The 57671-nt window shown below is 47.4% G+C and carries 46 protein-coding genes and 1 pseudogene (2 of these 47 cut by a window edge); 26 read left to right on the top strand and 21 right to left on the bottom strand.

Annotated features, from left to right (window positions below; all coding sequences use genetic code 11):
- A protein-coding gene (locus tag ACHFJ9_RS05540; RefSeq protein ID WP_395354140.1) for a CehA/McbA family metallohydrolase crosses the window boundary here: on the top strand, positions 1-1946 show its 3' portion. It extends 301 nt beyond the left edge of the window; the window shows 1946 of its 2247 coding nt (coding positions 302-2247); its start codon lies beyond the left edge, outside the window; its stop codon occupies positions 1944-1946.
- A gap of 90 nt (positions 1947-2036) precedes the next feature.
- On the opposite strand, the gene ACHFJ9_RS05535 is transcribed toward ACHFJ9_RS05540, so the two are convergent.
- Entirely contained in the window at positions 2037-3791 is a 1755-nt protein-coding gene (locus ACHFJ9_RS05535; protein WP_171058397.1) for a hypothetical protein, read from the bottom strand.
- A gap of 428 nt (positions 3792-4219) precedes the next feature.
- Here ACHFJ9_RS05535 and ACHFJ9_RS05530 point away from each other — a divergent pair, with 428 nt between their 5' ends.
- Together ACHFJ9_RS05530 and ACHFJ9_RS05525 are read left to right on the top strand one after the other, a co-directional pair.
- On the top strand, positions 4220-5173 hold the full coding sequence (locus tag ACHFJ9_RS05530) for a M23 family metallopeptidase (protein ID WP_005395595.1): 954 nt from the start codon (positions 4220-4222) through the stop codon (positions 5171-5173).
- Positions 5077-5529, top strand: a complete 453-nt coding sequence (locus ACHFJ9_RS05525; protein WP_080619267.1) for a polymer-forming cytoskeletal protein — start codon at positions 5077-5079, stop codon at positions 5527-5529. The genes ACHFJ9_RS05530 and ACHFJ9_RS05525 overlap by 97 nt, the downstream gene beginning before the upstream one ends.
- A gap of 87 nt (positions 5530-5616) precedes the next feature.
- Here the strand turns inward: ACHFJ9_RS05525 and ACHFJ9_RS05520 are convergent, their stop codons facing one another.
- Positions 5617-8367: a M16 family metallopeptidase gene (locus ACHFJ9_RS05520; RefSeq protein ID WP_395354137.1), complete on the bottom strand. Its 2751-nt coding sequence runs from the start codon at positions 8365-8367 to the stop codon at positions 5617-5619.
- A 364-nt stretch (positions 8368-8731) separates the two neighbouring features.
- On the opposite strand from ACHFJ9_RS05520, the gene ACHFJ9_RS05515 reads away from it, so the two are divergent.
- Positions 8732-10618: a methyl-accepting chemotaxis protein gene (locus ACHFJ9_RS05515; RefSeq protein WP_395354135.1), complete on the top strand. Its 1887-nt coding sequence runs from the start codon at positions 8732-8734 to the stop codon at positions 10616-10618.
- 118 nt (positions 10619-10736) lie between these two features.
- Here the strand turns inward: ACHFJ9_RS05515 and fecE are convergent, their stop codons facing one another.
- The 6 genes from fecE to ACHFJ9_RS05485 all read right to left on the bottom strand — a co-directional run bounded on the left by fecE (position 10737) and on the right by ACHFJ9_RS05485 (position 18826).
- Positions 10737-11501 carry a Fe(3+) dicitrate ABC transporter ATP-binding protein FecE gene (gene fecE / locus ACHFJ9_RS05510; protein ID WP_005477430.1) on the bottom strand — a complete coding sequence of 255 codons (765 nt, stop codon included), beginning with the start codon at positions 11499-11501 and terminating at the stop codon, positions 10737-10739.
- A 2-nt stretch (positions 11502-11503) separates the two neighbouring features.
- Entirely contained in the window at positions 11504-12475 is a 972-nt protein-coding gene (locus ACHFJ9_RS05505) for a FecCD family ABC transporter permease (RefSeq protein ID WP_258622338.1), read from the bottom strand.
- The gene (locus tag ACHFJ9_RS05500; RefSeq protein WP_373417389.1) at positions 12472-13431 is read right to left on the bottom strand and encodes a FecCD family ABC transporter permease; all 960 of its coding nucleotides are present in this window, start codon (positions 13429-13431) and stop codon (positions 12472-12474) included. The genes ACHFJ9_RS05505 and ACHFJ9_RS05500 overlap by 4 nt, the downstream gene beginning before the upstream one ends.
- A 74-nt stretch (positions 13432-13505) precedes the next feature.
- Entirely contained in the window at positions 13506-14429 is a 924-nt protein-coding gene (locus ACHFJ9_RS05495) for a Fe(3+) dicitrate ABC transporter substrate-binding protein FecB (RefSeq protein ID WP_258622334.1), read from the bottom strand.
- A gap of 100 nt (positions 14430-14529) precedes the next feature.
- Complete coding sequence (gene pvuA, locus ACHFJ9_RS05490) at positions 14530-16668, bottom strand: TonB-dependent siderophore vibrioferrin receptor PvuA (RefSeq protein WP_395354133.1); 2139 nt, start codon at positions 16666-16668, stop codon at positions 14530-14532.
- Positions 16669-16789: 121 nt separating this feature from the next.
- Complete coding sequence (locus ACHFJ9_RS05485) at positions 16790-18826, bottom strand: TonB-dependent receptor (protein WP_395354131.1); 2037 nt, start codon at positions 18824-18826, stop codon at positions 16790-16792.
- A gap of 250 nt (positions 18827-19076) precedes the next feature.
- Between ACHFJ9_RS05485 and ACHFJ9_RS05480 the strand changes: the two genes are divergently transcribed.
- From ACHFJ9_RS05480 to ACHFJ9_RS05460, 5 genes are read left to right on the top strand one after another with little or no spacing between them, the layout of a single operon-like run.
- Positions 19077-20288, top strand: coding sequence for an acetyl-CoA carboxylase biotin carboxylase subunit family protein (locus ACHFJ9_RS05480; RefSeq protein WP_253651933.1), 1212 nt, complete (start codon positions 19077-19079; stop codon positions 20286-20288).
- Positions 20285-22117, top strand: coding sequence for an IucA/IucC family protein (locus tag ACHFJ9_RS05475; RefSeq protein ID WP_395209234.1), 1833 nt, complete (start codon positions 20285-20287; stop codon positions 22115-22117). Before ACHFJ9_RS05480 ends, ACHFJ9_RS05475 begins: the two co-directional genes overlap by 4 nt.
- A 6-nt stretch (positions 22118-22123) precedes the next feature.
- Positions 22124-23329, top strand: coding sequence for an MFS transporter (locus ACHFJ9_RS05470; RefSeq protein WP_395354128.1), 1206 nt, complete (start codon positions 22124-22126; stop codon positions 23327-23329).
- Positions 23301-25130, top strand: a complete 1830-nt coding sequence (locus ACHFJ9_RS05465) for an IucA/IucC family siderophore biosynthesis protein (RefSeq protein ID WP_203347802.1) — start codon at positions 23301-23303, stop codon at positions 25128-25130. The genes ACHFJ9_RS05470 and ACHFJ9_RS05465 overlap by 29 nt, the downstream gene beginning before the upstream one ends.
- Complete coding sequence (locus tag ACHFJ9_RS05460; RefSeq protein ID WP_203347801.1) at positions 25123-26325, top strand: type III PLP-dependent enzyme; 1203 nt, start codon at positions 25123-25125, stop codon at positions 26323-26325. Before ACHFJ9_RS05465 ends, ACHFJ9_RS05460 begins: the two co-directional genes overlap by 8 nt.
- Positions 26326-26398: 73 nt before the next feature.
- Here ACHFJ9_RS05460 and ACHFJ9_RS05455 read toward each other — a convergent pair whose 3' ends face one another.
- Genes ACHFJ9_RS05455 through ACHFJ9_RS05445 form a run of 3 tightly spaced genes read right to left on the bottom strand, consistent with a single transcriptional unit; the run spans position 26399 to position 29773 of the window.
- A complete protein-coding gene (locus ACHFJ9_RS05455) occupies positions 26399-27643 on the bottom strand; it encodes an extracellular solute-binding protein (RefSeq protein ID WP_395354126.1) in 1245 nt (414 codons plus the stop codon).
- Between the two features lie 2 nt (positions 27644-27645).
- The gene (locus ACHFJ9_RS05450) at positions 27646-29076 is read right to left on the bottom strand and encodes an ATP-binding protein (RefSeq protein WP_395354124.1); all 1431 of its coding nucleotides are present in this window, start codon (positions 29074-29076) and stop codon (positions 27646-27648) included.
- Positions 29066-29773 (bottom strand): response regulator, encoded by a 708-nt coding sequence (locus ACHFJ9_RS05445; RefSeq protein WP_025524572.1) that lies wholly within the window; start codon positions 29771-29773, stop codon positions 29066-29068. Before ACHFJ9_RS05445 ends, ACHFJ9_RS05450 begins: the two co-directional genes overlap by 11 nt.
- A gap of 277 nt (positions 29774-30050) precedes the next feature.
- Between ACHFJ9_RS05445 and ptsG the strand changes: the two are divergent.
- Positions 30051-31492: pseudogene (gene ptsG, locus ACHFJ9_RS05440) on the top strand (glucose-specific PTS transporter subunit IIBC).
- A gap of 98 nt (positions 31493-31590) precedes the next feature.
- On the opposite strand, the gene ACHFJ9_RS05435 reads toward ptsG, so the two are convergent.
- Entirely contained in the window at positions 31591-32037 is a 447-nt protein-coding gene (locus tag ACHFJ9_RS05435) for a DUF302 domain-containing protein (RefSeq protein WP_395354121.1), read from the bottom strand.
- A gap of 227 nt (positions 32038-32264) precedes the next feature.
- On the opposite strand from ACHFJ9_RS05435, the gene ACHFJ9_RS05430 reads away from it, so the two are divergent.
- The 3 genes from ACHFJ9_RS05430 (at position 32265) to ACHFJ9_RS05420 (ending at position 35927) form a co-directional block, all read left to right on the top strand.
- Complete coding sequence (locus ACHFJ9_RS05430) at positions 32265-34256, top strand: U32 family peptidase (RefSeq protein WP_395354119.1); 1992 nt, start codon at positions 32265-32267, stop codon at positions 34254-34256.
- A 152-nt stretch (positions 34257-34408) separates the two neighbouring features.
- Positions 34409-35053 carry a bifunctional 2-polyprenyl-6-hydroxyphenol methylase/3-demethylubiquinol 3-O-methyltransferase UbiG gene (locus tag ACHFJ9_RS05425; protein WP_053808213.1) on the top strand — a complete coding sequence of 215 codons (645 nt, stop codon included), beginning with the start codon at positions 34409-34411 and terminating at the stop codon, positions 35051-35053.
- Positions 35043-35927 carry a hypothetical protein gene (locus ACHFJ9_RS05420; protein WP_395354117.1) on the top strand — a complete coding sequence of 295 codons (885 nt, stop codon included), beginning with the start codon at positions 35043-35045 and terminating at the stop codon, positions 35925-35927. The genes ACHFJ9_RS05425 and ACHFJ9_RS05420 overlap by 11 nt, the downstream gene beginning before the upstream one ends.
- 20 nt (positions 35928-35947) lie before the next feature.
- Here ACHFJ9_RS05420 and ACHFJ9_RS05415 read toward each other — a convergent pair whose 3' ends face one another.
- The gene (locus tag ACHFJ9_RS05415; RefSeq protein WP_005395558.1) at positions 35948-36949 is read right to left on the bottom strand and encodes a glycosyltransferase family 2 protein; all 1002 of its coding nucleotides are present in this window, start codon (positions 36947-36949) and stop codon (positions 35948-35950) included.
- 39 nt (positions 36950-36988) lie between these two features.
- Positions 36989-38710, bottom strand: a complete 1722-nt coding sequence (locus ACHFJ9_RS05410) for an ArnT family glycosyltransferase (protein ID WP_395354115.1) — start codon at positions 38708-38710, stop codon at positions 36989-36991.
- Positions 38711-39014: 304 nt separating this feature from the next.
- Here ACHFJ9_RS05410 and ACHFJ9_RS05405 point away from each other — a divergent pair, with 304 nt between their 5' ends.
- From ACHFJ9_RS05405 to ACHFJ9_RS05385, 5 genes are all read left to right on the top strand, one after another.
- On the top strand, positions 39015-39260 hold the full coding sequence (locus ACHFJ9_RS05405) for a DUF3297 family protein (protein ID WP_005383498.1): 246 nt from the start codon (positions 39015-39017) through the stop codon (positions 39258-39260).
- A gap of 226 nt (positions 39261-39486) precedes the next feature.
- Entirely contained in the window at positions 39487-40221 is a 735-nt protein-coding gene (locus tag ACHFJ9_RS05400) for an ABC transporter ATP-binding protein (protein ID WP_257888923.1), read from the top strand.
- Positions 40208-42718 carry an FtsX-like permease family protein gene (locus ACHFJ9_RS05395; RefSeq protein WP_395354112.1) on the top strand — a complete coding sequence of 837 codons (2511 nt, stop codon included), beginning with the start codon at positions 40208-40210 and terminating at the stop codon, positions 42716-42718. The genes ACHFJ9_RS05400 and ACHFJ9_RS05395 overlap by 14 nt, the downstream gene beginning before the upstream one ends.
- Positions 42718-43827, top strand: coding sequence for a lipocalin-like domain-containing protein (locus ACHFJ9_RS05390; RefSeq protein ID WP_395354110.1), 1110 nt, complete (start codon positions 42718-42720; stop codon positions 43825-43827). The genes ACHFJ9_RS05395 and ACHFJ9_RS05390 overlap by 1 nt, the downstream gene beginning before the upstream one ends.
- A gap of 178 nt (positions 43828-44005) precedes the next feature.
- The gene (locus ACHFJ9_RS05385; protein ID WP_145533977.1) at positions 44006-44905 is read left to right on the top strand and encodes a GyrI-like domain-containing protein; all 900 of its coding nucleotides are present in this window, start codon (positions 44006-44008) and stop codon (positions 44903-44905) included.
- A gap of 58 nt (positions 44906-44963) precedes the next feature.
- Here ACHFJ9_RS05385 and ACHFJ9_RS05380 read toward each other — a convergent pair whose 3' ends face one another.
- A complete protein-coding gene (locus ACHFJ9_RS05380) occupies positions 44964-45386 on the bottom strand; it encodes an organic hydroperoxide resistance protein (protein ID WP_256901200.1) in 423 nt (140 codons plus the stop codon).
- 137 nt (positions 45387-45523) lie between these two features.
- Here ACHFJ9_RS05380 and ACHFJ9_RS05375 point away from each other — a divergent pair, with 137 nt between their 5' ends.
- The 4 genes from ACHFJ9_RS05375 to ACHFJ9_RS05360 all read left to right on the top strand — a co-directional run bounded on the left by ACHFJ9_RS05375 (position 45524) and on the right by ACHFJ9_RS05360 (position 49907).
- A complete protein-coding gene (locus ACHFJ9_RS05375) occupies positions 45524-45982 on the top strand; it encodes a MarR family winged helix-turn-helix transcriptional regulator (protein WP_256936842.1) in 459 nt (152 codons plus the stop codon).
- 303 nt (positions 45983-46285) lie between these two features.
- Positions 46286-46843, top strand: coding sequence for an alkyl hydroperoxide reductase subunit C (gene ahpC, locus ACHFJ9_RS05370; RefSeq protein WP_005395542.1), 558 nt, complete (start codon positions 46286-46288; stop codon positions 46841-46843).
- A 157-nt stretch (positions 46844-47000) separates the two neighbouring features.
- On the top strand, positions 47001-48569 hold the full coding sequence (gene ahpF / locus ACHFJ9_RS05365; RefSeq protein WP_395354106.1) for an alkyl hydroperoxide reductase subunit F: 1569 nt from the start codon (positions 47001-47003) through the stop codon (positions 48567-48569).
- A gap of 918 nt (positions 48570-49487) precedes the next feature.
- Positions 49488-49907 (top strand): VOC family protein, encoded by a 420-nt coding sequence (locus ACHFJ9_RS05360; RefSeq protein ID WP_025793617.1) that lies wholly within the window; start codon positions 49488-49490, stop codon positions 49905-49907.
- Between the two features lie 77 nt (positions 49908-49984).
- On the opposite strand, the gene ACHFJ9_RS05355 is transcribed toward ACHFJ9_RS05360, so the two are convergent.
- Together ACHFJ9_RS05355 and ACHFJ9_RS05350 are read right to left on the bottom strand one after the other, a co-directional pair.
- Positions 49985-50524, bottom strand: coding sequence for a CAP domain-containing protein (locus tag ACHFJ9_RS05355; protein WP_395354103.1), 540 nt, complete (start codon positions 50522-50524; stop codon positions 49985-49987).
- Between the two features lie 127 nt (positions 50525-50651).
- The gene (locus tag ACHFJ9_RS05350; protein WP_395354101.1) at positions 50652-51608 is read right to left on the bottom strand and encodes a LysR family transcriptional regulator; all 957 of its coding nucleotides are present in this window, start codon (positions 51606-51608) and stop codon (positions 50652-50654) included.
- Positions 51609-51733: 125 nt separating this feature from the next.
- On the opposite strand from ACHFJ9_RS05350, the gene ACHFJ9_RS05345 reads away from it, so the two are divergent.
- The 3 genes from ACHFJ9_RS05345 to ACHFJ9_RS05335 all read left to right on the top strand — a co-directional run bounded on the left by ACHFJ9_RS05345 (position 51734) and on the right by ACHFJ9_RS05335 (position 53853).
- Positions 51734-52420: a DJ-1/PfpI family protein gene (locus ACHFJ9_RS05345; protein ID WP_114322697.1), complete on the top strand. Its 687-nt coding sequence runs from the start codon at positions 51734-51736 to the stop codon at positions 52418-52420.
- A gap of 83 nt (positions 52421-52503) precedes the next feature.
- On the top strand, positions 52504-52989 hold the full coding sequence (locus tag ACHFJ9_RS05340; protein WP_395354099.1) for a sigma-70 family RNA polymerase sigma factor: 486 nt from the start codon (positions 52504-52506) through the stop codon (positions 52987-52989).
- A 168-nt stretch (positions 52990-53157) separates the two neighbouring features.
- Positions 53158-53853: a VC0807 family protein gene (locus tag ACHFJ9_RS05335; protein WP_046875662.1), complete on the top strand. Its 696-nt coding sequence runs from the start codon at positions 53158-53160 to the stop codon at positions 53851-53853.
- A gap of 73 nt (positions 53854-53926) precedes the next feature.
- Here ACHFJ9_RS05335 and ACHFJ9_RS05330 read toward each other — a convergent pair whose 3' ends face one another.
- A complete protein-coding gene (locus ACHFJ9_RS05330; RefSeq protein WP_395354096.1) occupies positions 53927-54919 on the bottom strand; it encodes a zinc-dependent alcohol dehydrogenase family protein in 993 nt (330 codons plus the stop codon).
- An 88-nt stretch (positions 54920-55007) separates the two neighbouring features.
- A complete protein-coding gene (locus ACHFJ9_RS05325; protein WP_301640660.1) occupies positions 55008-55823 on the bottom strand; it encodes a helix-turn-helix transcriptional regulator in 816 nt (271 codons plus the stop codon).
- 111 nt (positions 55824-55934) lie between these two features.
- On the opposite strand from ACHFJ9_RS05325, the gene ACHFJ9_RS05320 reads away from it, so the two are divergent.
- The gene (locus ACHFJ9_RS05320) at positions 55935-56627 is read left to right on the top strand and encodes an MOSC domain-containing protein (RefSeq protein ID WP_074190294.1); all 693 of its coding nucleotides are present in this window, start codon (positions 55935-55937) and stop codon (positions 56625-56627) included.
- A 48-nt stretch (positions 56628-56675) separates the two neighbouring features.
- Here ACHFJ9_RS05320 and ACHFJ9_RS05315 read toward each other — a convergent pair whose 3' ends face one another.
- Both ACHFJ9_RS05315 and ACHFJ9_RS05310 read right to left on the bottom strand, forming a co-directional pair.
- On the bottom strand, positions 56676-57176 hold the full coding sequence (locus ACHFJ9_RS05315) for a cupin domain-containing protein (protein WP_167427836.1): 501 nt from the start codon (positions 57174-57176) through the stop codon (positions 56676-56678).
- Between the two features lie 42 nt (positions 57177-57218).
- Positions 57219-57671, bottom strand: partial view of a carboxymuconolactone decarboxylase family protein gene (locus tag ACHFJ9_RS05310; RefSeq protein WP_395354093.1) — the 3' portion only. 264 nt of this gene lie beyond the right edge of the window; the window shows 453 of its 717 coding nt (coding positions 265-717); its start codon lies off the right edge, out of view; it ends in the stop codon at positions 57219-57221.

Below are 57671 nucleotides of genomic sequence, written 5' to 3'. Positions count from 1 at the left end.
GGCCGAATGATCGCAAATCCATTGAAATTATCGAAGACAGCGACAATAAAGCGGTCATCAAAGTGAGCCGCAACTTCGATGACGTTGATATCACAACGTGGTATACGCTCGCTTCTGGATCTGACTCAATTGCGCTTAAAACGGTCATGACCAACCAAGGTAAAAAAGATCTTGCATTAGAATCAGGGCACACCATTTGGCCAGACACTGGCTACCAATTTGCCGTGCCCGGGCTGGAAGGGAAAGAAGAATCCATGGCCGACAATGCCCTCGCCGATCGCATGGTCGCTTATGATCGAGACTGGGCCTTTGCACTTCATGCTCCTTATTTTGATCGCGTCAAATACAATGGTCGTGACATGTACCTGGGGTATACCTTGAAAGCAGGTGAAAGCCGCACTTTCCAATCCCGACTACAAGTGGTTCCGAATGGAGACATGGCTCCCATTGTTAAGGCAGAAGCTGACCGACTAGGACAAGCGACAGGCACCATCAACGGCCAATTACGCGCGGATAATGGTCGTATTCCTGAAGATGCCATCGTGATGATCGAAAAAGAAGGACAACCCTATGCCTGGACATTGGCCAAAGATGGCCAGTACAGCATGGCGCTGCCTGAGGGTGAGTACCAAATCTACGGCACAGCGACTGGTCACGCAAACAGCAAGCTGCAATCGATTAAAGTGGCGAGAAATAGCGAGCAAACACTCGATTTTACGTCTCTAAAACGCCCAGCAACTCTCTCACTTCAAGTTGAAGAGGCAACATCAGGTCTGGCCAAAGATGCGAGAATCACCATTCTTGAAGGTCAAGCGCCACCGGTTGAATTTTTGGGTAAACGCACCTTCTTTACCGATCTGCTGCCTGCAGGTCATGCGGAGCTAAAACTGGCACCCGGTCAATACAAATTAGGTATCAACTCTGGTGGAGGCTTTACAGCTAAAACCCAAACATTAGACGTAACCCTAACATCCGGTAAAACGACGAAGCAACGAGTAGAAGTGCCTCAAGTGACGTTTCCTAACCGTCAGCATTGGTATGGCGCAGATTTACACCATCATGGCAACGTGTTGGAAGGCGTTACTCCGCCAGAAATTGTTGTGCGCGCTCAGTTGGCAACGGATCTTGACCTGACTTTCATTAGCGATCATGACTCAACCATTAACCACCAGAAGTTTGCAGAACTATCTGCGAAACGTGGCGTGCCTTTCATCCCGTCGATCGAAGTTTCGCCATCATGGGGACATATGAACCCATTTCCTATCGATAATGGCGCCGAGCTAAAGGTCGATCCTGGCACTGCTGACGTTCACACGTTACTCAACGCCGTACATGAGATGGGGGCTGAAGTCGTACCGATGAACCATCCATACAACGATTATGGCTACTTTACGAATATCGCTAAAAATGCAGTCCCTGGTGGTAAAACGGATCGCTTCGACCTTATGGAGCTTAATGCGCGCGTAGACAATGAACCAACGTTGAAGAAAGCGCATAAACTCTGGGACCTGGGTGAAGCAATGTACTTTACAGCGGGAACCGACACCCACGATGCGTGGAACCAACTCACGGGGCAGATTCGAATGATGGCAAGAGTCGATGGCGAGCTAACGCCGTCGAAGTTTGCGCAAGCACTTAAAGCCGGCCATGGCTACGCAACACAAGGCCCTATTCTTTATCCGCAAAACATTATGTTTGGTGAAACAGCAACAGCTGGCGATACGTGGGACATCCACGTCGTTGCAGCCGATGGTCTAAAAGAAATTCGATTGATCGGTAAAGGCGGCAACGTGCTGAATACCCTGACGATTAACCCGAAAGTTGATACTCAACGCATAGAGCTGTCGCTACCTATACCTAGCGACGCAGAGGGATGGATAAGTTTAGAAGTCGAAGATAAAGACGGCAGCACGGCCTGGAGTAACCCTGTTTGGTTGCAGTCATAGTCTTGATGAACGTCCGACTCGATGGTAAACAAACCTGAGTTCTACGATGAAATAAAGGCGGCACTGCGCCGCCTTTTTCTACTCGATGTTTTACTGCTGTGCAACCGTCACGGGTTTGGTCGCACCACGGTAATCAAACTCAAAACCAATACCTTGATCTGTTACATCCATCGTCATACCACCAACAAGCTCGCCTTGTAAGCTTTTCATAACATCATCAGGTAGCGGTTCACCAGTCACGGCTGACGCACTTTCCAACACTTCCAAAATGCGTTCTGAATCGAAGTCAAAACTGAACAAGCCATTTGGAGAAAGTGGTTGTGCCATCACTTCTTTGCTCGCGTCTTCGGCATTCTCACCACTGTAGAGCGTAAAATGGTTTTCGTTTAAGCGAGCAAACACATCCATCTTCAAGCCTGTGTGCATTTCGAGCAGGTCACTGACATTAACAGGCTGGTTATCCGGCTGAATTTGTAATTGAGCAAGCTCAGGGACAAACATTTGCGCGGTTTGAATCAGCATCATTGGATCATTGGCAGATAGAGACAACATACCATCTAGCTGGCTAAATACTTCACCGTGCTGAGCATTAGTGTCAACGTGGATATCAAACATTTGCAGGCTTAATCCTTTCAGGCCGTTAACCATGCCGGAGCCCATGCTCACAGCTGCGGCTGGGTTTTGGCCACCCATCTCTTGCTGCATTTGAGTCAATAAAGAACATTGGTACTGAGGCTGAGTCAAGTCGCTCCAAATCTGACCAATCGATGGCGCTAGCGTATTAATGTCTAAACCAAGCGCCATGCTAAAGAAGCTCTTATCATTGTTCGATTCTGCCAAAACGCCACGAATCGACTTAAGCGCATCTAGAATCACTTTATTTTTCGATTCAACAACAAAAGCACCTTTAATGAATGCCTGCTCGCCTTTCAGCTTGTATTCCGCAAATGCGACGGATTGAGGCCAGTTTTCTGCAACTTGAGTAAGTTCAGTATGACAAGCTGGTGAGCGCATCTCCTGAATAGTCGGCTCAGGATCAATGGCATCCAGCATGCTGACTTGACGCGCAAAGATATTGCCATCTTTCGTCGTCAAACCTTTAACCAATTCACGGTGATCAAAGTAACCGAAAGAGTTATTGTTTTCGCCGTATTTAGCCTGCAACGCCGCTAGGCGTCCACTCTCCGCAATGTTTTGACTTGGTGACTCAAGTCCCAATGCCATTTTAAGCGGGTTTTGAACACCCAGCTGCGGAATATCCACCGTTAACGTAAGTACGTTGTCAACCACGGCAACAACCAAGCCAATGCCATCTTGCGGGTCAACCGAATCTGTCATCTCGTAACGACGAAACTCCACTTCACCAAGTTTAACCAACTCGTGCTTAGCACCGCTCATCTGCTCTTCGTGATCCAATGTTTTCCATAACGCGGCAGGGTCTTCAATCTTCAATTTGTACACTGGTACCATACCGATTGTGTACAACACAGGATTAATGTTTTCTCCGGTACCTAAATAGGCTTTTAACGTTTCTGGCGATGCAGCGCTCTCCAGATATCCATCAAACAAGTTAACGGCAAACTGTTGCTGTGGAGAAAGTGATTCATCGGCAAAAAGTTCAGCAATCGAGCCTTGGTTAGCCGTGCCAAATGCATTCATGTATTTATAATGATTAAAAGGTTCCGTCTGATACGTCACCATGAGCGAATCCGCAGGAACTTGCGAAAGTAGTGATACTGAATCACTCGGGGTAGTATTGTTTTGGTACAGGTAGCCAGCGCCCCCTGCAGCTGCGACCACTGCTGTAGCCAATAGTAGTTTTTTCACGACCAACTCCGTTGTCATAGTTATGTGTTCCTAAGCGAAAGATCACGCTTAGGTTTAAAGCCTTTGAATAGCACTTTTATATCGACCGCTATCATAAACAAGTTATCAATATAATGAATGTCGGTTTGATAAATTATCCAACATTTATAAGGTAAACCGTGAAGTAAGTTGAATTGCGTGAGGATGCTATTGGCAATATTCACAATCTAATTTCTCGGATAACCACCTTATAAATCAAAATCTTCAGTTCAATAAAGCGATTTGGAGTAACTACGACCAAAAGCACTAGGATATTAAATCTTTATTGAGTCTTTTATCTAATATCTGAAAACGCCTCACGGCCTGACACTTCTTTCCAATTTGCCTCTAGCGGTCCCCGTTCGTTTTCCTTACATTCCCATTAACTCAGTGACGAGACGTATACCAGATACGAGCAGTAGAAGACGATGAAAGACCAGTTGACGATCTCTATATCAACCATCAATGGCTCCAGACATTGGTACTTCAGTAAAAGGATGCAACGCAATCTAAAAACGTTTTTATGCTTTTTTGTCATTGCTCTGGCCGCAACCGCGATCTTAATTCATCACTTGTACACTCGCGTCGATAATGCCGCGTTAAAACAAGCTGAATTGACAGAACATTCGCGCACTATGGGTGAAGAGCTCAGCACACTGAAAGCATTAAAATCCGAGCTGGAAAGTGATCTCTCAGAGCGAGAAGAGCGAGTACAACTTGTTTCGGAGCGTTTGGGAGAGTTAGAGAAAGTCCTTGGAGTTGGAGAACATACTACCACGGATAATTTGGATGCCCGACTTGATGCGGCGGCGATTACGTCGAACGTTCGCATGGTGTTGTTAAACCAAATACCAAGCGGGTCTCCGGTCGGTAAAGCGCGGCTCTCTTCTCGCTTCGGTAAGCGCATTCATCCGGTGACAAAAGTCGCTAAGATGCATCGCGGGCTCGATTTTGCCGTGAATACCGGTACTAAGGTTTATGCCCCAGCAGATGGGGTTGTGGAAGTCACCCGCCGCAGCAATAAAGGCTCTGGTAACTTCCTCAGGCTGCAACATTCTTTCGGTTTTTCGAGTTCTTATTCGCACTTGAAAAAGTTCAAAGTAAAAAGTGGTCAGTTCGTCAAAAAAGGGCAACTGATTGCAATTTCCGGCAACAGTGGGCTCTCTTCTGGCCCTCACCTTCACTACGAGGTGCGTTTTGTTGGGCGAGCACTGAATCCGAAGCCATTTGTCGATTGGAGCCTCAATGATTTCGAAGACATTTTTACTAAGGAGCGAAGAATACGATGGGAATCTTTAATCAAAACCGTGGAACAACGAGTAGCTCAGCAGCTTCAACTCTCATCGCCAAAGGCTGTGCTGTTAGCGGAGAACTCAAAGTAGAAAACGATGTCCAGATTGATGGCATCGTCGATGGTCAAATTAATGTAGAAGGCACTCTCGTCGTTGCAGAAAGCGGCCGAGTAAACGGTGAGATCTACGCTAAGCAACTGATCATCAATGGTATGATGGATGGTAACTGTCACGCAGAACACATTCAAGTACTTGCCAAGGGACGTGTAAGTGGGAGGATCTGGAGTAATAACCTCAGCATCGAACCGGGTGGTAAATTCTTTGGTGAGGCTGCCGAATTACCTGAAAAAGAAGTGGTGACACTGAAAGGAAAGGCTCAAGAAAACGCCAGCACGAAAGAAAACAATACCAACAATGAAAAGCGACCTGCGCGTAAATCAGCATAAACTCTTTGGTTAAAGTGCATAAAAAGACGGCTTTCACGCCGTCTTTTTTATTACTAGAGACACGAGCTTCGTCAGAAGCTACAGTGATTATTCGGCCGGATTTAAAATCATCACCGAGCGCTTTGCTTGTGGACCAAAAGCCGCTTTCGCATGCGCTTTCACTTCTTCTAATGTCACACTCTTAGCCGCTTTCTCAACGTCAAGTAACACATCGACGCCGTAATCATGCACCAAGTAGCGTGTATACGACCATGCGCGCTGAGCAGGGTTATCATCTAATCCTTGCATCGCTACCGCCAATTGCTTCGCTGCCGTATCCACTTCTTTTTGCGTGATGTTCGAAGCTAGGTCATCAAACATTTTGCCTAACTTGCTATCTAAAACTGCCACGTCTTCGGGCTCAACTTGAGATTCCAAGAGCCAATCAGAGATTGGTTCGCGATCTTGCGTCACGGTGTAAATATTTGGGCTGTAATCGAGACTAGACTCTTCTCGCACAATATCCAAGACACGCGCATTACTGATACGTTGCAAAATATCTTCGATAACCGTATCCCTTGCCGTACGTTGGTAATCGTTCGTGTTAGTCAAACGCATTACGTACAACGATGAAGGTTCATGACCATCCGCAACGACTGTTCGCGCCGGCACGTCGGTGTTGAACGCAACATGGTAATCAATCGAACGACTCGGTTGCATCTCGATGGAGGCCACATACTTACGCAAGAGTGGCGTAATTTCTTCCGGCTCGACATTTGCCACAATAACCATCTTAAAACCATCATTGGTTTTGAAAAGTTGCTCATGCACAGCCAATATTTGCTCGGAAGTCACTTGCTCTACATCGTCACTGGACACTATACGATGACGACTACCCGGCAAATAAGAATTACCGTTTGCTTTCTGAATCAGTTTTCCCATCGGCGATTCAAAAAAAGCGCCACTCTGCTGTTTAAACTCTTGCTTTGCTGCCGCCATCTGGCGCTCGTCAACTTTGATCTCCGTCGCTAGGTTGTACAACCCATTCAACGCGTAAGTTAAATGCGTTGTTGGCGCGGTAATTTGTGAACCGTGACTGGTCGCATCGAGAATCGCGCTAAGCGCAATGTTATTTTTGCGTAAGTAACTGTCTAACTCTGAACCAGAAAATGCCCCTAACCCACTGCGTATCGCCGTCGTTGCAGCGATTTCATACGCAGCATATAACGCTGGATCAACGGCGGCTTTACCGCCTTGGCTAGCATAGTAAATATAAGCTCGGCCACCCGCTTTGGCATCTTTTTGGAACCACACTTCGACACCGTTTGATAGCGTATAAACTTGAAAGCCTCCCGCTTCCTGACGCATGCTGGTGATGGTACCTTCTTGAGTAGGCTGTAAGAATCCATCCACTTTGTCATACATCTCTAACGGTTTTTCGCCAGTTTGGAGGTAGGCACTGTATAGTTCGGTAAATACATCATTGAACTGAGCTGACGTTTCACTTTTCCCCAACCCAACCACAAAGATTGGTTGCTCAGACAACAAGGCATTCAATTGCGTGTTAATGCTCTCTAGATTCTCGTTGTTGATGAATTCAGACAAACTCTGGGCGTAACTCTCTTTTGATTGACTCACACTGCCTTGGTCAATTTGGAAAACGCGCGCTTCTGCATAACTGTTTGGCTTACGCTGGTCCCAGTCTGAATCAATATTTGCGAGCTCACCTTGCCAATTTGACATGATGCTCTCTAACTCAGATTGAGTCGCACCATAATCTCTCAGTGACGCCAACGTGCTGATGAAAGTTTGATGCATTTGTTCACGACGCTCAGGCGCAAACGAAATACCTGCCGACATCATGCGCTGGTAGTTGGAGTAGTAAGGCTGGGCATAAGCATACTGAAAAGGTTCAGCGGCATCATTAAGTACACGAATCAGACGTTGTTGAATTAGCTGTGTTGCGACTTCATCACGCCACACTTGATGCTGTTGTTCAATCGTAGTGCTGCCACTTAGACCACGCTCAATCACTAAATGAAGGCTTGGTGATTCCATCGTGTTACTTGGCAAGATTCGGTTTTGGTTGTTCACTCGAATATCGCGGCGCTTCTCTATTACGGTATCCGAGGTGCTTTCCCAGTTCGAGAATTTGTTTTTGATAATATTGGACAGTGAATCCACGTCGATATTACCGGTCACAACCAACTCGGCATTTTGTGGTTGGTACCACTTGTCGTAAAACGCTTTTAGCTTGCTTGATGAGGCATTTTGAATCGCTTCGCGAGTACCAATTGGGTCGTGTTCACCATACATAGTGCCTTCAATCGACGCTTGATAAGAATGCATAGAAAAGGACTTATCATCCGGGTTAGCACGTCGCCATTCACCAAGGATCACCCCTTTTTCTTTCTCTACTTGTTCAGGAGCAAACTGAAGTCCGTTTCCGACATCTCTCATCCACTTCAGGGCATCTTCCAGCTTTGTATTATTGGCAAGATCAAGTTGATAAGAAGTTTGCTGATAAGTGGTAAAGGCGTTGATATCGGCACCAAAGCTACCACCAGATTGCTCGAAAAGTTTAACAACGTCGTTGCCGGTAAAATGCGTGCTGCCATTAAACGCCATGTGCTCAACAAAGTGAGCGTAACCTTTTTGATTGGTTTCTTCTTGGAATGAGCCGACATTCAGAACCAAACGGACCGATACTTCTTGGTCTTTTGTTGGGTAAAGATGGTATTTCATACCGTTCGATAACTGGTCGACATGCCAATTGGCGTCAGGCTGAATCGGCGTCGATTGTTGTGTCAGAGCACACCCTGACAGTAATAACGCGGGGACTAACAATATACTGCGCATAACTATTGCCCATAACAATGATTAAGCCGATCAATATAATCCTCGTTCCATGACCTTCACATTTTTAATGGATTATTTACCACTCAAACGTGACGTAAATCACCTTTTAATGAAATCGATTATCATTTACAAAAATAGACAAATCCTTACTTTACAAATAGATAAATAACACAGCTTAAAAGCCTTTTTCTTATTTGATGTAAAACTCAAAATCGCGACATGGAGTCAGTATTTATTTTGAGCAATAAAATATAATTATTGAACAGATTCGAATCTGACTTTCTGCTGCATATTCAACGGCTCGGTGAGTCCTGATGAGAATAAAAACACAACAACTATTATTCAAAGATCTATTATTCGCTTTATGTTCAAAAATCTATCATTAAAAAACAAACTGGCGATCTCTGCCAGTGCTGCCATCATTCTCGGGGGAGTGCTGGTAGAAGGGCTGTCTTTTCGAGATTCATTAAACAGACTGGATGTCGAAGTTGCGCAACGACTAGAAAGCACCAGCGCATCTTACAATCAATACGTAAAGGACTGGTTACTCTCAAAAGAGCGAGCACTGACGTCACTCTCTTCCGGTTCAGAGAAGCGTTCTCTGGTTACGCACTTGAAACAAGTCCGAGACTCTGGCGCGTTTGATAACGTCTTTCTCGCTTACCCAGACGGCTCACAAGACAACGCCAATGGGGTGGTTTTGCCACCAGGTAATAACGACCCACGCAAATGGGGTTGGTACACCAACGCCATTGCCAATCCATCGAAAGTCTTTATGGATAACCCAACCGTCGCAGCGGCCACGGGGGCCAACGTCGTGTCGCTCGGTAAAGCCCTGCAACTACATGGTCAAACCGTCGTTCTGGGTGCAGATGTCGAAATTGGAGATATTTTAAACAGCCTCAACCAAGTGATCCTGCCGGGTGAAGGCTATATGTTTATTGCCAATGAACAGGGCAATATTTTCACCCATAACGACGGTAAGCTGCTGAATCAACCTGTTAGCAAGCTGGGCCTAAACAACAGCGATATTACCTCTGCCGCACGTTCCGGCACAGAGCGTCGCGTCTCGATTAACAACACCGAATATGTGGTTTACGCACGCCATATTGAGGGCACCAAACTCACAACGGTCACAGTGTTAGATCAAAACTCGTTGGTTGCCCCACTTTACGATGCTGTTTGGGATCAAATCATCGCAACCACTATCGTCGTCGTTATCTGTGTGGCTTTGTTTAACCTGCTATGTAACATATTGTTCCGTCCACTCTACAACGTTTCGAATGCGCTTGCGCAAATCGCCAACGGTAGCGGCGATCTGACTCAACGCATCAAAGTAGAAAACCGTGACGAAGTTGGTGAACTGGCTGAAAATTTCAACCAGTTCGTTGAAAGTTTGCAGCAACTTATTGGTCACATTCGTCACCAAGCGGAAGAACTGAGCCAACAATCGGAGCTGAGCACGACTCGCGCGAATCAATCGGTTTCCGATCTGAACCATCAGCAACAAGAAATCACTATGGTGGCGACCGCTGTGACTGAAATGGCATCGGCAACGCAAGAGATTGCAGCACATGCAGAGCAAACGGCCAAAGCCGCTCAAGACTCTTCAGCAAGCACACAAAACGGTCATGAGTTGGTGATCAATTCCAAATCGTCCATCAATAATTTGTCTTCTGAAGTCAACCAAGCGAGCGTTGTCATCGGTGAGCTCAACCAGCACGCGCAAGACATCTCAACCGTGCTATCAACGATTCGAGACATCGCGGAGCAAACCAACTTACTGGCTCTGAATGCGGCGATTGAAGCGGCGCGTGCAGGTGAACAAGGCCGCGGTTTTGCCGTTGTTGCAGACGAGGTTCGCGTGCTATCACAACGCACACACACCTCAACCGAAGAGATTCGCTCGACGATCGAGACTTTGCAACAGACCACACAACGCGCTGTGACCATCATGGATACAAGCTCTCAGCTCGCGCAAGGTTCGGTGGAAGATGCCGATCGCGCAGCACTGGCTCTGGATGAAATCAACGCGGCCGTTGCGTTGATCAGCGATATGGCAACGCAAATTGCAACCGCAGCCGAAGAGCAAACGCACGTAACCAATGAAATCACGCAAAACGTCACATCAATTAAAGATGTGACCGATCACTTGGTGGTTGGTGCCGAAGAATCGATGAATCAATCTGCTGAGCTGAAATCACAAGCCGAGGATCTCAACTCGAAAGTGGCAACGTTTAAACTGGCTTAAACGCCACGTTAGGAACGCTCTTAAAAACAACAAACCCCGCTAGTAACAGAGTTGCTAACGGGGTTTGTTTTTATGGCTCAGCGTTTTAATTGCAGATAGCTTTCGAAAGACGTAAGACCTACACCGCCACACACATCGGCGTGCCTGAGATTGGGTCGTTAAATACTCTCGCTTGTAAATCAAACACCGATGCCAACATGCCTTCTGTCAGTACCTCTTGCGGCGTACCCTGCGTGACTAACTGACCTTTTTCCAACACCACCAAATGATCGCAGTAACGGCACGCTTGGTTTAGATCGTGCAACACTACGACCACTGTTTTGCCTTTGTCGTTCATCTGCCTCATGAGTTTCATCAGCTCAACTTGGTGAGAGAGATCCAAGTAAGTGGTTGGCTCATCAAGCATCACTACGTCGGTATCTTGCGCCATTACCATCGCAATCCACGCCCTTTGCCTTTGACCGCCAGACAGCGATTCAACTGGCTTGTCAGCAAACTCAATCACGCCAGTATCTTGCATTGCTTGCTCGACTAAGGCTTTGTCTTGCTGACTTAACCGGCCCCAATGAGAGAGATAAGGCGAGCGGCCATATTCGACCAGTTTTCTGACGGTAATACCTTCAGGACTGACAAGAATCTGCGGCAGCAAAGACAACGAACGCGCCAAGCGTTTATCGCCGTAGTTGCTTAGCGGTTTATCGTCATACAACACTTCGCCAGAAGCTGGTTTATTGATGCGTACCAAGGTTTTTAATAGTGTCGACTTACCGCAACCATTTGGGCCAACAAGCGCGGTAATTTTACCTTGAGGAATCGACAAAGAGAGATCCGGAATAATGGTCTGTTTGCCGTACGCGACGGATAAATTCTGCGTTCGTAACATGCTTACCAACCTCGATAACGATACAAAAGAAAAATGAAATATGGTGCGCCAATAACAGATGTTAGCACTCCCGCTGGTAGCTCAATTGGCGGCTGTAAGCCTCTCGCTAAACCATCGGCGCAAATCACCAACAAAGCGCCAAGGGTTGCAGCGGCTGGAATCAACAACTTGTGGTTGTGGCCAAACAGCAAACGCGCAAGATGCGGCGCAAGCAGGCCAACAAAGCTGATCGTGCCTGCCACAGACACACTGATGCTCGCCAATAGCACGGCAGCAATCAACGCAATAATTTGGATCTGTCTTGGTTTCGTGCCAAGTGTAGTGGCGCTTTCTTCTCCCAGTCCCATCACATCTAACCTCCATGCCAACCAAAACGCCAATGGCAGTAGCAGCAATAGAGCACTCCAAATAAACGGCACTTGTTGCCAGTTTCGTCCCCACAAACTGCCGGTTAGCCATACCATCGCCGTGTTGATTTCGATAGGGTGCACAATCAGAAGAAAATCGATACCGCTGGCTAAAAATGCGCTGACAGCAACACCAATCAGCGCCAAACGTGCTGGTGTTGGTTTCGACCAGTAAGCCAGCACAGCAATAAAGCCAGCAGCAAGCAAGCCACCCGCCATGGCGACCATCGGCAACATTGCCACTGGCGCATTCGGATACAGCACCAAACAAGCGGTAGCCGCCAGTCCTGCTCCGGCGCTTATCCCCATTAAATCTGGTGAGGCAAGTGGATTACGGATGACGCCTTGAACTAAAACGCCTGACAGCCCCAACCCAGCGCCCACGCCAATGGCGAGCAACATTCTCGGCAGTCGATATTGGTGAATCACAAAGTCCGAATCAGAGAAAGAAAACAGCAATGCAAAAACCTGTTGAGCCGATAGATTCGCCGCGCCAACAAACAACGTGAGAGAAGACGCAATCAGCAACAATCCAAGTAATGCAAACAGTTTGGTTTGATTCATCATGATGATTTCCTCATTGCAATCGCGATAAAGCAAGGTGTGCCCAACAGCGCGGTAATCACGCCCACTGGCGTTTCGGCCGGAAAGGCAATCGCGCGTGACAAAGCATCTGACCACGTCACCAATGCCGCGCCACACAAAGCGGAAACCGGAATGAGAATGTGATAGTTGTGACCAACAATCGGGCGTACCAAGTGCGGCACTAACAACCCGACAAAGCCAATTGGTCCAGCAATCGCCACGCTAGTTCCTGCCAACAGCACAACCGCTAAACCACTGATTAATCGCGTAAGACGAATGTTACCACCCAACCCGACAGCAACTTCGTCCCCCAACGCGAGTAAATTTAAGTTTCGCGCTAAGCCCATGGCGAGCACCAAACCTAAAGTCGCAAAAGGCCACAGTTGCTGCCACTGCTCAGAATCTACCGCAGAGAGTGAACCCGTTAACCAATGCAACACGCTGTAAGCCATGTCATCCGCCAAAATTACCGACGCACGAGTTAACCCTATCAGCAGTGCACTGATGGCAATGCCCGCTAGCACTAAACGCAATGGGTGAGAACGTGCGGAGAAAAAACCGCCCAACAACATGACCGCACCACCACTTAGTAGCGCGCCGAGTACTGCGTTGATGATTGGGTTCAATTGACTAAAGAATGGTACGCCGATAGACGCCAAGGCCATAAAACAAGCCGCACCGGCATTAATGCCGAGAATGGATGGCGACGCCAAAGGGTTACGAGTTAACCCTTGCATCAGCACACCGGATACCGCAAGCGAAGCGCCAATCAATAACCCAGCATAGGTGCGAGGAGCGCGCAACGTCGCAAGAATTTGATGAAGCATATTGCCCTCATCAAACGCAAACCAATAGCTTGTCAGATCATTAACGCTCAAAGAAAAGTTGGACCAGCCAATCATTGAGGCTGCATAGCCTGAGAGCGTACACAACGCCATAGCACAGACAAACAAGCTCGCTTTCCAATGCAGTTTGCTAACCGAAGTCGGGCTTTCTGAGCTTATCGACGCACTCATGAGCGCCCCAATAACGCTTCAAGGTTGCGGGCAATTTCTTCCGCCGCCAACATGCCACGATTTAATGACCACAGTTCCGGAGAGACTTCGACCAGTTGCTGCTTTTTCGCCGCAGTTAGCAACTTAAATAATGGATTTTTGCGCCATTCATCCACGATATTTGGTTGAGAGTAAAGTCCAACTAGTAACCAATCAGGGTTGGTTTTTAGTAAAAGTTCGAAGCTGGTTGGGATATACGCATTGTGCTCAGACGGAGCCAGAGGGCTTTGGATGCCTAGTGTACTCAAAACGCCACCAGCGTAAGAAACCGGGCTATGCAGCCACATCCCTTTATCGGAAACCACACCAAACTGTATGGTTTCTTGTGTCGAAAAATACTGTTTGAACTCCGCCATGGTCTGTTTGTGCTGCTCGATTCGTTGCGTCATTTGCGCTTGCTTGCCAATTGCCACGCCGATTTTGTGTGCGGATTCGAGATTTTCTTGATATGTCTCACCACGGCTTTTTAGCAGCAAAGTTGGCGCAATTCGCTGCAAATCTTGATAAATCGCACGATGACGTTCGGCATCGGCAATGATCAAATCAGGCTTGAGCACCGCAATCGCCTCTAAACTCGGTTGTGAGCGCATGCCGACCGATTGCCAAGGCTCAATCTTGGCACGAACAGCAGGGATAACTCGTGTGGCATCGTTGTCATCGGCAACGCCTACCGGCGAGACATCGACTGCCGCTAATGCATCGACAAACGAAAATTCTAAAACCACAATACGTTGAGGTATCGCTTCTAGCTCAAAAGTGCCTTGCTCATCTTGCACGCTGCGCACCTGAGAAAATGCGCTAAATGACATCAAAGCTGAGCTCAGTAGCATCAGCAAACCGGTTGAAAAGTGTTTGATCGTAAATTGTTTTTTATTTTTCATCTTGCTTTTTCCAGTGCTAAGAGTTTTCCAGTACCTAAGATCGGCAAAGTCGCCAAGGTAAATTGGCGACTTTTCTTTTCAAACTCGGTGAACGAAACGCTTAAAACTGATAGTTCAGATCCAGCGTGTAGGAGCGCCCCGGAGCTGGGTACCGACCAACTGGGCTTGTATCAATCCCGCGGAAGTAATACTCCTCGTCAAACAAGTTGTTCACCGCAACATTCATGCGTAACTTGCCTTTGTCGTCTTTGTATAAATCCGTCCCCAAGTTGAAGTTCCACACCATGTAAGACGGCACTTTGCCCGTTGCACCTGTTGCGTCTTCGGCACTGGTGTTGGCGTTATCGGTATACGAATCACTGAAGTAGAAGCCCGATAGCGTGGTGTCCATGCCGTAAAATGCGTAGGTTGCATCCCAACCAAGCTGATGCTTAGAGGTGTAAGGCAGTTGATTACCTTTATTCTCACCTTCTTCTTCAAGCGTAGCGTCTAGATAGTTATAGCTTGCGCCTAAACTCAGTGCAGGTAGTGCTTCAGGCACGTAACGAGCAGAAAGTTCTAAACCTTGGTGAAGGGTTTTTCCGATGTTATCGAAGGTCTGCGTTGAGCTTTGCCATTGCAATTGATCTTCAAAGTCGATGCGATAAAGTGCAGCGTTAAAGCTGGTCGCATCTTGGGTGTAACGCGCGCCGACTTCGTAGTTCCAAGCCAGTTCGCTACCTTCTTCACCCAAACCTCGGATGTAGGCAATTTGTGGCGCACGAAGTGATTTTTGCGCGTTCGCATACGTCACCCACTGGTCAGTTAAGTTGTATGCCACCGTCAAACCTGGCAACCATTCCGTCACGGTGTTGTCTGCCGTTTGTTTTTTACCACGATCGGTAAACGTCATTCGAACCGACTCAACACGCAACCCAGGCGTTACCTTCAATGTATCATTGAACAAACCAATTTCGTTGCTAACGTATCCAGCAAACGCGTCCGTATCTAGATGCCAATCACGCGGAACGCTGGTTGCACCACCGGCGATTGGAGTCTGAGTGAGTTTGTAGTCAATGTCTTCATTAACATAACGGGTACCCACGATCCAGTTTTGAGTAACGGATTTACCTTCGCCAAAGTACATCGCCATTTTTGGCTCTATACCATACACGGTAAATTCACGTGGAGAGGTACGAACGTCCGTCGCTGGCAGAGCCGGATCCGCCCAATGGCCACCCGCGCTGTTAAAGCCCCACTTGAAAAGACGCTCTGACTTATGGCCAAACGTTAGCACTTCTAGCTCGGCACTGTCGGCAAATGGCAAATCGTGGATGTACTTAACACTCCAGCGCGTCGACTTACCTTCATAATCATCGTAAGGACGTTTCGATTGGTGACGATCTTGCTCGTAATCTTGTGGCGAAAGTGCGCCCGGCATTTGCGTTTCAGCATCGTAACGTTGCAGGAATGCTTGAATCTCTTGAGTGTCACTCAATAGCCACTGTGCTTTAGCTTGAAAGTTCTTCACGTCCGTATCGGAATGTTCACGGAAGCTTTCACCTTTTAGGAAGTTACCTTCCAACTGCAGTGCAAACGTGTCGCTTAACCAGCCGCCCGTGCGCAGGTAAAAATCATTCAGCGGCGCATCACCGCCATCAAACACGGTAAGACGGTTACTGATTTCAGTTTGCCACGTGTGTGGAATCGGTTTGGTCACTAAGTTGATCACACCACCGACGTTGTTTGGGCCGTACTGTACTGCGGCACCACCGCGTACAATGTCAATACGATCAAGCATCGACAGTGTTGCTGGGAAGATAGACTGACCAGTATGGCCGTATGGCGCGAGCGTTAGCGGCACACCATCCATCAAGAACTGCGCATGACCACTGCGGCTTGCTTTCAAACCACGTACGGAAATGTTAGGCAATACGCCCGCTCCGCTTTCATCCTGAACTTTAATACCCGGAACACGCTGTAGCGCATTATCGATCGAACCTGCGGCGGTTTTCTCAATTTGATCACGGGTAATGACGGTACGAGCACCAGGGTACTCTTTGACGTCTTCAATGTCAGAGTTGCCAATCACGCTGCCAGTGACAACAACCGTTTCCATCACGGTGGTTTCGTTTTTTGCGGCAGGAGCGGCAACCGCGCTCATGGAGGTGGCAGAAGCAATAGCAATCGCGAGCACACTGTAAGTGGTAGACAAACCAGCACGTACACGCACTTTACCATCCAAATTCTGGTAAGACATTAAGGTCTCCTTTGCGAGAAATTGAGCCTCGGGCAGAACATTTCCCGTAGGCTCTCAGGGCTAAAACATCCTCAATAAGAGGCAAAAATCGGCTAACGTGCGCCAACTACGCACAACAAGCCTAGAACTGGTATCCGTAGCTAAGCATGAACTCGGCTGGTGCGCCGTAGCCAATCTGGTTTAGGCCAGACGTGCCGTTTGTTGCGCCAAGAATGTATTTCTCATCCAAAATGTTGTAAGCGTTCGCTTGGATCTTGTGACGACCAGTGGTGTACGCCGCCATCAAATCCACCGTGGTGTAATCGCCAAGTGCGACGGCTTCGTCGTTACCTGCATAACGGTCGCCCACGTATTTCACGCCGCCACCCAAACGCCAGTTGTCATCCAATTGGTAAGTGCTCCAAAGGGAGAACAAGTGGTCTGACACATCATTCGGCTTTTTACCTGTGGCTTTGTCTTCCGCATCCAAATAGCTGTAACCCACAGAGATGTCCCACTGTTTGGTGATTTGACCGCGAGCCTCTAATTCAATGCCTTGGTGACGCACTTCAATTTTATCGATCACATCGCCGTCCACGTTGGTTTGTGGTTGCTCTTGATCAATCTGGAACAGTGCCGCATTCAACATTAATGCGTTATCCAAAAGGTACGCTTTCGCACCCACCTCTTTTAAGTCGGTGTGGAAGAACTCCGCCAATTTTGGATTGATGTAGATGCCTGCGTACGGTAACTGCCAAGAGCGCGCTAAACTGGCGTAAACGGATGTGTCGTAATTGATGCGGTATACCAAACCAGCACGGTAGCTGACTTTGTCATCATCCAATTTTTCCTTATCTGAACCCGCTTTTTGTTGTTCGAGTTCCATCGAGTCGTAACGCACGTTACCGATCAAAGAAAGGTCGCCCCACGTATAGACGTCTTGCACATACAAACCTGTCGTGGTGGTGGTATTGTCACGAAATGGCTTAAAGCCCGGATCAGGCGTTGGACCAACGACTGGATCGTAGATATTTTGCGGAGGAAGTGTTTTGTCACTTGCCAACGTTAGGTCGATATTGATCTGGTTGAAATCTGCACCCACCATCAATTGATTGTCACTGGTTTCCCAAACCAACTCAGATTGCAAAGTGGTTGTAGTACGAGGGTCGTAGCCAAAGTTATTCACGGTTTGAGACACTTCATTGCCCGTCACTTTGCCCTGACGCGTGCCTTTTTGCTCAAGTTCGATATGGTTGAACGCCGCTCGGTTGTTCCATACCCATTGATCGTTCAAACGCCATTCGTAGTCCACTGCAACGCGAAGACTGTCCGACTCCTGATAATCGTTCGTGCCACCAAAGTAAGTACTCACTGGCAAATCAACTGGCTTGCCATTTTTTGATGGCACACCACGATATGGCACTAATTCTTGATGGGCGTATTCCACGTCAATATCAATGGTGTGACCATCCGCTGGTAACACACGAATGGTCGGTGCAATGAAGAAATCGTTTGAATCAACATGATCAACGTACGAGTCGGCTTGACGGTATTCCAAGTTAATACGCCCGTTGACCTTATCTGAAAACGCCATTGAGCTGTCGACCTGACCGACATACTGGTTGTTGCTGCCTACACTGCCGTTTACGTGAGTAAAATTCTCACCGTTAGCGCGTTTCGTCACCAAGTTGATGATGCCCCCAGCCGAGCCACGGCCATACAATGCGCCCGCAGGGCCTTTCACAATTTCAACGCGTTCAACGTTCGCTAAGCTGCGGTAAGACTGCAACGTACCGTCATCTCGCAAGCCATCACGATACATATCGTTGAGTGAATCAAAACCGCGAATCATGAACTGGTCACGGCTGCCTTCGCCCAAGGTGTTATTGACCCCGGCTACCCCATCTAGCGCATCCACTAAACGCACCGCGCCTCGGTCTTGCATTTCTGTTTTCGTTACTACAGATACCGCTTGTGGCACATCAAGCCATTCCACATCGGTTTTGGTGCCTGATTGAGGCATGTGTTCAGCATAACCTTCGTACTGATGACCGAAGACTTGAATCGTTTCAGTTGCTGATGAGGTTGAGTTCGTCTCTTCTGAAGCCACTGCGCTTGGTGCTACTAGTGAAGAACCAATCGCGACCGCCAAGGGGGTCAGGGTCAATAATTTATTCATTCCATAATTCCGTTTAGTTGTTATAAAGCCAACGGATGGAAATAAGAACAAATATTATTTCTATTTGCAATATTAATTTTATGCTCTATATTTATTTACCCTAAAAACACAACTAACAACAAAAAAAACCAAACATAATAACAATAAACACTAAAACTTCTGCCCTCCGTCTCGGGAGAGGCACATTGGAAGACGACCGTGAGCGACTTTATCAACGTTAGAAGAAAATGTTAGAAAATTAGGAAAGCTCATGAAATCTACGATGATTATCGTAAGTCATGTCGTTAACGATGCAGTCACTCACGGCTTTGTGCCTGCAGCTAAAGCGATGGACCTTCACGTCGTTCTTATCACCGACCACAAGATCAGCCATTTAGAGCTGGCGAGTCGTGATAGTCACTTTAATCCGGATACCATTCTAGAATGTGATGTCTTCAACCCATTAGAACTCATCGAAACCATCACGGAGCATGAATTAAAGCCAGACGCTATTTTCAGCAATAGTGATCACTTACAAACTTCCACCGCCATCTGCGCGCAATTTTTTGGCCTCCCATCCAAAGATTGGTCTGTCACGTTAAAAGCCAAAAACAAACACTTAACTCGACAAGTGTTAAATGAAAAAGCCCTACCCAACACACAAAGCTGTTTGCTGCACCGCCATTCGAATGTGGCATTAGGCATGGCCTTTCCTGTCGTGGCAAAACCCAAAGAAGGCGTGGCAAGTTTAGATGTGCAGCGCTGTGACTCCCAAAGCGAGCTCGATGCTTACTGCGATGCGTTTTGGCAAAAACACCCAAACGCCGCCATTCTGGTGGAGCAGTTTCTTCAAGGGCCGTTGGTTACGCTAGAAACTTTAGGAGATGGTGAGCGCCTTATCGCCGTGGGCGGTTTTGATGTGTCGCTCTCTGAGCCGCCTTACTTTATCGAAACGGCCGCAGACTGGGACGGACCAAACGGCATTGCTCACCGAGAAGCTTGCCTGGCTCAACTGAAAGCGTTTGGCGTTGGTTTTGGTGTTTGCCACAGCGAATTTATTATCACTGAAAACGGCCCAGTTCTGGTGGAAATCAACTATCGCAGCATTGGGGATGGCCGCGAATTCTTGCTCAACAATCTTGCTCACTTCGGCTGGTTTAGCACGATTTTGGGTCTGCATCTGGGTCGAAGATTGGACGGCGATTACCAAATTCATGGGTCAGCGCACGTGCACTACGTAGTTGCGGAACACAGTGGTGTGATCGACGGAGGTTCGACGTCGTTCATCCAACACGATGACGATATCATCACCCAGCAACAGGTACTAAAAACCGCTGGAGAACACTTCCAACAGAGTTATTCCAATAAGGATTATCTCGCCCGAATTTCGATTGTCTCACCATCAGGGCGAAACCTCGACCAAGCGCTGCAGAACGCGCTTAGCAATTTCGATCTAGCTCCGACTCGTGAGGTGGCAGCATGAACGACAACGCTTTGTATCTAACGCAACGATTGATCGACACTTGCTTACGCGAAGACATGTTTGGCATTTTGTCGAAAGCCAAGTTCAGTAGCGACGCGCCAAAAGGAGTAATTGTTCCTCAAGGCGAGCAAGTCTGGCTGATATTTGCCAACTCTGATTTCACGTTGTATTTACCTGTTGCGCCAACGTATTACATGCAGCACTGGCGCTACGGTCATGCCAATGACGAAACACCACAAGGTTGGTGGGTGGAGAAAAATGGCCAAGTCGAGCATCAGCAGCATTATCAAGAGTGGATTGCGCTACTAACGACACTGGCGCATGAGAGCTCTCACGAATTGTTGGCGGGGTATCTTCAAGAACTGGAATGCGCAGAGAAACACAAAGCACTGTGTGACCAAGCGTTTCATCATCACGCAGACCACATTTCTCAACCAATATCCGAGCTTGGTTCTTGGCATCAAAAACTGCTGCTTGCCGACCAGATCGCTTCTTACCTTGACCACCCGTACTATCCAACTGCGCGGGCGAAGTTTGGTCTGAGCGATGAAGACCTTGCTAAGTACGCGCCCGAGTTCGCACAAAGCTTTGCTCTGCATTGGATTGCGATTGAAAAATCACTGGTGACATTAACCAGCGGACAACCTGATTGCTGGCCAACAATGGAGCAAGTCGGGCTTCCTGCTGATTTTGCACTGAGCCACGTACTGTTCCCTGCGCATCCGCTCACCCTTCGCTCTTTAGAAGCCTTACCCGAAGGTATGATAGAAGCGCCGTTTACGTACCTAGACGTGACGCCAACGCTTTCCGTTCGTACTGTGGTAGTCAACGACGCGCCGCACATTCACATCAAAGTTCCGCTGATCATGCGATCGCTAGGCACGAAAAACATTCGCTTAATCAAGCCTTCAACACTGTATGACGGCCACTGGTTTGAACGTCTACTCAGCCACCTTGAACAAACGGACGCCGACTTAAACAGTCGCTTGTTCCATTGCAACGAAAAACACGGTGGACACGTCGGCGAGGATAAAACCTTCGCGTACATCGTACGTGAGTACCCACTTACTCATTGCAAAGATAAAGCGTTAGTTCCGGTTGCCGCACTGGCAAGCCCAATGCCTGACGACCGCTTGTTCTTAGAACATTTGGCAGAGCAGTACTATCAACAAGATACGCTGGCGTGGTTCCAAGATTACGTCGACCTATTATGCCAAGTGCACCTCACCTTGTGGCTTCGTTATGGCATCGCATTGGAGTCCAACCAGCAAAACGCCATCGTTGCATTTGATCAACAGGGCAAAATGACGCTCGCGATGAAAGACAACGACGCAGCGCGAATTTGGCCAGAGCGCTTCCACTTTGCAACAGAGCATGCAGCCCAAAAACAGGGCGCAGGAACAATTCCAGTGGATTGCGATGAACTGCTCGACCAACGCATCAAAGTCGACAATGAATTGGCGCTCGGTCAGATGTTTACCACCATCACATTACAATTGGATATCGCAGCGATTGTAGAAGCCATGGCAGCGAAGGGCATTGCCTCTTCAGCATCGCTTTACGCCATCGTGGCCAAAAGCATTGCAGAGCAACTCAACCGATTGGAAGGCGAAGGGTTAGAAACAAAACTGGCACGCGAGTTACTGCAAGATGCGCCTGATTTGTACGCCAAGTACTTGTTGAGCTCTGGCAGTTTGCTCTCGAAAGAGGCCTCCGGCGCGAGTGACATCAATAAGTTCTATGGTTTGTCGGCTCCGAACTTCTTGCTGCTTTCTAGCGAAGAAGCGCAACGCGCCTACTTAGAAGCCATCAAAAAAAGCGTACGTTAAACGATTATGACCAAACTCATCTACAGTGTGTTGTTGTGCCACTTTATCGCTGCGTTTGCCGCGTTAGGTATGCCGCTATTTCTACCCGTCGTGTTGCCAACGTTAGGCGCAAGCATTGATGCAGACTGGGCAGGTGTATTGTTTATCCTACCCACGTTTTGTACTGCGTTGGCGGCGCGATTTTGGGGCAACTTTGCCGATCGCTACGGTCGCCGCCGCTCACTCTTACGTGCGCAACTTGGCCTTGCAGCAGGGTTTGCGCTGTGCGGCTTGGCAGACAGCCTCGCCATGTTTGTGTTTGGTCTTATTGTTCAAGGAACCTTTGGTGGCACCATGGCTGCCTCGAACAGCTACTTATCTAGTCAAATTAAAGAAGCCAAAACACTCGGCAAGTCACTCAATAAAACCCAACTATCTGCTCGCTTGGCGCTGATCGTTGCGCCCATTGGGCTCGGCTGGAGCTTGTCAGAGACCAACCCGCTCAACGCGTACCTTTGGTTATGCGTTTTGCCTTTAATTGCTATGGGCATCACGCTAACACTGCCTGAGGATAAACCCGCCGAACAAAACCTCGAAAAGCCAAACTCAGAATCTCAGCAAGAACAACCTGTTGCACAGAAAAACGCAATGCATGCTATTCGTTGGATCTTCTTTGCTCAGTTCGGGTTTGCTTTTTCCATGGTAGTGACCTTTCCTTATTTCTCGCCATTTGTGCAGCAATATGGCATCACTAACCATGCATGGATCGGTTTTTTGTACGCACTGCCGCATGGCGTCTATCTGTTGCTGGCAGGCAAAATCCACGTGTTGTCAGATGGGTTGAATCGCCATCAACCGCTGCGCACGTTGTGGCTTGGGTTTGCATTGCTTGCCGTGAGCTCTGCCTTGCATTTGATTGCGTCCGAAACCGCACTCATTGCTGCGAGAATTATCTTCGGCATCGCGATGGTGTGTTGTTATCACGGATTGCATCAGCATCTTGCGAGCAATCTGGATCGCAAACTCAGTGGCAAAGTATTTTCTCGCTTTGATGCCATGTCCAAATGGGGTGGCGTGGCAGCGGGATTTTGCGCTTCTTTCATTTCTAGCTTGGGGCTACTTGAGGTTCCTTTCCTACTTTCTGCGATAGTCAGCGTAATCACCTTGATCGCGCTGGTTCTCCATTCAAAATTTGGAAATCAACATGTTACAAACTCAATCCTCTCAGACTAGCGAGTTGCGCGCGCATGATGTGCAGCTCAATCGTGAGAAAGCCCAACTCAACGCGATAATGGGTGTTCTTAATTGTTACTTACGTGAATTTGCGCTACCGAATCAACAAGTGGAATGGCACTACCAATCGACATCGCTACCCCAAACGTTAAAACGCAACTATTCCGCCAAGCAGCGGGTAGCCGTTCATCTTTCTCAACAAAATGGCGTGCTGGTTTTGCCGATTCACTACGCGAGCAAACTGGGCAAAATCAAATTGGCAGAACTGCCTTGGGCGAAAATGCCGGGATCTGGTTGGGCAAAATTGGATGCCACGCAAACTCTTACGCTTTTGCTTAACTATCTCAAGCAGGTGTTGGCGATCCCATTTAACCATGAGCTGATCGAACAACTGGAAAATAGCGTGCTGGTTACCGAGCAGTTTCTCAACGTCGCGCCCAAATCGCATCACAACGAATTTATCGCTTCGGAACAATCTCTGATTTGGGGGCATACTTTCCATCCGACCCCGAAAAGTCGTTCGGGCGTCACCATGGATGATCTCTTGGCGTTTTCTCCAGAAGTCGGCGCGCAAGTCCCGTTGTACTGGTTTGAAGTGGATACATCGTTACTTGATGTGCTGAGTTCCGACGGAGAAGCTAACCCTGCGCAACGCATGCTACAACAGCTCGCGCCACAACACGCCACCAGCAATGGGAAGACCCTCTACCCTTGTCATCCTTGGGAAAGCTACACCATTTTGAGCAACCCAAGCGTGAAGCGTGCCATTGAACAAGGCAAGATCACGCCACTGGGTTTAGGTGGTGAAAAGATGCAGCCGACCTCTTCAGTTCGTACCCTCTACCACCCAGATATGGATTGGTTTGCGAAATTCTCCATCAACGTACGATTAACCAATTGCGTGCGAAAAAACGCGTGGTACGAACTCGACAGCGCCGTGCAGCTCACGTCGATTCTTAAACCAATTAGAGAAAACGAACAGCTGCACAACCCCGTATTTAAAGTGATGACAGAGCCTTACGCCACCACGTTGAATCTAGAAAGCGTCGCTGAGCGTAATTGGGACGACAACACCAAAGCGCGCGAATCGTTTGGGATTTTGTATCGCGAAAATTTCTCGCTGAGCGAAGTCGATATCTTAAAACCAACCCTCGCTGGCGCTCTGTTTGCTTACGACAAAAACGGCAACAGTTGCATTGCTCAACGCCTTAAAAACAAAGCGCGTACTACGCAAAATCGCTATTCCGACATCGCGACACTGTGGTTTGAACGCTATTTGCATTGCCTAATTCCGGGTGTGTTTAACTACTACTTCAAACACGGGGTGGCGTTTGAGCCGCATTTGCAAAACACCTTGATTGGCTTTGAGCAAGAGATGCCGTGTTGTGTTTGGATTCGTGATTTGGAAGGCACTAAATTACTGCCGGAGTTCTGGCCAGCAGAAACATTAGCTGACTTGTCTGAACGCGCGCGACAATCGGTTTACTACAGTCGCGAACAAGGCTGGAATCGCATCGGATACTGCACCTTTATCAACAACATCAGCGAAGCGATTTTCTTCATCGCAGAAGGTGATGAACCACTAGAGCAAACGCTGTGGAATGCGGTGCAAAGTGCCATTGTGCGTTGGCAATCCGTGAATGGAAAACAGCCGGAACTAGAAGCGTTGCTGAATGGCGGTCACTTCCCAAGCAAAAATAATTTCACCACGCGCTTGATGCAAAAAGCCGATAAAGAGTCGGGCTATACCCAAGTCGCCACGCCTTGGCAGCAACACGAAAAAGGAGCGCAACATGCCTAATTCCCTCTCTCTACCGACACGCGTTAGCCAACAAGTTCACACGCTCGCACAGCAGCAAAATCAACCCTTGTGCGCGTACTTGTATGACCTAAACGCCTTAGAAGAACACATCAAACAACTGCGTCACGTTTTGCCGAAAAATGTCGAGCTATTTTACGCGGCCAAAGCCAATCCATCGGGCCCGATTCTCAAAACGCTCGCGCCGTATGTCGATGGTTTTGAAGCAGCATCTGGTGGGGAGTTGGCACACCTCCACCAGCAACAACTCGATAAGCCATTGATCTTCGGCGGCCCAGGAAAAATGCCAAATGAATTGCAACAAGCGATTGAACTTGATGTCGATGCGATTCACGTCGAAAGCCTCACTGAGCTGCAACGCATTGGTGCCCTAACCGAGCGCCTCAACCGCCCTGCTTCGATCTTTTTGCGTATGAACATCGATATTGGCGACATCACTCTCAGCAAGTTGGCAATGGGCGGCAAGCCGACTCCTTTTGGTTTGGACGAGTCCGAACTGAGTAATGCTTTGATGTTGCTGCGCGATTTCCCGCAAGTGTCACTGAAAGGTTTCCATTTTCACTTGATGTCGCATCAGCTCGATGTTGAGCGTCACTTAGCGTTAATGCAGCGCTATTTCCAAGTCGTAAAAGCGTGGCAACAGGAGTTCGAACTCGGTGAGCTAATGATCAACTTGGGCGGCGGCATGGGCATCAACTACCAAAACCCTGAGCAACACTTTCCGTGGATGGAGTTTTGCGACAAGTTGGAATTCCTCATCGCTAAAGAGCAAGTTCAAGATTGGCCACTGCGTTTTGAATGCGGACGGTTCATCACAGCGGCATGCGGTTATTACGTGATGGAAGTGCTGGATATTAAGCAAAATCTTGGCGAAAACTTTGTCATCGCACGCGGAGGAACTCACCACTTCCGCACGCCAGCAGCGCAGAGCCATGATCATCCATTCGTCATCCTGAAAAGCGAGAAACACCATGAGATTTCTCATCCAATTCAGCATGCACAAGCAACTTTTGTCGGCCAGCTTTGTACGCCCAAAGATGTGCTGGCACGCAATCAACACGTCGCCCACGTCGATATTGGTGATTACGTTGTGTTTACCTTAGCAGGCGCCTATGCGTGGAACATCTCCCATCAAAACTTCTTGATGCATGAGCCGCCGATCTTCCACTATTTCTAAACGGCATACTTCGCTTCACTCAAGCCCCAATCATTGGGGCTTTTTATTCCATCTCGGCACAGATTCATTATCATTAACCGCTTTGCGAAATAGCAATAACGCGTTTTATCAGCTCGTCGGGTTCCATCTTGGGATTGCGATAAAAACGGAATATTTCCGAGTTTATCGCTTGCTGAGCAACCGGATTGACCGCCATCGAATCAATCATACTCGGTACTGCGAGGTTGTGTTTTACGCCGTAGTGAAAGTCTTGATATGACTGGACCTGACACGGATTAAAATCGCTGATGTCGATATCGGTACGTACCGGAATCGAGCCTTTTACCTTATTGAACTTAGCTTGAAACTCGACGTCTGCCAGCGCGCTTGCGGTTTGCTGAGCCGCCTCGGCAGAAAACGACTTGCTCGACATAAACACCAAACTGTCCATGTTGTAGAGGAATACACCATCGCTGTCAGGCGTTGGGTAACAGCCGATCTCTTGCGGAACCGAGACTTGATTGGCGAGCAGCTCACCCAAAATCCAATCACCGCCGATTTGAAACAGCGCCTGACCGTCGGCTAGCGCTTGGGTCGCCGTATCCCACTTACTATCGGGTAATTGGTTGTCGATCAACAAACTAAGGCGACGAAATTGCGTCAACGCTTGGCGCAGGGTGTCGCTGTCGATGCTATCTCGCTCAAGTTTAACCATCGCATTGGTGTAGAACTCAACGCCGCCAGTGGAGATCACTAAGTTCTCGAAGAGTTGGGCGACTTGCCACGGCTGCTCACCGACCGCGATCGGTACGATGCCATTTTGCTTCGCAAGCTCCATGGCGGCGAACATTTCTTGCCAATTTTTCGGTGCGGAAAGATTCAGTTGTTTAAGCAGCTTGTGGTTGACCCACAGCCAGTTCAAGCGGTGCAGTGTAAGTGGCAGGGCGATATAGCCGTTTTGTGTTTTATTGATTTCGATAGACAGCGGGTAGAGCACCTCGTCCCAGCGTTGCTCATCGGCAACCGCGTTAACGTTGTGCAAAATACCGATGGCATCCCACGCCTTAATACTTGGCCCTTCGATTTGCGCGAAGCTCGGTGGATTGCCCGCCAGCGCGCGAGCTTGCAGTACCGTCATCGCGCTGTCACCACCACCGCCTAACACCGGGCTTTGAAGCAGCTCAATATCGTGCCGTTGTAGCTGAGCTTTAAGTGTTTGCAGCGCTTGCTGTTCGCCGTCAGAAGTCCACCAATGTAAAAACTCTACCCCTTGTGGCGACTCAGCGTGAGCGACGCAAGGGGCGAGCAACAGTGGGAACAAGAATGCCAGTTTGTTCATAGTCAGTCTCTCGGGAAAGTCAGCGTGGCGCAGAGGCCGCCAAACTGAGAATGGCTCAGCGACAAACTGCCGCCGTGAGCCTTTGCAATACTCTGTGAAATGGTTAACCCCAGCCCACTGCCTTCTTTATCGTTGCTAGCGCGGAAGTATGGCTGGCAGAGCTTTTCAAGTAATAAATCGTCAACACCGTCACCGTGATCTTCAATTTCAATCTGGATCGACTCTGGGCTTTCAATCAGCGTAATGTCCGCTTGATGGCCGTATTTGAGCGCGTTATCGACCAGATTCTGAATGCAGCGCTTAATCGCTAACGGTTTACCAGCAAAGTGGGTGCGGATTTCGCCGTGGATGCGAATCGTGTCCGGCGCATCGGCGATATTGGCGGAAATGTGCTGAATCAGTTGGGTGAAATTGATCGGCTCGATTTCCTCGTGGATATCGGTCTCTTTAATGCATTGCAATGCGCCTTTGACCATCAAGTCTAGGTCGTTACTCAGGCGGATAAAGCGTTCTCGGTCGGCGTCGTCATCCAGCATTTCCGCTCGTAGTTTTAGGCAGGCTATCGGCGTTTTCAGATCGTGGGAGATGGCACTGAAGAGCATCTCTCGATCTTTAATGTGGCTGTCGATGCGTCGGTTCATTTTGTTGAATGCGCGTACGGCGGCTTTGAGTTCGTTGCTACCACGTTCAGACACTTCAGGCACATCCAATCGGCTCGACATCAGAGTCGCAGCCTTTGCCAGCTCTCGAATGGGTTGAATTTCTTTGCGAACGATAAACCAGGTACACAGCAACAGCATTAGCGCGGACACCAATAGCGTCAGCCATTGGCGCAGCTCAAAATAGTTAGTATCTAGGTTGATGTAAGGCGCGGGTAGCACCGCCGCGAGATAAAACCATTCGTTCTGTGCGACTTCGACCTGCATCACCAGAATCGGCGGATTGAGGTCACCAAACGAAAGCGAATAATGCGCCCACAATAGCGGCAGTTCATCGATAGGTAGCTCGTTGTTGAACACTTTGAGTTTGTCGCGCTGGGTGAACTCCACCTCGATATTAGGAATGCCGCTCAGCTCGCTTTCTAATACCTCGCGAACTTGGTTGATGACCAACGTTTTGCGTTCGCTTTCTGGCAGCGGGTCGACGTTAATCTGGTGATTGTTGAGTGAGACGAAAAAGCGCGTACCGCCCATATTGCGTAGTTGATTGAGCACCAAGTGGCGATATTCCGAAGGAAGGGTTTGAAAGAAGGCGATGGTAGAAGAAGCACTCAGTGCTAAGCTTTTGACTGTGGTGGTCAGGCCTTCTTTATCGCGTTCGCTGGCGTGTTGATACCAGATAATCCCGGATAATACCTGCGCCAGAATGATCACCAGCAACAAGAACACACTGGTGCGAACGACCAGTGATCCCGTCCAGCGTTTAATTCTCATAATGCACGTCCGTGGTCAGCATGTAGCCTTTATTGCGCACCGTTAGGATCAGCGAGCGGTCTTTATCTTCAAGGTGATGACGCAAGCGGCTGATCTGCACGTCAATGCCGCGTTCAAACGGGTCGGCATCGCGTCCCCAGATCTCGCGCGCAATGTCATCGCGAGACAATATTGATTGCGCGTGGTTGACGAACAAACCGAGCAGCGACAAATCCGCGCCACTCAGTTGCTTAACCTCGCGGCTAGCAACGTGGGTCAGTTGCCGGGTTACGGTATCTAATAACCAGTCGTCAAAACGCACTTTACGCGTCAGTTTGCTATTGGCGGTCGATTGGCTGCGTCTCAGAATCGTTTTGATGCGCGCGAGCAGTTCACGCGGACTGAATGATTTGGTGATGTAGTCGTCAGCGCCCATTTCTAGCCCTGCGACTCGGTCGGCTTCTTCAGTGACGGCGGTCAGCATGATGATCGGAACATCGGAGTTTTTGCGCAGTTTTTGGCACAGGGTAAAGCCGTCTTCACCGGGCATCATAATATCGAGGATGATCAAATCAGGATGGTGATCGTTGAGCAGTTGCCACATCACGCCGCCGTTTTCTGCGCAAAGCACTTCAAACCCTGCGCGACCAAGGTAATCCGACAATGCTTCGCGAAGGTCGAGGTTGTCATCGACGACCAGTATCTGCTTGTTTTCCATCCTACTTTCCCTGTGTCCGTCCCTGTGTCCGTCCCTGTGCCCGTCCCTGAGTTTGGCGCTGGCCAATATGATGCATTCTTAAACGCCCATTCACAATCGAGCCGATTACAATTTTCACTTCTCGGTGTAAGAGATTTGTAAGCGGCCACTTACAAACTGATTGCCTTTTGTAACCTTACGCGCCGCCTTGCTCGCTATGATCATCCTGACCTTACGTGAAACAACATGACCTGAAGGAATCAGGTCCTACAACACTGGCATTCGTCAGGAGGAAACCATGTTTGCAAGTATATTTGGACAACTACAAAAAATAGGGCGGTCGTTGATGCTGCCTGTGGCGGTGTTACCGGTGGCTGGCTTGATGCTGGGTATTGGTAACGCGGGTTTTGCGTTTATTCCAGACGCGGTCAACAAAGTGATGCTCGCCGCCGGTGAAGGCGTGTTCGGCAACATGCAATTGATGTTTGCGGTCGGTGTAGCGCTCGGGTTATCAAAAGGCAATGACGGTGCCGCTGCGCTCGCAGGCTTAGTTGGCCTAATTATTATGAACGCATCGCTCGGTATCGTGACTGGCCTGCGCGGCCTAGAAACTGACGCCACCATGATGGGCGTTGAGACGCTGCAAACCGGGGTGTTTGGCGGCATCTTTATCGGTGCGGTCGCGGCAATCATGTACAACCGCTTCTACAACATCAAACTGCCGGAATATCTGGGCTTCTTCGCGGGTAAGCGATTTGTGCCCATTGTCACCGGTTTATCGGCGATCGTCGTTGGTGCGATTCTCGCGTTTGCATGGCCACCTGTCGGACAACTTCTTGATGCATTCTCTCATTGGGCAGCGTACCAAAACCCTGTTCTCGCGTGGGCGGTTTACGGTGCGGGCGAACGTTCTTTACTCCCGGTTGGTTTGCACCACATCTGGAATGCGCCGTTCTTCTTTGAAGTGGGCAGCTATATTGACCCAGAAACTGGCAAAGAGTTTACTGGTGAGCTCACTCGCTTCTTCGCGGGCGATAAAACCGCAGGTTATCTGTCTGGTGGGTTTATGTATTCCATGTGGGCACTACCAGCAGCGGCACTGGCGATTTACCACTGCGCGTCTCCAGAGCGTAAGAAAATCGTCGGCGGTTTGATGATGTCTGCGGCGTTGACCTCTTGGTTAACTGGTATCACAGAGCCAATCGAATTTACCTTCCTATTCGTCGCGCCAGTGCTGTACGTGATCCATATTTTCCTTACCGGTATTGCGTTTGCGATCACCGCATTTTTGGAAATCAAACACAGTACTGACTTTGCGCACGGCGCGATCCAGTTCTTCCTTTACTACCCAATGTCGACCAACGCGTGGATGTTCATCATCATCGGTCCAATCTGGGCGACGCTGTACTACGGCTTGTTCCGCTTCCTAATTGTGAAGTTGGATCTGAAAACGCCGGGGGTGAAACCGACATTGCAGAAGTGAAGATCGCCGGACAACCTGATGAAATCGCGGTGGACGTAGTGGCTGCATTGGGCGGCAAAGCCAATATCAAGTCAGTCGATGCGTGTATCACCCGTCTGCGTGTCTCGGTGAAAGACATTGCCAACGTTGATGTTGCTAAGCTAAAAGCGCTTGGCGCGCGAGATGTGTTAGTGATTGGCGACAGTTTACAAGCGATTTTTGGTACGCAGTCTGACTCAATTAAGTCAGAGGTGCACAGCGTACTCGCCACCTCCTGATCTTACCTCCCCCCCAATCTAGGTAAGATTTGCCAACCTCCTTGTGAGGTTGGCTTTTTCGTTTTTGGGGTAAAAAAAGCGAAGCCAATAACCCAGCCCTACTTCGCCGCCGCGTTGGTTAAATTGCCCAGCACGCCGCTGATTTTGTTCAATACCTCGTCGCAGCCTTCAATATGATGGCGCTGCTTTAAATACATAGGATCGTTGTAAGCTAACCACGTTTTACCTTCAGCATCTTCATACACCAACACTTTTTGGGGTAAATCGAGCGCCACCTCCTGCGCACATATCATCAGTGGTGTGCCCACTTTAGGGTTTCCAAACACGATAACTTCGGTTGGTCGCAACGTCATATCGACTTTCGTGGCATTCTCTTGATGGTTAATGCGCGCAAAGACGTTCAACCCTTTTTCTTGCGCGATAGCGACAAATTTATCCGCCGTATCTTTTGCTGAATGCGTGCTCGCAACGGTTACCACACCCTCACCAGCCAACGCACTCAATGACGTCAACGCCACGACCAACCCGATGACTACTTTTTTCATTTGTCGTCCCTTCCTCTCTCTGAGTCGAAAACTAGATATAGAAAAACCAAGTGTAGGAAAACTATAGAAGTCAGATTCCGCTATCGCGAATTGCACTCTACCTACTCAAGAGTCGACCGTGTAACACGGATTAATTGATTCAGATTAATAAAGCATTAACTAGCTGAGCATCAAAAGCGTGAAATACGTAACATTTGCAGCCTATTTTAGTAAGAAAGAGAAAAGTAGTGACACGTGATCAATTTGAGTTATTAGCACCCGGTGGTGATTTAGATTCCATCAAAGCCGCGATTGCCGCTGGCGCCGATGCAATTTACTGTGGGCTCGACCGCTTCAATGCTCGTAACCGAGCGACCAACCTCACCTTAGATAACTTAAATGGCGTGTTAACGTTGGCCCATCAGCACAGCTGTAAGATTTTCCTAACGTTGAATGTGCTGATTTTAGAAAGTGAAATTCCAGCAATTGTTCGCTTACTCAGCCAACTGAACACCACCAAAATCGATGGCGTGATCGTGCAAGATCTCGGTCTGGCCTACATTCTCAAACATCACTTTCCCGATTTGGATGTGCACGCTTCAACGCAACTGAACACGCATAACGAAGGCCAGATCCTCTTTCTCAACCAGCTCACCGCAAGCCGAGTAAACTTATCTCGCGAACTTAACATCGATGAAATAAAACATCTGGCGCAATTTGGTCGCGAGCACAACGTAATGATGGAAGTGTTTGTCCACGGCTCATACTGCATCGGATTCTCCGGAATTTGCTACATAAGTTCCGCTCGCAATGGTGCATCAGGTAACCGTGGACGCTGCAGCCAACCTTGTCGCGAACAGTACGAAACGACCAAAACAGGCAACAACTATCCACTCAATATGAAAGACAACTCCGCCTTTGGGGACTTGGAAGCGCTTGCCGATGCTGGCGTGTATTCCTTAAAAGTGGAAGGACGAATCAAGAAATCGCACTACGTCTATACCGTGGTCGACAATTGGCGTCAGCAAATCGATCGCTTGTGCGAGGGTTTGGAACTCTCTGAAGACACCACCGAGTTATACACGGTGTTCAACCGCGATTTCTCCAACGCATTTTTGCAAGGTGATTTCGGCAAGGCGATGTACATCGACAACCCGCGCGACCACGCTGTAAAGCATTTTTCGAAGGTTTATCAATGCCAGTCTGCTGATGATGTGCAAGCGGTGAAAAAGAAACTCTACGACGACAAAACCGCGATCATTGAGAAAGTGGCAGAGCAAACTAAGTCGTTCGATCTCACTTCGACACAAGTATCCGGCAGCAGCTTGAAAGGGTCGATTGATGTGCCAACTCTGCCAGCGTTACCTCAACCAGAACCTCGCCAAGGTGCGCCAAAATTATCGGTTCTGATCTCGTCAGCACAAGAAGCCATGCTGTGCGAATACCACAACATAGATGTTTACTATCAATTGCCAATGGGATTGTCTGGTGAACTGAGCGCGATGATTGAGTTGTTCCAAGCCAACCCAATGCTCAAACCTTGGTTTCCTGCCATTTTGATTGGCGAAGACTACCAAGCCGCACGCGTATTTTTGGAAACCATCCAACCTAAATTGTCGATCACCAACAACTCAGGCGTCGGCATGATCGCAAAAGAGCTCGGCTTAGGCTGGGTGGCAGGCCCACAAATGAACACGGTGAACTCATACGCGTTTAAATGTCTTCAAGACGAGTTCGCGGCAAGTGGCGCGTTTGTTTCTAACGAGCTGAATATGAAGCAGATACGCCATATCAAGCGTCCGCAAAACATGCGCAGCTACTACAGCATTTACCACCCGAACACACTGCTCACCAGTCGCCAGTGTTTGTTCCAACAGACCGAAGGTTGCCGCAAAATTAAGGTTAACAAAGGCTGTTTGAAGCGTTGTGACAAGCGCACATCGATCATCAACCTAAAAGACAACCCGTATGTGGTGCAAAAACAGAAAGGCAGCCACAATTCGATCTACAGCGAACACAACGTCTTAAACCTGCAAGTGCTGCACGATCTGCCTCAATTATTTACCGATGTGTTGATCGATCTGCGTGATATCCAGACCGAAACGAAAGTCTCAGCAAGCAAACCTGAGTTGATTGACGCGTTCTTAGCTCTACTTGAAGCTCACAGTGAACAAGCCATCCAAACGCTGAATGCCATGATTCAACCAACAGCCAACGCGCAGTATTTGAAGGGGTTGTAGAATTTTTCTAACGAGGCAAACAAAACAATAAATTATCCTACACTCTACTAGAGGGAAGCGTAACGCTTTGTAAGTCAGATGGTTGGCTGAAGAACATAGTTCATCAATAGAAGAACTTCCTGGCCATTTGAGATAATTTATTTGAGTACGCCATGAAAATATCTAAAGGTATCGAAGAGCAGGGGATCCCTGTCGGAAACTATTACGACAAATACAATACTCAGAACCCCATCGCCAGAAAAATGATGAGCAATTTCGATCATCATTTATCGCAACTGGTTGATATGGTCACACCAAAGTCGATACACGAAATCGGCTGCGGAGAAGGAGTCTGGGCACTTAAATGGCATCAACAAGGGATCCGTGTGAAAGGGAGTGACTTCTCCCAACAAGTGATTCAACTAGCAAGAGACAATGCCCAAGCACACAACTTGGAAGACATTTTGTTTGAACAAAAAAGTGTATATGACGTTGCTAGAAAGACTGATTCTGCTGACCTTGTTGTTTGTTGTGAGGTCTTGGAACACCTAGAGCATCCCGAGCAAGCACTAGCAACATTGCAAGATCTCGATACTGACTATTACATTTTTAGTGTGCCAAGAGAGCCGTTGTGGTGTGCGTTAAACATGGCAAGAGGTAAATATTTAAACAGTTGGGGCAATACTCCCGGACATATCCAACACTGGTCCAAGAATGCCTTTCTGACTTTGCTCAATCAACACTTTGAGATTCTCGAAGTACGCTCTCCCATTCCTTGGACCATGGTTTTATGCCAGCGTGTGAATCATGAAACATAATAAGAGTAAATTCATATTAAGTTGGGTTGGGCGAATCATTACTATTTTTTCCATCGCCTTTGTATTAATCAAGCTCTCTACATACTCGCAGCAACTGAATATTCAGGATATTCCCTCTTACTCCTATCTGGTATTTATTTTTTGCATAGGCCTCTACGCCTTTGGCAATTATGTTCTTTCTATGGCGTGGCGACTTTTAGTCGCGAACAGTGAATATACTCTGTCTGCATCAACTGCCATTTGGATGTTTGGCGGATCTCAAATTGCTAAGTATCTGCCTGGAAACATTTTCCAATTCGCTAGCCGACAAGTAATTGGCGTACAACACGGAATTAAAAATAATGTATTACTGAAATCGACCTTATGGGAAATAGGGTTGATGGGTATTGCGGCTGGTTCGTTTGGCGTCTTTCTGCTGAATGAGTACTTCCCTAATTTAATGGGGTACGAGATGACTTTATTCGCTGGACTTATCGTGATCACCGGATCAATATTAAGCTTGATAGCCAGTCGCAATTACCTAAAAGCTTGTGGGCTTTATCTCTGCTTTTTTTTGGTATCGGGCGGCATTTTCTCACTCATATTTTTTACGCTAAACGACAATCTAACTCCAACTTTAGAGACATTTTTACAAACATCTTGTTACTTCATCATCGCATGGTTAATAGGGTTTGCCACCCCAGGTTCTCCTGCAGGGTTGGGTGTCCGAGAGGCTGTTTTAATCACACTTCTAGATTCGCCGAGTATTGAAGATACACTCTTAGTTGCCGTCCTTGTTTCCAGAATCGTCACGGTTCTAGGGGATATGTTGTTCTTCGCTATCTCGAGTTTATTTAGGCCTAAGCAAGCCGTATCAAATAACTCACTTCTTTAAAGTATCGAGGTAACTCGCTATTACTCTCCAGATCGTTTTCGCTTGGTTTCAAACTGATAAGTGGGCAACTTTTCCTGATGCTCCAGCTTTTCTTCCAATACCTCAATTCGGTGCAATACTTTTTCGGTCAGCTTTCGATTGAACCCTATTAGATCGGCCACCAACCCCATCAATAAAGTGATGAAACCCAAGATAAGTAGCGTTGACCCCAAGACCAATGACTGAATATGGCCATCTCCCGCTCCATTTAAAAAGAAATACAGGAATCGCATAATGGGAATCACACCACAAATCATCGCCACCGAGCCAATAAACAAAAACACTTGCAGAGGTCGATACATGGTATAAACCCTGACCAAGGTAGAGAGCGACATTTTTAGAAACTGCGGAATGCTCTTAAACAGACGGGACTCTCGCGTTTTTTCATTAGTTCGGATTGGCACCGAAACCACACCAATCCTTTTTGCACTTGCTTGAATCAACATTTCTATTGTGTAGCTAAAATCCGATACGATATTAAGTTGTTGTGCCGCACTTCTCGATATTGCGCGAAAACCACTCACAGCATCTTTAACATCCAATCCCGTCGCTTTGGCAATAATAAAGCTCCCCGACACTTGTAAACATCGTTTAAATACAGAGAAATGTGTATTGCTATACCCTCCTCGGTCACCAACAACAATTTCTGCTTTGTGCTCGATAATAGGCTTAACCAAGTGCGGAATATCGGCCCCATTATATTGATTATCGCCATCGGTGTTCACAATGATATCAGCATGAAGACGAAGGCACTCCTCTATCCCTCTTCGAAATGAGTAAGCAAGCCCCTTATTGCCCTGGTTAGTAATAATGTGCTCAACACCACACTTGCGTGCGACTTCTGAAGTACCATCCGTAGAACCATCATCGATGATTAGAATCTCTATCTTAGCGATACCATCAACGCGCTTTGGTATTGAGCGAATAACATCAGCAATATTGTCCGCTTCGTTAAAGCACGGAATTTGAACAATTAACTTCATGCTTGCTCCTCATGTTCTGAATCAACATTACTGTGCGTATTAGAAACCGGTAAATAACCTCTGCTTCTCTTCAAGGTTGCGAGGTCGGTACAGGTTATCTCCCCAACGCAGAACGACTTTACCTGGCTCTTTCGACACTAATTCATAGACACCCCGCGCCAAGTATCGAGCTTGACCTGCCAACCAAACCTTGCCATTAATCATAAGACTATTGCTAGCTTCAAGCGTATATAGGCCCTCGATGTTGACCATAACTTCCCGATTAAGAGAGTTGGGCGTCAGTTCAAACGTCTTTCCTGCAACATACAGATGCGACCAATGATGAATGTAGTTCTGCCTTAACGCTTGAATATCTAGCCTTAATAGCCCTTTATCGGTTTTTTCAGGGCCAAACACATCTAAATAGTGCGAATTAACCAGTACGAAAGCCGGATTGTCTTGCTCTATAGCATTGCGAATAACGGGGATGTTTCTCGCAATATAATCTTCGTAACCCCACGTACTCATGAAAAAACCTTGTTTTGAAAAAGTCGGAACCATGGAGCATCGATCAATATAAGCAACAGGCTGAGGAAAGATTTTATGTACTTCATCAAGAAACTGACGCTGGTAGGCCAAGTTGCTTTTTATCGGTAAAACAAAACCATTCACCACAATGGATACCGCAAACAAGCAGGGAACAATAAAATTAAAAAATTGTGCAACTCTTGCGTTAGTGAAATTCTGGATACCAACCCAAGCCACAGCAAACAAAGCACTCACTGGAGCAAGCATAAAAGCGTAATAGTATGGGAAAGCGTTGCGATAAAAGAGCAAAGTGAAGAGTAATAAACTTAGGCACAAAAACTTAATCGATGACTCACGGCTTAATAGCTTTTGCGAAAAACACGCATAAACAGCAGTACCAATACCAATGAAAAGAGCTAACCAATACCATGAGTTCGTCGAAACTGAATGAACAAAGTAAAACAATCGAGGAAAAAGCTCGCGCTGGTTTAGTGTCTTATCCGCAGCACCGAACATCGTTCCTGCATCACCAACCGAACTCGCTCCATGTATAGAGAAGTAATGCCAACTGTATAGCATCGCAAAGGCAACCAGTATTGCGACTCCATACATGAGAACTTGCCTAAAATAACGCTTACGATTTCGCGACCAATAAAGCGAGGTTAAAACTATGCCTATAAAAGTCGGGATATACAGAGCGGTCTTTAAAGTGACGAGCAAGGCGACAGCCGTAAGGACACCAGCAAGAATGGATACACGCCAAGAAAATGTTGTACTAAACACATAATACAGCGCCGCCATGATCATACATGTCACGATAGGATCAGTACGAAAACTGGCCCCCATACGAACATTATAAACAAAAGAAAAATAGGCAAGAACCGCAAAAAGTGCCGCCGATTTGCTGCAGTACAATCGACATAACTTGTATAGATAAAATCCCGTGAGTAATTGAAAGAACACCATAACGACTCTCGCCACAATGATCTGGTCAACATCGTTATCTGATACACCACTCAGCCAAGTAAAGAAGTGAATGTGAAAGGTTTGGAAACTATTAATCACCTCGCCGTTAATAAACCGATGCACAAAAGATAGGTAATAAAACTCGTCCCAATTTACTTCGTAATTAAACGCAACAAAAAACCGAGCGATTACAGCCACTACGATTAGAATACAAAGAAAAATAGAAGTGCTAGAGGTAGTATCTCTATCCGATAAATGACGTTTATCAACCTGTTCAACAGTCTCCATTCACCCTTCCTTGTTAATCGTTTCTCGACTAGTGGCATGCTCTGAGACATTAAGTTGTATGAATAAGGTTAGAACTGCCAGTAATGAGTATAGTCATGATTCAAAACCAAATAAGGGGTGGCAGGAGAAGTTTCGAGAGCAAAACACCGTTGAGCAACGAGGCCGTGTTTTTATTCCGCACTTTGAAAGCGGGAAACTTTGCATTATTTCAAAAGGCTTTAGTATTAAGTCTCTCAACATATCTTGAACACTCACTGTGCACTGACTACAATGGCGCACTTTTTACGGAATTTAGGTCACAAACATGACAGATACAGCTAAACCAGCTCTACCAGATCGCCTAGCAGGTAACCCACGTAGCCCATTCTTCATCAAAGAATGTTTCGATCACCAAATCGGTATCCGTTTTAACGGCAAAGAGCGCACAGACGTAGAAGAATACTGCGTGAGCGAAGGTTGGGTGAAAATTGCTTCTCCTAAAGCAAAAGACCGTTTTGGTAACCCAATGCTGATCAAACTTAAAGGCGAAGTTGAAGCGTACTACGTATAAGCTGACCAAGCTGAATTTCTTTGAAAGCTCGAGTTTGACTCGGGCTTTTTTAATGTCTGTTATATCCCTTTCCCGTTTAATCTATTCCCTCTTATTTTCAGTACAAGTTATTAAGAAATCGATGTAAATCGCTGTTTTTATCTGATTGTTGGCTAAAGTTTTTATAGAACTTACTTAAACAGCCATTGCCAAAAGAAACGACACCTTTTGAATACAGGGAGAGGAAATGGAAAGCCCACTTGTCACACTCAAACACGCCAGCAAAAGCTTTGTCGATGGCAAAGAGAGCCATCGTGTGCTGGAAGGCGTCGATTTCACCCTCAATTCGGGAGCGAGTGTCGCACTGACAGGCGCAAGTGGTAGCGGAAAAAGTACCTTGCTTAATATCATCGCTGGCTTTGAGCCACTTTCCGAAGGTGAGTTGTGGTTAGATGGTGATAACGCAGCGGCTTGGAAAGACCCACAATGGAGCCGATTTCGACACCAAAAACTCGGTGTTATCTTCCAGCAATTCAATCTATTAACGCCGCTCAACGTGCAGCAAAACATCGCCTTTCCTCTCAATTTGAATCAACAGAAATGGAATGACTGGTGCGATTATTTGGTCGAGACTCTAGGCATCAGCCAACTGCTCGATAGACATGTTTCTGCCCTTTCTGGCGGTCAACAACAACGAGTCGCGATTGCGCGCGCATTAGCACACAAACCTAAGCTTCTACTCGCCGATGAGCCCACAGGTAACCTTGACCAAAAAGCGGGCTTAGAAGTGATGAAACTGTTGAATGAAATCACCACCCAAGGCAATACCGCTGTGCTCTTGGTGACCCACAGCCCTGAGTGTGCCGAGTTTATGCAAACCCAATTACGTTTAAAGGATGGGCGTTTGAAGGATGGTCGTTTGCAAAGCGGACTGACGCAAAATCAGCGCGATGTAAATGAGCAACATCATGAAGCAAGCTAAGCAACCAAACACCAGATTCACGCATACTCGACTCGCCCTGAATCTGTTTGCGGCGCACTATCGGCAGGCACCACTGCAAGCCGCCGCGATTCTGATCGGTATTGTGCTGGCTGTGACCTTGTTTGTTGCGGTGCAAGCCATCAACCTCAATGCCAAGCGCAGTTATGCGGAGTCTACCGAGCAGCTTAGCGCACAAGCTCAGAACTTAATTATTCCACCAGCAGGGCAAAACTATCTGCCCGAATCGCTCTACTTCACCCTTAGACAAAATGGGCTCAGTGCAACACTACCTGTAATTGAAGGGCGAGTGAGAGACGAACAAGGTCGTCGTTGGTCAGTGCAAGGTAGCGAGTTAATTGCCGCCATCTCTTCACGTTCGCGCTATTCATCAGAAAACCAACCGAACGTGTCTTTGTTCGACAGTGCGTTACCTTTACCTGAGCTTTTGGCTGGCAAGCCGATCGTGATGATGAGCCAATCTCAGCATCAAAACTTAGGAGAGGTAGAAACCCTAACTCTGGACGACATCCCAACCCAAGTGGTGGTGCTACCTGACGAATGGCAGTTAGGTAGCCGAATGTTGATGGACATTGGCTTTGCCCAGCAACTGCTCAATAAACAAGGACAGCTCAGTTACATTGCGGTTTTCCATTCGGGTGATAAAGGGAATAAAGACACGCAAGCAAAATGGCAAAGCATCATTGGTAAGCAAGGACAATGGATTTCCAATAATCAAAGTACAGACCTTGGCTCGCTGACCGACAGCTTTCACCTCAATCTCACGGCAATGAGCTTACTTGCCTTTTTAGTCGGGCTGTTCATTGCATACAACGGCGTAAAGTACAGCTTGCTCAAACGCAATCGCCTGTTAGTGCAGATTCAACAGGCGGGCGTTGCGCCGAGCATTGTGTTCTCTGCGCTGTTAGTTGAACTCACTATTCTCGTTACCATCGGCGCTTCCCTCGGTTTTGTATTGGGCATGCAGCTTAGCCATTGGTTGCATCCGACCGTGGCACTGACTCTAGAACAACTTTATGGCGCGACACTGCTGCCCGGCACTTGGCAGTGGCAATGGTGGGCGCAAGCGCTGCTGCTCACGTTAGCCGCAACCCTATTGGCGTGTTGGCAGCACTTTAAACAGCGAGTGCGCCAGCCGCTTTCCTCTCATGGTGGATTTTATCAAGCACCTGAAGCTTCTAACGAAAACCAATTGTTCGTGATAGGCGCTGCGTTGACGACTCTCGCACTCGCAGGGTTATGGCTGAGTGAGCATCACCGCTTCACCATGGCGTGGCTCGGCGTGCTTGTGGTGTCGATTCCTTTGTACCTACCCAAAACACTCAGCGTGTTAGCCAATTGGTGTGAAAAGCGCACCACTTCCGGTTTGATGCAGTATCTGTTTGCTGAGCTGCGCGAGCTGATTTCTCCGCTTTCTCTCGCCATGATGGCACTGCTACTCGCCGTTACTGCCAACATGGGGATGAACACCTTAGTGGGCAGCTTTGAGTCCACCCTAAAGCAGTGGTTAGAACAAAGGTTACACGCCGATATTTACGTCAGCCCTGCCCAAGGAGAAATCGCAGATGTAGAGCGCGCGTTAGGGCAGTTCGACAAGGTTGAGACCGTCTACAAGCAATACTACGTCGACGATAACCTGCAAGGCTTACCGATTTTGCTTGGCACCAAAGACAAAGGCACCTTAGAGCAAACCATGGTATTCAAATCGCACTTGGAAAACTTCTGGCAACGCTTTTACCAAGGTGAGGTGATCGCCATCAGTGAACCTACTGCGGTCAAACTGGGTTTATCACTGGGTAGCGAACTCACGCTTGATGCCATTCCAAATAAGAACCTACTTGTGGGTGCGATATTTCACGATTATGGCTCACCCAATGGTGAAGTGTTATTAGCACCCAAATTATGGCAAGAGAGTGGCTTTACCGACCTGCCCACAAGCCTTGGTATTAAAGTTTCGGGGGACCCACAAATCGTCTACGACCAACTGCGCGAGCAACTGAATCTGCATCCAAGTCAACTCTACGATCAGGCGCAAATCAAATCCATCGCGTTGGATATATTCTCGCAGACCTTCGCCATTACGCGCGCACTCAACGGCGTGACGTTGATGGTCGCCGTGATTGGTTTGTTCAGTGCTTGTTTTATGTTGCTCGACGCGCGTAAAGCCGCCATTGCAAGGCTGTATGCACTTGGCGTCAGCCGTCGTAAATTAATGACCATGGTGGTCGGACAGATCGTCGCTTTGGTCAGTTTTACTCTAGTTATTGCCCTGCCCCTCGGAGCCATGGTGGGTTATGTGCTAACCGACATCGTCACCTTGCGCGCTTTTGGTTGGAGCTTAAATTATCTGTGGAATTGGAGTGATGCCCTCAGCATTGCGGCAATCACCATCTTGGTGGCGGTGATTGCAACCTTGATTCCGCTGTGGCGATTGGTCAGCAAGCCTGTCGTATCCAGCTTACAAAGCGAGGTGTTGTGATGGTTCGATTGGCAAGCAAGCTTACTCTACTCATAAGCAGTTTGTTCCTGTTCGGCTGCGAAGAACCGCAACAACAAAATATGGGTACGTTGCTGGGAAGTCGAGAAACACAAAGCGAGAGCAACCCATTCACATCCGTGGAAAAAGGTGTCGAACTGACCTTCCCAGCAGACCATCAAGCACACCCGAATTTTCGTCATGAATGGTGGTACTTAACCGCTAACTTAATCGATGAAGACGGCAACCCACTTGGCGTTCAATGGACACAATTTCGCTTTGCTGCTGCGCCGCCAACGGGCGAAGATGACGTGAAGAAAACCGAATGGCAAACTCAGCAAATCTACATGGCGCACAGCGCGGTCACTACAACCGACAAACACTACGCCGATGAAAAATGGTCACGTGACCAAGCCTCTCTAGCTGGCGTCGACACTTCACCATTTCGAGTTTATCTCGATGATTGGCAGTGGCTCTCTTCAACCAACGACCTCTTCCCTGCCACATTGAAGGCGAACTCCGAACAGTTTGGCTATTCGCTGACGCTTACCAGCAGCGCACCTTATCAAAAGCAAGGCGAGCAAGGTTACAGCACCAAAAGTGCCGATGGTCAGGTGGCTTCGTATTACTACAGCCAACCGTTTATTGATGTCTCCGGTGAAGTCACCATCGACGGCGAAACCCATCAAGTGTCGGGCAAAGGCTGGATAGATCGAGAGTGGAGCTCGCAATTCTTACTCGACTCACAACAAGGCTGGGACTGGTTTGCCCTAAGGTTGAGTGACGACACCAGTTTGGTGGTGTTCCAATTGCGGGATTCCAAAACCGGAGCAGCCAGTTACGCCAGCGCAAGGCTGATGCAGCAAGATGGTTCTGGCATCGCTATCCCACAAAAAGACATTCAGTTAGAGGCGACCAAGCAAACAGAAATCCAAGGGCGAAAGTATCCAACCCAGTGGCAAGTATCTATTCCTAACCAGCAAGTTGATCTTACCGTTTCTGCACTCAACCCGAACGCGAAAATGCCCCTTTCTGTGCCTTATTGGGAAGGCCCTGTGCGTATTGAGGGCTCTCATTCTGGGACTGGTTATATGGAGCTGACGGGATACTAAGCGCTCTGAACGGATTTCAATTACCGTTGAGAAGCCATCTTAAGAACCATCTCCTACCCGCAACAGAATGCATCATAATCAGAAATAAATGACTACGACGCATTTATTCGATACTAGCCTTGAATCCTTGCTTCGTTGCGGTACGCTTTGAGCAAATCAAACAAGGGTGGCCCCTCTCATGCGTGTCGATTATCACCAACGACTCGTTCCTGTTATTCGCTATCTGGAACAGCACTTTAACGATCCTCTCAATTTGCTCGAAGTGGCAGCACTAGCAAACCTCTCTCCCTATCACTTTCACCGTACCTTCAAGGCGGTACAAGGCGAAACATTAGCCGACTTCATCCGACGTTTACGGCTAGAGGCGGCAGCAGACGACCTTTTCAAATCAAAGCAACCAGTGCTGAACATCGCGTTAGAGTACGGTTTTTCTAGTTCGCAAAGCCTAGCTAAGGCGTTTAAGCAGCATTATGGCGTAACACCAACCGCCTTTCGCGACTGTAAAAACTACCAGCAATTTTCTGAACTCGCGCGAAACAGCAAGATTGGACACGCACTGCGCAAGAATGGAAACGAACGAGCCCTAAGCGATTCATATACTGACTCTGAACTCACAACATGGAGCAACAATATGGAAACGCAAAACTTTGATAAAGCAAAACTGGCTTACATTCGCGTAAACGGCCCTTACGGCAAAGGCTATGAAGAGCCATCAGGTCGCTTGTATCAATGGGCAGGGATAAAAGGTTTGGCGGGTAATACCTGTATCTTCATTTATCACGATAACCCAGAAATCACGCCAGACGAGAAGTGTCGTACTGACATCTGTCTAATGGTGCCAGAAGATACCGAAGTACCAAAAGGCATTGAGCTGCAAGACTTCCCCGGCGGTCAATATGCGGTGATGCGCCAGCAAATTACCGAATTCAGCCAATACCCTAAAGCATGGGATGATTTGATGAGCAAAGTGGTTGAATCTGGTATTGAAAACGACTGTCGACCTTGCTTCGAACTTTATCATAGCTACGATCCACAAACGCACCATGCAGACGTCAGCTTCTGCACTGCTATCAAATAATCGAAAAAAGCCTGCACGTTCGCAGGCTTTCCTTCTATTAGAAATAATGTCTAAATCGTTAGATCGCTTCGCCATTTACTGTAACAGCAACATCAATATTGCCACGAACGGCGTTTGAGTATGGGCAAACTTGGTGTGCAATGCGGGTTAGCTCTAATGCTTGTTCTTGTGGCATATCTAGCTCTACCGCTAAGCTCACTGTTAGTGCAAAGCCGCCGTTATCGTTCGGACCAATGCCCACTTCCGCTGTTACGGGTGCACTTTTCAGGTTTACTTTACCTTCACGTGCTACGTGCAGAATCGCGTTAGAAAAACATGCTGAATAGCCCGCTGCGAAAAGCTGCTCAGGGTTAGTTGCTGCACCTGTGCCGCCCATTTCCTTCGGGTATGACAGCTCTAGCTCGAGAAGACCGTCATCTGTTTTTACTTGACCATTACGACCAGCCAAAGCAGTAGCTTGAGTTTTGTATAGAGTAGTCATGCGATTGTCCTTCTTAATTTAAGTTGCGCACAATTTAATTGCCAACAATCTTATATCGAAGTAAAGATCGTTTGCAACTATATTGTGCACAATTTATTTTGTTACTCTCTTTCTCTGTGAGCAGGTAGGCAACGCCAATGAGCCAGTGTTACACCGACAACACCATGACCGACGACGATAAACTTTTACTCGAAAACCAAGTTTGCTTTCCGCTCTATAGTGCAGCAAATGCGGTGATCCGAGCTTACCGCCCTTTGCTGGACGAACTTGATCTGACTTATTCGCAATACTTAGTGATGATGGTGTTGTGGGAGAAAGACGGCGCCAGCGTTAAAGAATTGGGCTCGCAACTGCATTTGGATTCAGGCACGCTCACGCCGCTGCTTAAACGATTAGAAACAAAAGGCTATGTAGAACGTGGTCGTAGTGAAACCGATGAGCGCGTTCGCGTACTCAACCTAACCGAGCAAGGTCGTGACCTCAAAGAGCAAGCCAAGTCAGTGCCAAACGCCATGATGTGTAAAATCACGTTAGAGCTGGATGAAATGATCATGCTGAAGAAGTTGTGCGGCAAGGTGCTCGACAATCTGAACTAAAAAATAAAAGCATCAGCTTCCCCACTTCTTATTAGAAAGAGCCTGCCGAAATGCAGGTTCTTTCGATCTTAGCCGGACGATCTCTTAAAGGTCATCATCACTATTCTCTATTACCACTTGGCCTTCCTCTTCAATAAAACCTATCAAAGCAAACTCACTTATATCGGGCTTCCCTATTAAGAAAGATAGGAAATGACTATCAATAGGATAGTTACAAGCGATTTTCCTTAAACACGTTCCAATGCGAATATACTTTCCGAAAGCAAGAACTGCTCACCCTAAAACATTCTGAGGAAAGTAAAAATGATTAATACAAAGATCAAACCATTTGCAGCTACAGCATACAAAAACGGCGAATTCGTTGAAGTAACAGAACAAGATGTTCTAGGCAAATGGGCTGTATTCTTCTTCTATCCAGCAGACTTCACATTCGTATGTCCGACAGAACTAGGTGACCTAGCAGACCACTACGAAGAGCTACAAAAACGCGGCGTTGAAGTGTACTCAGTATCAACAGACACACACTTCACTCACAAAGCTTGGCACGATAGCTCAGAAACCATCGGCAAGATCCAGTACTACATGCTTGGCGACCAAACAGGCAACATCACAAACAACTTTGGTGTGATGCGTGAAGGTCAAGGTCTTGCAGACCGTGCAACGTTCCTAATCGACCCAGAAGGTACTATCCAAGCAATGGAAATCACTGCTGAAGGTATCGGTCGTGACGCAGAAGACCTACTACGCAAAGTGAAAGCAGCTCAGTACGTAGCAGCACACCCAGGTGAAGTTTGCCCAGCGAAATGGAAAGAAGGCGAAGAGACGCTAGCTCCTTCTCTAGACCTAGTAGGCAAAATCTAAGCCACTGAATTTAAGCTCAATTTGACATGCTAATTGACGCTTAACTTAGAGAGCATTCCAGGTTAGATACCTTGACGACCTTCTGCCTGGTTTGCTCTCTCCCTACTGATTTTATCCAGAGTAACCACTCTTTTGTTTATTTAAGGTAACAACAACTATGTTAGACCAAGCGATCCAACAACAACTCAAACAATATCTGGCTAATGTAAAAGAAGACGTTCGTCTAGTGGTTAGTCTAGATGAAAGCAAAGCATCGAATGACATTCTGTCTCTGGCGAACCAAATCGCAGAGATGAGCGACTTTATCACCGTTGAACGTGACGACAACGCAAGCGCACGTAAACCAGTGATGACGGTGACCAATCCAGTAAAAGGCACAGCACTTCGCTTTGCTGGCTTACCAATGGGTCACGAATTTACCTCTCTGGTATTGGCATTGCTGCACTCTGGTGGTCACCCAATCAAACTAGAGCCGGAAGTGATTGAACAAATCGCAGCGCTAGATAAAAAGTTGGAAGTTGAAGTGTTCATTTCACTGTCGTGCCAAAACTGTCCAGACGTGGTTCAAGCGTTCAACATGATGGCAGCGATCAACCCGAAAGTGAAAGCAACCATGATCGACGGTGCACTATTTCAAGATGAAGTGAAACAACGCGACATCATGGCAGTACCAAGCGTATTCGTAAACGGAGAGCTATTCGGTCAAGGTCGTATGTCTCTGACTGAAATCCTAAACAAAGTGGATGACGGCGCGAGCGAGAAAGCAGCCAAAGCACTGAGCGAAAAAGACCCATACGACGTGCTAGTTGTCGGCGGAGGCCCTGGTGGTAGTGCAGCAGCACTATACGCAGCGCGTAAAGGTATTCGCACTGGCGTTGTCGCTAAACGCTTCGGTGGTCAGGTGATGGACACCATGGCAATCGAGAACTTTATCTCGGTAAAACGTACTGAAGGTCCAAAACTGGCGACTGACCTAGCCGAGCACCTAAAAGAATATGACGTAGACGTTGTGACTGAGCAACAAGCGCAAAAACTGATGGGCGCAGCGCACACAGATGATGGCTTGATTCACATCCAACTTGAAAGCGGTGCAACGCTGAAAAGTAAGAGTGTCATCCTAAGCCCTGGTGCACGCTGGCGTGAAATGAACGTTCCGGGTGAGCAAGAGTACCGCAACAAAGGCGTCGCGTACTGCCCACACTGTGACGGCCCGTTGTTCAAAGGCAAGAAAACCGCAGTTATCGGTGGTGGTAACTCAGGCATCGAAGCGGCTATCGACCTAGCAGGTATTGTTGAGCACGTAACCGTTCTTGAATTTGCAGACGTACTTCGCGCAGACCAAGTGCTTATCGACAAAGCGAACTCACTACCAAACGTAGACATCATCACGATGGCGCAAACTACTGAAGTTGTGGGTGACGGTACTCGCGTAACAAGCTTGAAGTACAAAGACCGCAACACAGATGAAATCAAAGAGATTGAACTGTCAGGTATCTTTGTCCAAATCGGTCTAGTACCAAACACAGAATGGCTAAAAGATTCAGAAGTAGCGCTTTCTGAGCGCGGCGAAATTGAAGTTGGTAGCCGTGGTGAAACCAGCCTAGAAGGTGTCTTCGCAGCGGGTGACGCAACGACGGTTCCTTACAAACAGATCATCATTGCGATGGGTGAAGGTGCAAAAGCAAGCTTAGGCGCGTTTGACTACCTAATCCGTAAGCAAGACTAATCTCCAATTTCTTGAGCACAAAGCGCACCGTGCTGTGTTTTCTTCCCCTGAAAACCAATCGGGGCACCGTGACAGCGATGAGTAACAAGAAATAAAATCAAAAAACCTAGAAGCCCAAAGACTTTGCCAGCAGGTACTAACTGCTGGCTTTTTTGGTTTTTGGGGAGGGGTGTAAGTACATCCCCCAGCACTCCAAGTTCAAACTGGAGGGCATGGCTCTACAATCACGGATAATTCGGTTCACTCCACCAGCATCACAACGCGCTGCGAATAGATTCTGAATACTCGCTTAGGCTCCTTCAGAATGACACTGTTCGTTTAGCGCTCTCTTCACGTCATTCCCGCGAACCTAGGTGAGACTGGGAAACTACCCACCGCAAGCTTGAACGAAAGAAATTCATACACATACACGTGACGCATCAACGGTTAGAGGGTTCTGAACATAATCCTCCTCTCAACCTCAAACCACCAACCCCACCTAACCTTCGCTTGTATCAAACTCTAAAGATCTCAACACTCCGAGCTCAAGGTGGCAAGTTCTACAATCGCGGATAATTCAATTAACACCACCAGCATCGAAACGCGCTGCAAATAGATTCTGAATACTCGCTTAGGCTCCTTCAGAATGACGTTGTTCGTTTAGCGCTCTCTTCACGTCATTCCCGCGAACCTAGGTGAGACTGGGAATCTACTCACCACAAACTCGCTCGAAAATGATTAGCACGAACAAAAGATGAAAGAGGGTTGCAAGCACCTAACCCAACTCGCAGATTCAAGTACCACCCCACCGAATCTCTCCATGTATCAAGATCCAAAGATATCAACCCTAAAAAATTTTAAAAAAGCTCTTTACCTCGACTTAACTTGAGGTTTTAGCATGTTCATCGTTGGCTAGGAAATGACAAAAAGGAACGCATCATGATCCAACTAGAACATATTAATTTAGTCGTGAAAAACATCCCTGAAATGCTGAAGTTTTATCAAACTGCATTTCCACATTGGTACGTGCGTGATGAGGGGAAAGGCGAATGGAGTGGCAAGCCAAGAAACTGGCTACATTTTGGCGACGAGTATCAATACATTGCCATGAGTGATCACGGTGAAGGAGAGAACCGCGAGTTGGGCGGCCACCAAGTAGGGCTAGCGCATTTTGCTTATGTGACCAACAACGTCGATGCCATCATAAAAAGACTGACCGATGCAGGTTATCCGATTGCCCAACCTGGGGCTGATGAGCCATATCGCAAGAATGTGTATTTTGTTGACCCTGCAGGTTTTGAGATCGAATTTGTTGAATACCTGACGGATGATCCAAAACTTCGTAACCTGACAAGCTAAAAGAGACGTAAATAATAAAACGCCAGCAGATGGTGACTACTGGCGTTTTAGTTTATCTATCAGGTTTCTTTATCGCATTAGCGCTGTTTGGCAAAAACCTGAGTCCAGTAATACCCGTAGCTTGCAGAGTGATTTTCGACAAGCGACGCGCCCATCTGATCAAAATCCGCACTCATGATATTGAGGCAGTGACCTTCGCTCGATAACCAAGCATTAACGACGGCGTTGATGGAACTTTGCCCTACGGCGACATTCTCACCAATGGTGCTCCAAGCATAGCCCGTTGCGTTGACTCGATCTGACATATTGCTGCCGTCAGAGCCTGTATGACTCATGAAATCGCTGTTCGCGATGTCGCTTGAGTGGCGATAAGCGGCGCTTTCCAAATCGTAGCTCCAAGTCAGGGCCCCAACAGGTGGCATGGTGGTTGCGCCACACTGTTGTGTAGTAGAGCGAGCGCTGTTGACCGCTTCGAGCATCTGCTCGGCAAATGTGCCTTGTGACGATGTGGAACCTGTGTTTTGAGAGCCGTTTTCTACAGGTGCTGACGACTCCCCATCGCCGCCACATGCGCTGAGAAGTAGGGCCAAAGCAGGCACTAAGATCTTAGTTGGCATTGTCTTTCCTTTATGAGTGACGAAGAGCAAACTGCGCTTGTCGATAATAACGTCCAATAACCTAACAAAAACCCATAAAAGCACCATATGGCTTGGAGTGTTTTAACCAAAGACTCACATGAAGTTTTCAATCGCCTTGGTTCGGTTGGTAAATCGGCAACGTTTCAGCCCACGTATGGAATGGCGTTTCATCCATCTCCTGTATTGCTTGAGTGATAAAATCGATGAACACCCTCACTCGGGCGGGCACATATTCCCGGTTGGCATAGAGAAGATACACGCCATTTCCTGCTTGGCGCATACTCGGAAATATCGGCACTAAACGCCCCGCTTTGAGCCAGTCTCTCGCGATAAAATGAGGAATCTGAGTTAACCCTAAACCTTCTGCGCAAAGCTCTGCCATGGATTCGCCGTCATTTACAATAAAATTTCTCTCGGGGTTATACTCACTTGCACCGTCTGATTCTGGCATCCGAATCGGCAACAGTTTCCCCGTTTGTTTAAAACGAAAACGAACCCAAGAATGGTCATTGAATGCGTCTGGGCCACTCGGAACACCATGCCGTGTTAAGTAATCCTGACTGCCACAAATAATAAAATCGATAGGACTCAGCTGACGCACAATCAACTGGCTGTCCTGAACGACACCAGATCTAATCGACACATCAATCCCTTGCTCAATAATATCAACGTAGGCGTCATCGTAATGAATATCGATAGTGATGCTGGGGTAGCGGCGACAAAACTCTTTTAATAAAGGGCGAATGTAAAGGCGACCGTAGGAGACTGGCACGTTAATCTTAAGCAGCCCTGAAAGCGCATCATTGTGGCTTTTCAATGAATCCTCACACGCCGTCAGTTCGTCCAGTACAAACCTAGCGGTATTTGCGTATCGACGACCGGCTTCTGTCAGACGGATCTGTCGCGTAGAACGCTGGAAAAGCTGTATTCCCAAGTCGCTTTCAAGACGATGGATGGCCTTACTCACCGTAGAAGGGTCTGTGCCATACGCTTTGGCGGCCGCAGCAAAACTGCCACCTTCTAAAGTGGCAATAAAAAATCGTAGGGACCGTATCTTATCCATAAAACTCGTGCATTCCATTCGTGAACTTTATTCACTTTAGTAAAGACAAAGTGGCTCTTCAATCACCAATCAGCCCAAATATAATGAATCTCAATAACTTGATGCTCTGTTAGCGAGGAAAAACAATGGGTAAAAATGGATTAAAGAATGCACTACAACTATTGATAGCGACCTTAGTCCTATTCTTTGGGGTGCTTCAAACGGCACATGCGACGGATAAACGCATTGGCATTCTAGTTTACGACGGCGTACTGACCTCTGATGTTACTGCGCCTTTAGAGGTCTTTGGCGTTGCAAGTCGTCTGACTTGGTTTAGCGATTATGAAGTAGTCACTATTTCCGTCTCTGAACAGAAAACCATCACCACTGAAGAGGGATTAAAAATTGGTGTGGATGCTTGGATTGGCGATCAGCCGGAACTCGACGTGCTGGTTTTAACATCCAGCTACGACATGGATGCGCTAATCGAAAACAAGGATCTCATTCACTTTATTCAAACCACATCAAAGGCGGCAGATTGGATGGCAAGTAATTGCTCTGGTGCGTATCTATTGGCCGAGGCTGGCCTGTTAAACGGTAAGAAAGCGACGACATGGGCAGGAGGTGAAAACGGATTACAAAAAGACTATCCAGCAGTTGATGTACAGGTCGACCAGAATTTTGTTGTTGATGAGGGTGTCATCACCTCAAACGGCAGCCTAGTTAGCTATCAAGCCGCCCTTAAATTGCTGCATCTCATGACTTCAGAATCTAAAGCTCAAGAAGTCGCAGACGCCCTTCAATACTCACGTTTTTCTACCCAGCCATTTTAAGCGGGCAAGGACGAAACCGCAGGTAACCTTTGAGCTTCAGAGGTTACCTTGCTACTCAGCTCTACACTTCTGATCTTAATGCTATGGAAAAACACAAACGATACGAAGCACTGACGAAGGAGCGATACCAAGATATCTATCGTCTCGCATATTGGCTGTGCAAAGATCACCACCTTGCTGAAGATTTGGCGCAAGAAACCTTTCTGAAAGCGTGGCGATTCTTTGATAACTTAAATGATCCCAATGCCGCGAAGCCTTGGCTCATCACCATTTTGCGTCGTGAGAATGCTCGGCGCTTTGATAAAAAGCAGTACGATTTTGTCGATATTGATGAGTGTGTAATACAGGCAAAAAACTACCCTGGCAGTGACCACGACATGGCACAAGATTGGCTTCAAAAACAAATGATGATTCTCGAACCCAAATACCGAGAGCCATTGGTCTTAAAACTCGTAGTCGGGTTTAATCATAATGAAATTGCTCAAGTCTTAGAGCTTAATCACAACACCGTGGCGACTCGATTATTCAGAGCACGCAATCAGATCATTTCGCAGAGGGAGAGCGATTAAGACACAAAAAAAGTAGTCAATCATGTCAACTAACTGGCTATGCTCCGGTCTATTTCATAAGTCGTTACACAACTCGGCGCTTTAACGCTTTACATCAAGCGCGACTAGATGAACACTTCTCGTCAAAGTACAATAACAGCCGACATAGAGTAGAGTCAGTAAAACATTATGAGTAACACGACGGCGAAAAAGCCGAATCCCCTATTCGAGATTCTTTTTAACGTATTCATCCCTTCCTTTATCTTGATGAAGTTTAGCGGCGATGAACACCTAGGAACAGCAATGGCGCTGGTTGTCGCTTTGCTATTTCCTATCATTTACGGCGGTATGGACCTTGTCCGGAACAAGAAATTTAACTTTATTTCTGCACTTGGCTTTATCAGTGTTTTATTAACTGGCGGCATTGGCTTGTTAGAGCTCGATACACGTTGGTTAGCCTTGAAAGAAGCCCTGATCCCTGGCCTGATCGGTTTAGCGGTTTTGGGCTCAACGTTTACCCGCTACCCACTGATGCAGAAGTTAGTACTGAATGACACGGTATTGAATTTATCGCTGATTAACGAACGCTTGAAAGAGAACGGTCAATCAGAGGCATTTGAACGTTGTCTAATGTCATCAAACTATCTGTTTGCGAGTACTTTTGCGTTCTCATCCGCGATGAACTACTTCCTTGCGACTTGGATCGTGACCAGTCCTTCGGGCACGGCTGCCTTTAATGAAGAGTTGGGTAAGATGACGCTTTACAGCTACCCGATGATTGCAATTCCAAGCATGTTAATGATGTTCGGTATTTTTTATTATATTTGGCGTCAAGTACGTACGATGACATCGCTCGAGACAGAGCAAATTTTCCATCTAAAATAGTCCCATCATTACAAATAACCCATCAAAAAAGGGAGGATTTTATCCTCCCTTTTCTCAACAGACTCACTGTAATTCATAGCGTCAAAATGATTTTTCCTGACACCGCCGATGAGCGTTGCTCAACCATTTCAATCGCAGTTTGAAAATCCTCTAGCGGCAGCTCAGACGCTACATTTAACTTTATATCGTTGGCAATAAAATGGTCTAACATTTCAGCGAATACCGCCTTTCTCACGCTTTTACCTACCGATTCTTCCCAATACCGCAAAAAGAAGGGGCTAAAGTCGATGTTGTTGGTCTTCATCGATTCAAAAAACGCAGGCGTATAAGGCGCTAACGACAACGTTCCGTAGTTGATGTATTGGCCATTTTCTTTCAAGGTACGAATGAGATACGTGCCAGCCTCACCACCTATCGCATCCAAAGCGGCCGTTGGTTGTGGCAGTTTGCGCGTTTGCAGTTGCGCGTGTAAGTCTTGCTTCGCGTCCAACACTGGAATCGTATCGTACGGATACTCGTCTGGCTTTGAAGTGACAGCAATCAGTGTAAAACCCAGTGAATGGGCGAGCTGGGCAAATATCTTACCGATCGCCGAACCCGCCGCATTGATGATCACCACATCGTCTTTGCTTAGCTTGGTCACTTTAGTGATGATAACCCACGCGGTTAGAGCGTTGATGTACAACTGGCAGGCATAGCCGTTATCCAAACTTTCAGGTAGCGGAAAAAGATTCTCAGGCGAAGCATCTATGTAGTATTGCCAAGTACCACTCATCGCCACCAACACTTTTTGCCCAACTTGAAGGCCAGTTTGATCAACAGCACTGACTTCCACCACACGCCCAACCGCTTCAAATCCGGGCACGCGAGGTGGTACGTGAACGCGACGGTATTGCCCAACACCATGAATAGAAAGCAAGTCACTTGGGTTAATATTTGTAGCTTCGAGCCTCACCCGAACCTTGCTCTGAGCAAGCGGTTTGAGGGGCTCTTTTTCCAACGACAGCGACGTTTTGGGTTGACCAAAACAGAATTGATTCACTCGAGTATTTATCGTTGGTGCCATTGTTATTCATACCATGCAATTGAAATTCACAAAGAAAGTTTCGTAACTTCTACTCAAAAGCATTAAGTGAAGTCGAAACTCTGTATTTCTACCTGCGCGATGCGCCGTTCACTCTAAACTGTTGTGGCGTCATATCAAAATAGGCTTTAAATGCTTTGATGTAGGATGAGTCGTTTTGATAACCCACTAGGTCTGCAATGGCTTGGATTGGCAACGATTCATCTAACAAAGAAAGCGAGTAAATTAGCCGAATTTGTTGCCGCCAAAGCAGAAATGAAGTGTTGAATTCCTTGGCGAACAACCGTGATAAAGTGCGCTCAGACGCCCCAATTTTCTCCCCCCACTCTTTTAGCGAACAGCTCAACGCCGGCTCGTCGGTCAACTGCTCGAAAATCAGTTTTAATCGTCTATCTTGTGGCAGCAACAACTGAAATGTCTGCACGTTGCTTTTCAAAATTTGATCATGCAACACCGCCAGCAAATGCAGCACTTCTTCATGGCTTGCCTCATTTTCACACTGCCTGCGAATCTCTTGTAAAAGCTCATTTAAAAACGGCGTTAGAGCAATGGTTCTCACTTGTTGCTCGTACGTTGCGCCAAACTCAGGGTTGAGGTAAATGCCAACAAATATCGTGTTGCTTAGAGCAATCGACTCGTGTTGAACACCCGCAGGAACAAATAACGCAGAGGTGTGTGGAACCAAATGCTGGTAATGCTCCGTTTGCGTTTGCAATAACCCTTTAATAGGAAAGATGATTTGATGCCAAGTGTGTTGATGCAGCGCATCAATGTAACCTTTTGGCATGTCGATGGTTTTCACCAAAACAGGAGAATGGGGATTCGCGGCCATCATCTCATTGGAGGTCATGACGCCTGACTTCGAATCAATTTGGCGAGTTAGCATTGTTGATTGTCTTTTCATCCCTATTCCGACACAAGTTCACTAGGCTATCATGCTCCGCATCGCGAATGAAGATAAACACTTTATCTCTCATTCAAACAATAAGGAGGTTACATGAAGAAAATCGGCGTCGTAAAAGCTGTGCTAGCAGGGAAAACTGTCCCTTATGCTCATGGAGCGCAAAGCGCAATCAACAAACAAGTGTTGCCCGATCGCCAGCACGCAACAGAGCTTGGTTTTACCAGTGATGAGCAAGGCGATCCACGCTTTCATGGTGGCATTCAAAAAGCGCTTCATATTTACCCAAGCGAGCACTACCCAATCTGGCAACAACAATTAGGAAAAAGAACAATTTTCCAATCCGCTGGCAGCTTTGGCGAAAACATCAGCTCCGAAGGCGTAACCGAATCCACGATTTGCTTGAAAGATAAAATCCGTATCGGCTCAACACTACTGGAAGTGTCGCAAGGTCGCATGCCTTGTTGGAAGCTTAACGTACGATTTGACCAACACGACATGGCTAGGAGACTGCAAGATACGCTTCGAACAGGCTGGTATTTCCGAGTGTTGGAGGAAGGCGATATCGGTGCAGGTGACGAAATTATTCTGTGTGAAAGACCTTATCCAGAATGGCCACTGGCTCGCATCATGGGCGCGGTTTTCACTGGCTGTTTAAATAGAGAAGAACTCACCCAGCTGTCTGAGCTGCCGTTAGTCGAGTCTTGGGGCAAGTTGGTCGAGCGCCGCCTAGAAACTGGCGAAGTCGAGGATTGGGAAATGCGCTTGGTTGGCCCAACAAGACAATAAAAAACGCAGAGTAAAACCTCTGCGCTCGCTATAAAAACGTGGGCTTTGTTATTGCTGTCCTGCTGCATACTGACCATCGGTAACTTGCTCTTTCCAGATAACGTTTTCACCGTCTTTTGACGCCGTAACCACTAGGTGAGTCATTGGCGCATTTGGTGTTGCACCGTGCCAATGGTCGATACCAGGCGGACACCAGACACTATCACCAGCAGCAAATCGAATTACATGCCCATCACGCGTTCCTGTAAGTGCGGTACCAGAAGTGACGATCATGTGTTGTCCTGCTGGGTGAGTATGCCAAGCGGTTCGAGCTCCTGCATCAAAAGTGACATAGGCGGCGCTGTAGTTTGCAACTTCGTTTTCAGGAAACAACATCTCGACGTTAACTTTCCCGGTAAATAGGTTTTCAGGTCCTTGAAACGATTTCTGATCAGCAGAGCGATAAACTTGCTGCGAAGATGAGTTACCATCGGCTGCTTGAGCAATTGGAAGCATAAATCCCGTCGACAACAGCACAGACCAAATAAACAATGATGATTTATTTTTCATAAACGAATTCCTTTCTAATTGATATGATTGGCCAAATAATATTTATTTTTCCAAAACTGTTTTTAGGACCGATTGAGCATTGTTAGACACACTTTCACCACAGCACTCACTTAATACAACAATAAATTCCTCTAACTCTTGAATAGAAACATTGTTATTCATACTGATATTATAGTGAGCTGCTAATTGGCTATTAACACCGTTCATATTTGCTAATACTGCAATCGTAGCAATTTCACGCTCTTTCCAAGTGAGCACATCGCGTTCAAAAATATCACCAAACAAATGTGCTTTTAGGTATTCATCAATTTGCGGAGAAAAATCGAATAGCGCGCCTTTTACTTCTGCACCAACAAGTTGTGTTTGGTTTTCAGCGCCAAATTCTAAGCTGGTTTTATCGTTAGGTAACGCGCTTGATTCTCGCCCTAAGGTATCAGTAATACCTTGGCTTTTACGTTCCTCCAACACCGTCATAAATGTTGCTAGTCCATTCAA

The organism is Vibrio sp. D3 (assembly GCF_043995865.1).
Classification (GTDB): Bacteria; Pseudomonadota; Gammaproteobacteria; order Enterobacterales; family Vibrionaceae; genus Vibrio; species Vibrio diabolicus.
Note: the sequence above shows the minus strand (reverse complement) of the source record. Positions and strands in the feature narration are given on the sequence as shown.

Bases quoted from the DNA above. Each gene is read 5' to 3' on its own strand.
- ACHFJ9_RS05480 (WP_253651933.1), top strand. From the start codon at position 19,077: ATGAAATCTACGATGATTATCGTAAGTCATGTCGTTAACGATGCAGTC.
- ACHFJ9_RS05380 (WP_256901200.1), bottom strand. From the start codon at position 45,386: ATGACTACTCTATACAAAACTCAAGCTACTGCTTTGGCTGGTCGTAAT.
- ACHFJ9_RS05485 (WP_395354131.1), bottom strand. From the start codon at position 18,826: ATGAATAAATTATTGACCCTGACCCCCTTGGCGGTCGCGATTGGTTCT.
- ACHFJ9_RS05450 (WP_395354124.1), bottom strand. From the start codon at position 29,076: ATGAGAATTAAACGCTGGACGGGATCACTGGTCGTTCGCACCAGTGTG.
- ACHFJ9_RS05400 (WP_257888923.1), top strand. From the start codon at position 39,487: ATGGAAAGCCCACTTGTCACACTCAAACACGCCAGCAAAAGCTTTGTC.
- ACHFJ9_RS05500 (WP_373417389.1), bottom strand. From the start codon at position 13,431: ATGGCGTTGTGTACGCTCTCAGGCTATGCAGCCTCAATGATTGGCTGG.
- ACHFJ9_RS05415 (WP_005395558.1), bottom strand. From the start codon at position 36,949: ATGAAGTTAATTGTTCAAATTCCGTGCTTTAACGAAGCGGACAATATT.
- ACHFJ9_RS05530 (WP_005395595.1), top strand. From the start codon at position 4,220: ATGAAAGACCAGTTGACGATCTCTATATCAACCATCAATGGCTCCAGA.
- ACHFJ9_RS05525 (WP_080619267.1), top strand. From the start codon at position 5,077: ATGGGAATCTTTAATCAAAACCGTGGAACAACGAGTAGCTCAGCAGCT.
- ACHFJ9_RS05425 (WP_053808213.1), top strand. From the start codon at position 34,409: ATGAAAATATCTAAAGGTATCGAAGAGCAGGGGATCCCTGTCGGAAAC.
- ahpF (WP_395354106.1), top strand. From the start codon at position 47,001: ATGTTAGACCAAGCGATCCAACAACAACTCAAACAATATCTGGCTAAT.
- ACHFJ9_RS05375 (WP_256936842.1), top strand. From the start codon at position 45,524: ATGAGCCAGTGTTACACCGACAACACCATGACCGACGACGATAAACTT.
- ACHFJ9_RS05445 (WP_025524572.1), bottom strand. From the start codon at position 29,773: ATGGAAAACAAGCAGATACTGGTCGTCGATGACAACCTCGACCTTCGC.
- pvuA (WP_395354133.1), bottom strand. From the start codon at position 16,668: ATGTCTTACCAGAATTTGGATGGTAAAGTGCGTGTACGTGCTGGTTTG.
- ACHFJ9_RS05350 (WP_395354101.1), bottom strand. From the start codon at position 51,608: ATGGATAAGATACGGTCCCTACGATTTTTTATTGCCACTTTAGAAGGT.
- ACHFJ9_RS05340 (WP_395354099.1), top strand. From the start codon at position 52,504: ATGGAAAAACACAAACGATACGAAGCACTGACGAAGGAGCGATACCAA.
- ACHFJ9_RS05315 (WP_167427836.1), bottom strand. From the start codon at position 57,176: ATGAAAAATAAATCATCATTGTTTATTTGGTCTGTGCTGTTGTCGACG.
- ACHFJ9_RS05320 (WP_074190294.1), top strand. From the start codon at position 55,935: ATGAAGAAAATCGGCGTCGTAAAAGCTGTGCTAGCAGGGAAAACTGTC.
- ACHFJ9_RS05495 (WP_258622334.1), bottom strand. From the start codon at position 14,429: ATGAAAAATAAAAAACAATTTACGATCAAACACTTTTCAACCGGTTTG.
- ACHFJ9_RS05325 (WP_301640660.1), bottom strand. From the start codon at position 55,823: ATGCTAACTCGCCAAATTGATTCGAAGTCAGGCGTCATGACCTCCAAT.
- ACHFJ9_RS05405 (WP_005383498.1), top strand. From the start codon at position 39,015: ATGACAGATACAGCTAAACCAGCTCTACCAGATCGCCTAGCAGGTAAC.
- ACHFJ9_RS05355 (WP_395354103.1), bottom strand. From the start codon at position 50,524: ATGCCAACTAAGATCTTAGTGCCTGCTTTGGCCCTACTTCTCAGCGCA.
- ACHFJ9_RS05345 (WP_114322697.1), top strand. From the start codon at position 51,734: ATGGGTAAAAATGGATTAAAGAATGCACTACAACTATTGATAGCGACC.
- ACHFJ9_RS05435 (WP_395354121.1), bottom strand. From the start codon at position 32,037: ATGAAAAAAGTAGTCATCGGGTTGGTCGTGGCGTTGACGTCATTGAGT.
- ACHFJ9_RS05475 (WP_395209234.1), top strand. From the start codon at position 20,285: ATGAACGACAACGCTTTGTATCTAACGCAACGATTGATCGACACTTGC.
- ACHFJ9_RS05385 (WP_145533977.1), top strand. From the start codon at position 44,006: ATGCGTGTCGATTATCACCAACGACTCGTTCCTGTTATTCGCTATCTG.
- ACHFJ9_RS05460 (WP_203347801.1), top strand. From the start codon at position 25,123: ATGCCTAATTCCCTCTCTCTACCGACACGCGTTAGCCAACAAGTTCAC.
- ACHFJ9_RS05470 (WP_395354128.1), top strand. From the start codon at position 22,124: ATGACCAAACTCATCTACAGTGTGTTGTTGTGCCACTTTATCGCTGCG.
- ACHFJ9_RS05535 (WP_171058397.1), bottom strand. From the start codon at position 3,791: ATGACAACGGAGTTGGTCGTGAAAAAACTACTATTGGCTACAGCAGTG.
- fecE (WP_005477430.1), bottom strand. From the start codon at position 11,501: ATGTTACGAACGCAGAATTTATCCGTCGCGTACGGCAAACAGACCATT.
- ahpC (WP_005395542.1), top strand. From the start codon at position 46,286: ATGATTAATACAAAGATCAAACCATTTGCAGCTACAGCATACAAAAAC.
- ACHFJ9_RS05335 (WP_046875662.1), top strand. From the start codon at position 53,158: ATGAGTAACACGACGGCGAAAAAGCCGAATCCCCTATTCGAGATTCTT.
- ACHFJ9_RS05330 (WP_395354096.1), bottom strand. From the start codon at position 54,919: ATGGCACCAACGATAAATACTCGAGTGAATCAATTCTGTTTTGGTCAA.
- ACHFJ9_RS05520 (WP_395354137.1), bottom strand. From the start codon at position 8,367: ATGCGCAGTATATTGTTAGTCCCCGCGTTATTACTGTCAGGGTGTGCT.
- ACHFJ9_RS05410 (WP_395354115.1), bottom strand. From the start codon at position 38,710: ATGGAGACTGTTGAACAGGTTGATAAACGTCATTTATCGGATAGAGAT.
- ACHFJ9_RS05465 (WP_203347802.1), top strand. From the start codon at position 23,301: ATGTTACAAACTCAATCCTCTCAGACTAGCGAGTTGCGCGCGCATGAT.
- ACHFJ9_RS05420 (WP_395354117.1), top strand. From the start codon at position 35,043: ATGAAACATAATAAGAGTAAATTCATATTAAGTTGGGTTGGGCGAATC.
- ACHFJ9_RS05455 (WP_395354126.1), bottom strand. From the start codon at position 27,643: ATGAACAAACTGGCATTCTTGTTCCCACTGTTGCTCGCCCCTTGCGTC.
- ACHFJ9_RS05505 (WP_258622338.1), bottom strand. From the start codon at position 12,475: ATGATGAATCAAACCAAACTGTTTGCATTACTTGGATTGTTGCTGATT.
- ACHFJ9_RS05390 (WP_395354110.1), top strand. From the start codon at position 42,718: ATGGTTCGATTGGCAAGCAAGCTTACTCTACTCATAAGCAGTTTGTTC.
- ACHFJ9_RS05395 (WP_395354112.1), top strand. From the start codon at position 40,208: ATGAAGCAAGCTAAGCAACCAAACACCAGATTCACGCATACTCGACTC.
- ACHFJ9_RS05360 (WP_025793617.1), top strand. From the start codon at position 49,488: ATGATCCAACTAGAACATATTAATTTAGTCGTGAAAAACATCCCTGAA.
- ACHFJ9_RS05515 (WP_395354135.1), top strand. From the start codon at position 8,732: ATGTTCAAAAATCTATCATTAAAAAACAAACTGGCGATCTCTGCCAGT.